This is a genomic window from Kitasatospora humi (assembly GCF_020907985.1).
GTDB classification, from domain to species: domain Bacteria; phylum Actinomycetota; class Actinomycetes; order Streptomycetales; family Streptomycetaceae; genus Kitasatospora; species Kitasatospora humi.
This window is the reverse complement of sequence record NZ_JAJJPA010000006.1, coordinates 1-57,671: the sequence shown is the minus strand read 5'-3', so window position 1 is coordinate 57,671 and position 57,671 is coordinate 1. Positions and strand designations below refer to the sequence as shown.

Here is a 57,671-nt window from a genome sequence, read left to right as displayed (position 1 = left end):
CGGCTCGGCCGCCACCACCTGGGCATGCCAACTGCCGTCCTCCATCGGCGAGTAGACCTGCACCACGACCCGGTGCCCGCGCTCGTCCGTGCCGCGCAGCACGGACGGCAGGACCCGCGAGTTGTTGAGCACCAGCACGTCGCCCGGCCCCAGCACCCCGGCGAGCTCGAAGAACCGGCGGTGCTCCACCGCCCCGTTCCGGCGGTCCACCACGACCATCCGCGCGTCGCTGCGGGCGCCGCCGAGGGCTTCGACCGGCTGCTTCGCCACCAGTTCCGGCGGCACGGTGTAGGCCGGTTCGGCATCCCGGGTCACGTCGCACCCCTCTCGGGCCCAGAACGCGTTGCGACCGTCGAGCAGGTCGTGCCGTCGGCCACCGGGCCTCTTCCAGCATGCGCCCGCCCCGCTCGCCACCGCATCTCGGCTCCGCGCCACCCGAACCCACGGACCCGGGGGTCGCACGGACGCGCTGTTACCATCTGCGGCGAGATGACCAGGAGGGGGCGGGCATGGCCGAGAGCGACATCCGCAGCGCCGAGGCGGTGATGATCGCGGAGGCGCGCAAGGCGTTCTTCGTGGTGTTCGGGCTGCTCGCGCTGGTCTGGGCGGTGCAGTTGGCCAACTGGTCGGACGGCAACGCGCTGGCCGTGCGGTTCGCCATCCGCCCGCAGGAGCTCGACTCGCTCGGGACGGTCTTCACCGCCCCGCTGCTCCACTACGGCTGGGCCCACCTGGAGGGCAACTCCGGGCCGCTGTTCGTCTTCGCCTTCCTGGCCGCCTACCGCGGGGTGGCCCGGTTCCTGGTGCTGACCGTGCTGCTGGCGGTGACCAGCGGCCTGGCGGTGTGGGTCTTCCAGAGCCCGCAGATCGCGACGGTGGGCGCCAGCGGGCTGGTCTTCGGCTACTTCGCCTACGTGGTGCTGCGCGGGATCTTCGACCGGCACCTGATCGACAGCCTGATCGGCCTGGTGATGGCGGCCAGCTTCGCCTACCTGGTGTTCGGCGCGCTGCCCAGCGCCCCGGGCGGGGTGAGCTGGCTGGACCACCTCGGCGGGCTGGCCGGCGGGTGCCTGGGTGCCTGGCTGCTGCGCGACCGCCGCCCCGGTGGTGCCGCCGTCCCGACCGCGCCGACCGCCCCCTCCGAGCGCTCGGCCCTGCTCAAGGAACTCGACGACCTGGGCCTCTAGGAGCGACCGCCCGGGCCGCCGCGCCGCCGGGCACGCCCGAACCGGCCGCGGCCGGGCGCCCCGGAGGATGACACCCGGCCCGCAGGAGGACGAAACCCGGCGCGCGGGGATGTGGAGTCCCCGCCCCCGCGCGCCGGGCGCCGGTCAGGCCCTGGACCAGCGCTAGCTCGCACCGGCGGTGCACGTCGCCAGCTGGATCGGGGTGCCGTTGCCGGTGGCCCCGCCGGTGAGGTCCAGGCACAGGCCGGAGGGGACGCCCCGGACGGTGCCGTCGGGGTTGAGCGTCCACTGCTGGTAGGACTGCCCGTTGCAGCGCCAGAGGATGACCGAGGTGCCCGGAGCGGTGCCTCCGGCGTAGGCGTCCAGGCACATGCCGAAGACGGTCAGCTCCTTGCCGGGGGTGTAGGTCCACCTCTGGTCGGCGCCGCCGCCGCAGTCCCGGACGTCGATCCGGGTGGCGGGGGTGGTGCTGGAGCCCGGGTCGTCCAGGCAGCGCGAAGCGGCCGCGTCGACCAGGGTGCTCGTCGCGGGCAGGCCGATCGTGACCGGCCCCAGCGTGCGCGGCCGGAGCGCCGGGTCGCCGGTGACCGCGGCGACGGTCAGCGAGCTGACGGGGTTCGCGACCGGCTGCACCAGGTAGGAGGAGCCCTTCGCGGTGGGGATGGCGATCTGCGCGGCCGTGGTGGCGGGCACCACGACCGTCGTCTCGTCGCCCCCGTCCACCACCTCGACCTGCTGCCCGGGCCAGGGGTTGCGCAGGTTGACGGTGCCGGTGGACCCCGCGTTGATGCCGACTGTGGTCACCGTCCCGCCGTGCACCTGGACGGAGACCTTGCTGCCGCCTTGGATGAACACCGTGCCGTCCGCGTCCCAACCCGGCGGCAGGGCGGGCGCGATGCGCAGCAGCCCGTCGTAGTCCTGGACCAGCGCCTCGTTCAGCGCGGCCGCCACCACGCCCTGCTGCTCGACGTAGGGCTCGTCGCCGACGAAGGTGGCCATGCCCGACGGTTGCTTCTGGTACTTCTCGGTGAGCCCGATCAGGGTCGTCGACACCTCGCTGCCCAGGCCGAGCCGGGCGGCCTGCAGCGGGTCCAGGCTCCAGTCGTCGGCCTGCTGGTCGGGGCGGTCGGTGTAGGTGCGCTTGGCGAGGTCGGACAGGGCACCCGAGTCGCCGATGAGGTCGTAGGGCCAGACCGGTTCCAGACCGATGTTCTCCGAGTTCATCTTCGTGGCCGCCGGGTCGTAGGACGGCGCGATGACGTCCTGGCCGGCGGCGTCGTCGGCCGGGGAGAGCAACTGGCTCCGGGTGGCGGCATCGGTCCGCGCGAACGGGCGGATCCGCGGGATCGCGGCCTGCAACCGCGCGACCAGATCGGCGTCCTGGCCGAGCACTTGGGCGGCCTGGACGGTCGCCGGGAAGAGCGCCTGCTCGGCCGCGAGGTCGGTGGTGGGGTCGTGGACGTCCCACTGGGTCTCGTGCGCGTTGGACGGGTACGTGTGCAGGTAGCCGTCCGTGCCGGTGGTGGCGTAGGCGAGCAGGAAGCGGGCGGCCTGGGCCATCAGCTGGTAGTGGGCCGCGAGGAAGGACCGGTCACCGGTCATCAGGTACTGCTGCCAGACCCACAGGCCGACTTCGGCGCCGGTGGAGACCGTCCGGGTGTTGTAGAAGGCGCTCGCGGTGGCGTCGCACTCGGGCGGGCGCACGGCGCCGGTGGACGTCACCAGGTAGCCGTTGCCGTCGAAGCGCATGGTCTCCGGCACGCAGACGCCCGGGCGGTCGCCCATGTGGGCCTGGGTCCAGGACTCGATCCCGGCCAAGTTGTCGTTGTACAGCCGGAAGTACGGGTCGTTGAGGCTGAACGCCCCCGAGGAGAGGTTGGCCTGGACCTGCATCCGCAGGTTCCAGTGCCAGTAGTCGGCCGGGTCCCACTGGTGGGTGTCCTGGTACGCGGAGAAGAGGTCGCCCACCCCGGCCTGCGAGCCGGGATAGGTGTCCCGGCTCTCGGCAGCGGCGTCGTACAGGTCCAGGGTGCGCAGGTTCTCCAGGTAGTCGGCACTGCCGTCGGCGGAGGAGAACCTGACCAGGCCGACACCGCCCCAGAAGTCGTGCCACCAGGCGAGGTGCGGGGCTTCCAGGTCCCGGGAGGCGGTGGTCGCGTCGGTCCCGAGCAGGGTGGTGGCGGTGGCCTGTGCGTCGCCGCCCGTCCAGTGCGGAGCGGCGGCGACGAGCCGGAACGTGCCGTCGGCGTTGGGGGTGAAGGACACCTGGACGCTCCGGGAGTCGACCACACTGGCGCTGACGTCCCGGCCGCCGGCGGTGATCGCGCCGAGCGAGCCGAAGGTGGCACCGCTCGCGCCGGGCGTGCCGCCGTCCACCCAGGTCTCGCCGAGCGTGGCGATCGATCCGGAGGCCAGCGGCTGGGGGGAGCGGCCCGACCACAGGGCCAGTCGTGCGGTCTGCGGCGACGTCGGATCGGCGCCGGTGACGTCGACCACCAGCTCGTCCTTGTCCGCGCGGACGTAGACGGTGGCGGTCATGCCGCCGCCCGATTCCACCAGGGTCCCGTCGTACAGGTCCAGGTGGGCGGAGAAGTCGGGTGCGCCGGTGAGCCTGGCGAGGCCCGGAACGGTCAGCCAGCCCGGTGACTTGCGGTCCGGCAGCGTGTCCGACCGGTTGAGTTGGGCGGTGAAGCCACCGGCGGCCCAGACGGCGGCGCCCAGCGTCCCGTTGCCGAGCGGCATCGACTGCGCCTGGGTGGTGTTGGGTGCGGCCAGGACCACGTCCGAGCGGCGGACGAGGTCGGGCGTGTCGACCCCGAACCGGCCGGCCTGCCACGCGGTCGTGCCGGTCGCCGCACGCGCCACGGGCGCGGAGGGCGCGATGGACAGGGCCGCGGTCAGCACCAGGCCGCAGGCGGCGCCCAGTGCGGTGATTCTTCGGGTGCGGGCCATGAGGGCTCCACTTCCTCTGGGGAGAGCCGGCCCCGGCGGAGGCCGACCAAGGCTCCGGTGGGTGGCCGAATCCGGGTCGCCGGCCGAGCGGGCGCTCGCGCGGGCGGCCCGGGCCGATGGGTCGTCCTGAGGCCCGCGCGCAGGGCGCCGCGGGCCTCAGGACCTCTTGGGGGCGGGGTGGTCGGTCAGCCGTCGGTGAGGCTCAGGTCATCGACGGTGGAGGTGGCCGACGCGGACGGCAGGTAGCAGAACACCGTGGCGGAGGTGCTGGTGGCGCCGGTGGTGAAGGTGTCCGACACCGGGGTCCAGCCGGTGGCCGAGGTGTGGGCGGTCACCTGGGCGCCTCCGTAGTTCTTCACGCCGAAGCTGGTGGAGCTGCCGGAATCGGCGCGGACCCAGCCGGAGTAGGTGTAGGTGGTGTTCGGCGACAGCCCGGTGACGGTGTACTCCATGGTCGCGTAATCACCGGCCCCCGACTTCAGTTGGAGGTCGTGGGTGGGGCCGTGGGCCGAAGGGTCGGTGACGACGCCGGCGTTGTGGGTCGTCCAGCCGGCCAGGCCGCCGGACTCGAAGTTCCCGGCGGGGATGAGGTTGGGCGAGCCGACGGTCCAGGTGAACGTCGTCGTTCCGGTCGCCTTGGTCCGGTCGGTCGCGGTGACGGTCACCGTGGAACTGCCGGTCGTGGTGGGCGTGCCGGTGATGGCGCCCCTGCGGCTGATCGACAGGCCCGCCGGGAGGCCGGTGGCTTGGTAGGTGTAGGTCTCGCCGGCGATCGAGTCCGTGGCGGTGAGCTGCAGCGGAGCGATCGCGGTGTTCAGCGCCGAGTGCTGGGTGCCGGGGTTGGTCACCGTGACCGCGTGGGCCGAGCTGGCCGGGAAGGTGAGGGTCTGGGCGCCGACCGCGTGGGTGTCGCCCAAGGTGCCGGTGTTGGCCCAGTCGCGCTGGGGTGCGGTGGCGGCGCCGGTGTCCGCGGTCAGGCTCAGGGCCTGGCCGCTGTAGCGGTTGACCAGCCGGTAGCTGTCGGCCGGCATGGTGGCGTCGTTGACGCGCTGCAGGAACCACTGGTAGCCGACGCTGGTGCCGGTGCCCAGGGTGAGCTGGGCGCCCCAGGCACGACCGGAGTCGGTGCTGTCGTCGACGCCGATGTGCCGGCCGGATTCGGCGTTGGCGATGGTGAAGAAGCCGTCACCGGTGGGGGTGAACGTCCAACCGTGCGACGCGGAGGTGTCGCTGCTCCGGTGCTTGGTGGTCAGCTGGTTCCCGGATTGGACCAGGAACTGGCCGTCGCCGGCGGCGATCTGGTACGGGATGCCGGAACTGACCGGCGGGACGGGCAGGTTGGCCGAGTCGGTGTCGATCGTGGTGTCGACCCACTCGGTGCCGCTGGTCGGCGTGCAGCTGTACATGCAGTAGTCGCGGAAGGTCTTGCCCACCAGGCCGTTGGCGGTCTTGCTGGTGCCGTCCAGCAGGGAGCGGTACCAGGCGCCACCGCTGGGGTTGCCGACCGTGCCGATGTCGGTCCACTTCTGGGTGGACAGGTCGGCGGTGGCGTAGACGTGCAGCGGGGTGGACGTGGTGGGGTTCTCGGCCCGGGCCATGCTGATGTACTCGCCCAGGTAGGCGTCGTAGGCCACGTCCAGCCAGGCCAGCGGCGCGGCGCTGGGCAGTTGACCGGCGGCCAGCTGCTGCGCGGTGGTGCCGGGGTTGGCGGGGTCGTAGGCGTCGTCCAGGTAGCCGCTCGGGTTGGTCGCGTCGGAGGCCACCAGGTCGGCCTCCCTGCCCCCGGTGCCCGGCTCGGTCCACGTGCCGCCGTACCACTTGTGCCACGAGGACGGCGCCATCTTGCCGGAGATCGGCGCCCGCGCCACATGACCGAGGTCGACCCGGCCACCGCCCGCCTGGTTCAGGATCTGCGTGTCGTAGTAGAGGTAGAAGTACCCGGAGGCGTAGTCCACGAACAGCTTCGGGTCCCCGTCACCGTAGTAGTACGTCTGGTTCGGGAACTGCCGGCGACCGTCCTGCGCGGGATCGTCGCAGGCAGCCAACTGCAGCACGGTGGAGCCGTCGAGGCAGCTGGTGGACGCACCCGTCAGGTGGATCTGCCCGGTGGCCCCGGCGGCCGGGGTGGTGAACGCCTGCTGCGCCGGGGTGGCGCCGCAGTTCTGGAGGGTGAAGGTGCTGCCGTCGGTGGTGGCGGAGGCGGTCGCGCACAGGTGGGAGGCCGGGTTGACCAGGGTGCCGCCGGTGGCGGTCCACTGCTGGGCGGCGGTTGCGTTGCAGCCGCTCACGGTGACCGCGGTGCCGGCGGTGGTGGCGCCCCCGGAGATGTTGAGGCAGTGGCTGCCCACGTGGACGGTGCCGCCGGAGTCCATCGTCCAGTTCTGGTCGTTCTCGCGCAGGGTGCTGAACGGCGAGGTGATGATGTGGTTGACGATGGTCCACGTGTTGCCGTGGTCGGTGGACTGCGCGTAGTCGATGCTGTCGTAGTGCAGGCCGTCGTGGAACGGGGAGGGGGTGAACTCGTTGTGCACCGCGCCGTACCAGGTGCCGCTGTCCGGGTCGACCCACACGCCGATCAGGTCGCAGTAGTTGCGCTCCGCGTACCCCGAAGTCGGGGAGCCCTTGGGGTCGTTGGTGGCGCTCTGCCCGGTCGGGCTGTTGTTGCAGCGGACCGTGGTGTTCGCGTTGTCGGGGGCCGAGGAGATCGCGGCCTTGGTGACGCCCGTGTCGATGTCCGTCCCGGTCCAGAACTGCCAGGCGCGGGTGTCGCTGCCGCCGTACAGCGAGTGCGAGGACTGGAAGTAGAACGTGCCGTCACTGTCGATGAAGGGGTACGCCGGTGTGTCGTCGGCGTAGCCGTAACCGCCGGTGGCGCCGGTCGTGATGGTGTACGCCGGTGTCGCCGCGCGAGCGGGCAAGGCCGCCCCCGTACCGAGGGTGGCGACCGCCAGGGCCAGCGGCGCCAGCGCCGCGAGTACGGCCCGTGGCCGCAACAGGGTTCTAGATCGCATGTGCGAGGTCCTCTGGGTGGGGGCGAGGGTTGACGCGATGACGCGCAGACGCGTGTCGGGCGGGCGTGGGGGTACCGGAGCGGGGGCCTTGGAGCACGACCGGTTCCCATCGGCCGTCCAATGCGGGAGACCCTAGGAGCGGCAGGAGCCTCGGGCAACACGCCGATAACACATGATTGGCACATGAATGGCCTGGTGCGGCCGGGAGCACGCCCTGACCAGGGGCCGCCGCAGGTGTGACGGAGTGCCGGCGACCGGGAATTCATGGGGGGAGTCACCTGCTCGACCGGCACCGGCACCGGCACCGGCACCTGCGACGGACAGGCGTTGACCGGAACGGTTCTGACACCCAGTCCGACTGCTCATTGTGCCGTCTCCACTGCACTGCGTGAGATGATCACGGCAGTCGGCGCAACCGAGTGCGATCAGGAGGAGACATGGCCGAGCGGCAGAACGGCACGGTGAAGTGGTTCAACGATGAGAAGGGTTACGGCTTCATCTCTCCGGAATCCGGCCCTGACCTGTTCGTGCACTTCAGGGCGATCGAAGGAAGTGGCTTCAAATCCTTGGTGGAGGGCCAGAAAGTCTCTTTCGAAGCCGTGCAAGGCCAGAAGGGAATGCAGGCCGACAAGGTCCGCGTGGAGGAGTAGTGAAGGACGTGTGGCACGGGTGGTCCCCCGACCGAAGGCCGGGGAACCACCCGTGGGTAGGAGTGCTGCACGTCGTTTGGAGCCCCGCACTCCAAGGGCGCTGCCACGCCCGTCAGCGGCCGAGCGCTGCCAGCACCTCGCGCAACTGGGTGACCGGCTCCGGGCCGCAGATCCGGACCACCACCGTCTGCGCGCCCGCGGCCCCGAGAGCGTCGAGTGCCGCCGCGGCCTCGGCCGCCGTGCCCCCGGCCGCGAACGTGTGCGCCTCATCGCGTCCCAGCCACTGCGCGTGCCCTGCGACGGAGTCCCGCAGGGCCGGCGCCGCCGCGTCCCCCACGCCCAGGTAGGTGAACGCGGTGATGGTGTAGTCCGCGCCCGCGCCGCCCCGCTCCGCGGCCGCGCGGACCGCCCGCAGGTCCTCCGGGCCGTGGCCCTCGGCCACGAGCGTGCCCTGCGCGGCACGGCCGGCCAGCTCCAGGGATTTGGGTGAGACGACGCCCGCGATCACCGGTGGCACCGCGTCCTTCGCCGGCGGGTGAACCAACTCCACCGAATCGAGGCGCAGTTCGCGCCCGTCCACGGTGACGCGCTCGCCGCGCAGCAGGCCGCGCACCGCGGTCAGGGTCTCCTCCAGCAGGGCCAGCGGCGACCGCGGGGCGACACCGACCTGCCGCATCCACTCCCGCACGCCGTGGCCGATTCCGGCCACCAGCCGGCCGGGGAAGACCCTGGCCAGGGTCGCCACCTCCATCGCCAGCAGCGCGGGGCTGCGCAGGGGCGCGGGCGCTATCCCGATGCCCACGCGAAGCCGCTCCGTCGCGCCGAGGGCGACCGCCGCCGCCGAGATCCCGCCGTTCCACCCCAGGTCCTCGACCACCCACAGGTCGTCCACGCCCAGGGCCTCGACTTCCCGCGCGAACCCGGGCAGCCCGGCCGGGTCCCAGGAGCGGTCATACATCACACCGATACGAAGAGCAGTCACAAGCGGCCAACCTAACCGCATGCTCCGCAGCCGGCGAGACCGCGTCAGCTGACGCGGCGTCCGTTCCGCTGCTGGGCAGGTGGCGAGCGCCGAGAGTGCCGCCCGCGACCAGCAGCCCGCCCGCTACCGCGAGGCCCTCCCCGCCGTGTCGTCGAGGAAGCCGCCCGACTGGTGCTGCCACAACCTGGCGTAGGCGCCGTCCGCGGTGAGCAGCTCCTGGTGGGTGCCTTGTTCGAGGATCCGGCCGCGGTCGAGGACGACGAGCCGGTCCATCTTGGCGACGGTGCTCAGCCGGTGCGCCACCACGAGGGCCGTGCGCCCCTCCATGAGTCGCCACAGGGCCTCCTGGACCAGGATCTCGCTCTCGGAGTCCAAGGCGCTGGTCGCCTCGTCCAGCAGCAGGATGGGTGCGTCGCGCAGGATCGCGCGAGCCAGCGCGACCCGTTGGCGCTGTCCGCCGGAGAGCTTGACGCCGCGCTCGCCCACCATGGTGTCGAAGCCGTCCGGCAGTGCGTCGGCGAACTCGCTGACGTGTGCTGCCTCGGCCGCGCGGCGGATCTCGGCGTCGGTGGCGCCCGGTCGGGCGAACGCGATGTTCTCGCGCAGTGTCCGGTGGAACATCGCCGGGTCCTGCGGCACGTAGGCGATCAGGCCGCGCAGGTCGGTCTGGCGCAGCCTGCTGATGTCCTGACCACCGATCAGGATCCGCCCGGTGTCGAGGTCCGTCATCCGCAGCAGCAGCCGGGTGAGCGTGGTCTTGCCTCCGCCGGACCGTCCGACGAGGCCGATCTTCGCTCCGCTCGGTACGGCCAGGTCGAGGCCCTCGAAGATCGGCTCGGCGCCGGCGTGGGCGAAGGTCACCCGCTCGAACCGGACATCGGCGGCCCGGAGCCGCAGCGGCTCCGGCGAAGCCGGATCGAGCACGGTCGGTGGCTCCATCAGCAACTCGGTGAACTGCGCGGCCTCCGTCATCGAGCTCTCCAACCGTCGGTAGATCTGGTTGAACTCGAACATGATCCGCGTCGCGCTGCTGTAGTACGTGAAGGCGACCATCACCGCCTCCACGCCGTGCCTGCCCCCGCCGAGAGTCACCGCGAGCAGCAGGCCCAGCGCGTTCGTCAGCACGGACATCGGCGCGACCAGCGTGTCGATGCGCAGGTTGCCGTAGTCCCAGGAGCGCACCGCCAGCCGGCGCAACTGCGCTACGCGGGACCGGTGTTCGGCGGCCTCGCGCTCCTCGGCGGCGAACGACCGGACGGTGTCCATGTTCATCAGGACGTCGGCGACGTGACCCGACACCCGGGCGAACGCCTCCTCGCGCTGGTCGACCAGCCGCTGGCGGCGCCGGATGAGGGGCGCCACGCACCCCGCCGTCACCGCGATCATCGCCAACAGCCCGACCACCAGCAGTGGTTGGTAGTGCCACAGCACCACCGACCCGAACAACAGCGGCACGAAGTTGGCCACCACCGAGAACGTCAGGGTGTCCACGAACTCCTCGAAGCGCGAGGCGAAGCTCAGGACCCGTTTGGTCAGCGATCCGGCGAAGTTGTCGTGGAAGAACGCGGAGTCCTTGGCGAACAGTTCGTCCATCCCGACCACGTACAAGTGCTCGATGCCGCGGGCTTCGAGGCGGTTCATGCAGTGCAGGCCGATGCGCCACAGCGCCTCCGCAGCCAGCAGGACACTGGCGAAGGCCAGCACGTAGGGCAGCGTGCTGCCGCTGTCGACCCGCGCGTCGGCGGCGATGCGACCGACGAGCTTGGCGACGACCAGCGGCGCGATGTAGGCGATGCCGATGTTGCCCAGCGCCGGCAGCAGCATGGCCGGCAGCGCCAGCCGTGGCGAGCGGGTTAACTCCCGCCCGTAGTAACGAAGTGCGAGTAGCACCGAGGTCCGGCCCGGCGAGCCCTGGCGCGCTTCAGACGATCCCATTCCAACCCCGAGTGATCGTGCGGAGGCGTGTGAGGAAGTGAGGAACCGTAGTCTCCCGCGAAGGCGGCCGAGGAGTCCAAGCGTTATTCTGCGGGACGATCAGCGTCAATGTCCCATCACCACCGATGAGCTGATGGCGCGTCAGGACGGCTGGCCTGCCCCGCTGACCCCATCTCTCCCGGAAGCGCACCAGTACCCGGGCTGCGCGGTCCGGTTCAGCCGGCGGGCCCGCTGACCAGGGTGACGGTGGCGCTGTGCGACGCGCCGTCGGCGTCGGTCCACTGGACGGTCACCTGGGAGCCGACGGTGCGACTAGCCATGATCGTGGTGAGCGCCGCGGGGGTGTCGACCACCTGGCCGTCGACGGCGGTGATCTCGTCGCCCTGCGTGAGCCCCGCCTGCGCGGCCGGCGAGCCGGGGATCACGCTCGCTACCAGTGCGCCCGGACCGGAGCCGCTGTCCGCCGTCGTCGCGACCTCCACCCCGAGGAAGGCGGTCGGCCCGATGTGGATGTCCGTGCTGGACTGGCCCGCCATGATCTGGCGGGCCAGCGGCAGCGCCGTGTTGATCGGGATGGCGAACCCCTGAGACGCCGCTTGCCGCTGCCCGCCCCCGCCGTTGCTTTCGGTTCCGGCCGTGTCGATGCCGATCACCGCGCCGCTGGAGTCCACCAGCGAGCCGCCCGAGTCGCCGGCCTGCACGTTCGCGTCCACCTGGATCATCCCGGTCAGCTGCTCGGCCGTTCCGCTGCCGGGGTCGTTCGCGATGATGGACTGGTCGAGCCCGATCACGTCGCCGCTGGCCGTGGTCGGGGTGCCGGTCCCGCCGGCGTTGCCGATGGCGGTCACCGCTTCGCCGACCGCCACCTTCGAGGAGTCGCCCAGCTTGGCGGTCGCCAGTCCGGAGGCGTTCTGCAGTTGCAGCACCGCCAGGTCGCCGGCGTGGTCGTAGCCGACGACGGTCGCCGTGTACGTGCGGCCGTTTCCGACGTCGGTCGCGGAGACCGATGTGGCGCCGTCGATCACGTGGTTGTTCGTGAGGATCTCACCGTTCGAGCTGACGACGATCCCGGTGCCGGCGGCGCGGGCGCCCTGGTAGCCGAGCGTGGTGTTGATGGTCACCAGAGTGGGATCGACCTTGGCGGACACATCCGTGCTTCCGGTGACGCCGCTGCCGGACGGTGCCACCGGACCGGACGGCGACTGGGGCTGCAGGTACGCCCGGCTGACCCCGATCCCCACCGCCGCGGCCACCGCCGCCACCGCGAGCGTCACCAGGTACCGGCGGACCCGGTGCCGCCGGGGCGGGACCGGGGCGGGACCGTGACCGGGAGGCACCGGACCCGGCGGGTACGGGGGCATGGGCGGTGGTGCCGAGCCGTACGGCTGGGTCGGGGGCGCCCCCGAGGTCCACGTCCCCGGGGCCGGGGGCGGCCCCCAACCGCCGGCCGGACCGATGTGACCACCGCTGCCCGAACCGCCGGGCGGGGTGGGGGCCCCGAATTCCTGTTCTCCGCTCATGACATCCGCACCTAGGGTTCGTGTCGAGAAGCTGACGGAAAGCGCCCTGGCCCTGACCCGTTGGGCGGCCTTCCCCTCCATGATGCGCGGCGATCGGTACGCTCGCCGTAAGCCCTGGATGAGCTGTTCTTCAGAACGCCGGCGAGCCCTGGTGCCGGGCGCAGCGGTGGACAGGACCGGGTTTCCGCGGTCACGATCACCGTGGCAGCGACGGCTTCCGGCTGGACCGTGAGCAGGGCCGACCGCCCGGCGCAGACCTCCCGCCCCTGCCTGGGCCTGCGCCCCCGAGCAGGGCACCGGCTCAGGACCGGTTGACGGTATTCAGCTGTATGCGCCCCGCAGTTGAACGATGGTCTGGCCCGGTGGCGGGTGTGGCATGGTCTACCCGTGAGGCAGCCGAGTGGCTTTATGTTCGACGTATGTGCCGCCGGTTCGCCGAATTCGTCGCCTGACGAGTGCGGCCGCCAGGCCGAATCGGACGAACCGAACGAGGCCCGTGCGCCCCGCAGCTGACCGCGGGCCGTCGAGACAATCCGGCGGCGATGCCTGTGACCTCGCCCGAGAGGATGAAAAATGAGCTCCGAACTAGCTGAAGTTCTGACCGCCATAGCCAACGTCGACGGTTTCCTCAAGGATCTGTACGTCGGCGACGACGAGGATCTGCAGTCAGCCCTCGACCGGATCGACGAGAACGGCTTCCTGCCGGCCAGCGTCTCCGCCACGCAAGGCAAGTTCCTCCACTTGCTGGCGAAGCTGGCGAATGCGCGGAACATCCTGGAGATCGGCACGCTCGGCGGCTACAGCACGATCTGGATGGCCCGCGCGGTCGGCCCGAACGGGCGTGTCATCACGCTCGAGTACGAGCCGAAGCATGCCGAGATCGCAGAGTCGAGCATCGCGCAGGCAGGCCTCGCGGACATCGTGGACGTGCGCACCGGCGCGGCGATGGACCTGCTTCCGCAGATCAAGGAGGAAGGCTCGGCTCCGTTCGACCTCGTTTTCATCGACGCGGACAAAGAAAACAACGTTAACTACATCTCGTGGGCGGTCGAGCTCTCCCGGCCCGGCACGGTCATTGTCGTGGACAACATCATCTGGAACGGCACCGTCCTCGATGAGGGGAGCACTGACGCGAATGCGATCGGCGCCCGTGCCGCACTGCTCGCGCTGAGTGCCGACGACAGGCTGGAAACCACCGTCCTGCAGACCGTGTGCAACAAGGGCTGGGACGGATTCGCTCTGGCGGTAGTGAAGTAGCTGCGGGCCGCTCGTGCCGAATTTCTCCCGCGCGTTGAGCGCAGGCGATTTTCGGCATGGCCGGTGCTGCGGATGGCGGCGATGGCGCACCCGTGCCGGGCCTCACAGACGACCGAAAGGTAGCCATCTCTTATTATGGAATCAGCAATGGTCCTTGTGGTGGGAGCCGGGCCGACGGGTCTTTCGTTGGCATATGACCTGGTGCGCCGCGGCGTACCGGTGCGCATCATCGATCGTCAGGAGCAGTTCACCACCGCGTCGCGCGCCAAGGCCGGGGTGCAGCCCCGGACCCTCGAGGTCTTCGACGACTTCGGGATCATCGACAGGCTGCTGGCTGCCGGCACCCAGCGGCTGCCCTTCCGGCGGCTCCTCCGCGACCAGCTGATCAGCGAGGTGGTTCCGTACGAGGACAAGTCGCCTCTTCCCGATGCTCCTTATCGCCGCATGCTCTACATCCGCCAGAACGATGTCGAGCAGATCCTCCGGGACCTGCTGAGCGAGGTCGGCTGCGAAGTGGAGCGCAGCACGACGCTCACCGAGTTCACCCAGACCGATACCTCGGTGATCGCGACGCTGGACGGGCCGGCCGGGACCGAGAAGGCCGAGTTCGACTACCTGGTGGGGTGCGATGGTGGCGGCAGTACCGTCCGCAAGCAACTCGGAATAAAGTTCCAGGGCTTCACGGACGAGAGCCAGAAGCTGTACGTCGGGGACGTCGAGGTCGACGGCTTGCCCGACGACGCCTGGTACCAGTGGTACGACTTGGAGCGCGGCCTGCTCCTGCTGTGCCCGCTGTCGGGGTCGCGCTCCTGGCAGATCCAGGCGTCGCCGTCGGTCGCCCCCGACGGCACGCTTCCGCCCCCATCGCTGGAGGCGCTGCAGGAGGCGGTCGACCGCATCAGCGGGATGCCCATCAAACTGAGCAATCCGACCTGGCTCTCCGTCACGAGGAAGAACGTGCGGATGGCCGAGTCGCTGCGATCCGGCCGTGCCCTCATAGCCGGCGACGCGGCGCACGTGCACCCGGTGGCAGGTGCGCTCGGAGCCAACACCGGCGTGCAGGACGCATACAACCTCGGCTGGAAACTCGCCAGGGTGATCAAGGACGGTGCCGACCAGAGCTTGCTGGACACCTACCAGGAAGAGCGCCTGCCGATTGCGGAGTGGACCCTGCGGACGTCCTGCTCCTCGGCTGACAAGATCGCAGAAGCCGTGATATCGGGTACCGGTGGCGCCGAGAAGGGGCTGACCGAGGAGACGAACCAGCTCGGGCTGAACTACCGCGACAGCTCCCTCAGTTGGAACCTCGCTGAGCGCGCTGCCGACGACAGCCCGGCGGTCCGCGCGGGTGACCGCGCCCCGGACTCGCCGGGCCCGGACGGAACCCGACTGTTCGACGTCTTCCGCGGACCCCATGCGACGCTGCTGGGCATGGGCGCCAGCTGCCGCGAGGCGCTGGCGCGGGTGGAGTCCGCCGGCGTCGCCGGTCTGCGCACCCTGGACGTCCAAGAACGCCCTCCGGCGTACGGATACACCGAGGACACCCTGGTCCTGGTCCGGCCGGACGGCTATGTCGGGCTGGTGACGACAGCCGAGGACAGCACCGGAGTCCTCCGGTACCTGGACTTCCTGCAGGGCCCCCACGCTGCCGCGGGTCGCGATTGACACGGGCCAGCTGATCGCGTCAACGGCGACAGGGCGCGGCAGGAAAGCGAGACGAGCGACGGACCCATCCCGCCGGGCAGGCACCGGCGGGATGGGTCCGCGTCCTCGCATGTCCGTTTGCGTGGCGGCTCAGCGGTAGCGCGGGAGGTCAAGCGTCACCGGTGGCGAGCAGCCGGCGGCCGCCGAGCCCCGGGGGACACCTCACCCCGGCGGAGCCGGTCGCCCTGGCCACCCGTCACGCCGTCCGGGTGCGGGCCGACGGCCGCTCGGCCACTGCGGAAGCCGCTCCACCGGCTCTCCGGACGGAGCACCGCCCGCCGTCGCCGTCGCGTCCCGCGAGCCGTCTTCGAGGGGGCATTCCAGACGTTCGTCAGCAAACCCGGGCATTCGCGCCGGCGGGGCGAGGACTCGCGCCTGCCAACCGTGGAGGCGGGGAAAAGGCGGTGTCACGCCGTCAGCGCAGTCGGATAATCTGCGGCTGCCGATCGAGCGATCTCCCGCTGTTCGGCCGCCGGAAGGGAATTCGTGTCTCACCTCTCGTTGCTGATGCCTGCCGCGATCACGGGCGCGGTGGTCCTGCGCGCCGCTGCGAAGCGCGGCACCTCCCCGAGCCGGTCCGCCGCACGCCGCTCCGGGCCGCCGCCGGTCTCGCTCGCCCACGACCACGACGATCCGGAGGTCACCGCACTGCGCACGGCGGTGACGGGCGGGGACTGGGACGGCGTCGCCGCGGTCCTGCGGCCGTGCCGGGACCAGGGCGACCACGGCCGGTTGACCTGGCTGGTCGGCTGCGTCCAGGACCTGCCCGGCGACTTCCTACTGGAGATCGGGCGCAGCCGCTCCGATGACCCACTGGCGCGGACCGTCTGCGGGGCACGACACGTCGCGTGGGCGTGGGAGGCGCGGTCCGGTGCGCGAGCCTCCCAGGTCACTCGGGAGCAGTTCGACCTGTTCCACGAGCGGCTGCGTGCCGCCGAGGAGCACTTGTACGCGGCCGTTGAGTCGGACCCGGATTCCGCAGCCCCCTGGTGCTTCCTGACCACCGCCTCCCGAGGGCTCGAGCACGGGCACGACGTGACGCGACGTCGCTTCGAGGCCGGAGTGCGCCGTGCGCCGACGCACGTGGCCCTGCACTCGGCCATGCTCCAGCAGGTGTGCGCGAAGTGGGGCGGCTCCCACGAGGAGATGCACGGCTTCGCCCGGGAGTCGTTCGCGAAGGCCCCGCCCGGAAGCGGGATGGGCGTGCTGATCGCCGAGGCGCACATCGAGCACTGGCTGGACCTGCCCAAGGCGGACGACGCCGCCTACATCCGGAGTCCCGAGGTGGTCGAGGAGCTCCGGCGGGCCGCGGCCGCGTCGGTGCTGCACCCGGACTACTCTCCCACCGAATCGCCCTATCCCGCGCTCAATGCTTTCGCCCTGGCGTTCTGGCTGGCAGGCGACCGGGCGAGCGCCCGGCAGCTGTTCGAGCGCATCGGCGACCACCCGACCCGCTTTCCCTGGGCCTACTACGGGAACCCCGGCCAGGTGTTCGCCAACGCGCGCCAGGAATGCATGAAGGCCAAGCCGGCCAAGCCGGCGAAGTAGGAGACAACCCAAGTGACCACCAACCAGCCGGGCCACACGTTCCAGGTCGACCTGCGCGGCCTCGTCGACCTCCTCTCCCACCACCTCTACTCCTCTCCCAGGGTCTACCTGCGGGAGCTGATGCAGAACGCCGTCGACGCGATCACGGCGCGACGACTGCTCGACCCGGCCGCCCCCGCGCGCATCACGATCCGCACCGGTGTGGACGGCGGCATCACCGTCGAGGACTCCGGGGTGGGGCTCACCGAGGCCGACGTCCACACCTTCCTGGCCACGATCGGCCGCTCCTCCAAGCGCAGCGCCGCCGGCGAACTCGACCTCGCGGCCGAACGGGCCGACTTCATCGGACAGTTCGGCATCGGCTTGCTCGCCTGCTTCGTCGTCGCCGACGAGATCCGCGTGGTGTCGCGCAGCGCCAAGGAGCCGAACGCGTCCGCCGTCGAGTGGCGCGGCCAGAGCGACGGCACGTACAGCATCCGGACGCTGCCCGCCGGTTCGGTCGCGCAACCCGGAACGACGGTGACGCTGACCCCGCGGGCCGACGGCAGCGAGTGGCTGGAGCCCGGCAACGTCCTCCAACTGGCCAAGCACTACGGATCGTTGCTGAGGTACGAGGTCGAGGTCGTGGACCGCCACGGCGACGTGAGCCGGGTGAACGACACACCGCCGGTGTGGGAGCGGCCGTACCGCTCGCCCGCCGCCCGCCGCGAGGCGCTGGCCGCGTACGGCAAGGCAGTCTTCGACTTCACCCCGCTGGACACCATCGACCTGGACATCCCGCTGGTCGGGCTCAAGGGCGTGGCCTGCGTGCTGCCGACACCCGCGCACCCGACCAGGCGATCCGGCAACCGGGTGCACCTGAAGGGCATGCTGCTGTCGGACCAGGCCACCGAACTGGTCCCGGAGTGGGCCTTCTTCGTGGCCTGCGTGGTGGACACCACCGGTCTGCGTCCCACCGCCTCGCGCGAGGCGCTGTACGCGGACGAGACGCTGGCCGCCGTCCGCGACGCGATCGGTGAGCGCGTGCGGCAGTGGCTGACCGAACTGGCCGCCTCCGACCTGGCACTGCTGCGACGCTTCCTGGACGTCCACCACCTGGCCGTGAAGGCGATGGCCCGGTACGACGACGAACTGCTCGCCCTGCTGCTGCCGTGGCTGCCGTTCGAGACCACGGACGGCACGGTCAGCCTGGACGAGTTCTCCCGCGCGCACCCGGTGGTGCTGGTCACCCAGACCGTGGAGGAGTTCCGGCAGGTCGCGCCGATCGCCGCCGCCGCCGGACTCGGAGTGGTCAACGGCGGGTACGTCTACGACCGCGAACTGGTGCACCAGCTCCCGCGGGTCCGCCCCGGGACCACCGTGACCGACCTGGACCCGGAGACCGTCACCGCGCACCTCGACAGCGTCGACCCGGCCGCCGAGCTGGCCGCCGCGCCGTTCCTGGCCCGCGCCCGCGCGGTCGCGGACCGGCTCGACACCGACGTGGCACTGCGCGCCTTCCAGCCCGTCGGCATGCCCGCGATGCTGGTGGACAACCGGGAGGCGCGGCACGAGCGCCGCCGCGCCGAGCTGTCCGCCGGGGCGGACGACCTGTGGGCGGGCATCCTCGGCTCGCTCAACTCCTCCGCGCCACGCGCCCAGTTGATCCTCAACCACCTCAACCCGCTGATCCGCAAGCTGTCCGAGCTGGCTGCCACGGCGGACCCGCAGCTGTCCGAGACGGCGATCGAGGCGCTGTACGGCCAGGCGCTGCTGCTCTCCAGGCGGCCGCTGCGTCCCTCGGACCACGCGCTGCTCAACCGCTCGTTCCTGGGCCTGCTCGAATTCGCGGCCCAGGCGGCCGGCACCGACAAGGAGGGGTCGCGGTGACGACCACACCCACCACCCGGGACGAGTTCTTCACAGCCCTGCGCGAGAACCGGGACCGGGCCAAGGGGCGAGCCACCGCGGCGATCGCGGAGGAACTCGTGGACGCCGCCGAGAGCTTCGGCGACCCCGAGGTCACCGTCTCCACCCTGATCGAGCTCATGCGCGCCTACTACGGCAGCGGTGAGGTGGTGAAGTACCCCGTCGCCTTCGCACGGCTGCTGCAACTGTGGGACGCCGACCAGAAGTCGTTCGACGAGTACGAGGCCCACCGGCTGTTCTGGTACTTCAAGTGGGTCACCTCCGGCCTGCTGTCCACGCCCGACGTGCCGCTGGCGTCCATCCGCGGCTGGATCGCCGAGATGCGGCGCCGCTACCAGGCCGCCGGGCACGACCTGCAGCCGGTCCATGCCCAGGAATACCACCTGGCGGCGCAGTTGGGTGAGAACGAGCAGCTGGCCTACGAGTTGTGGGCGACCCGCGGCCGGACGAGGTTCAGCGACTGCGCGGCCTGCGAGGCCAGGCAGCGGGCCGCCCACCACTTCCGGCTCGGCGAGGACGAGCGCGGGCTCGCGGAACTCCGGCCGACCTTCGACGGCGGCCACAGCTGCGACGACGAGCCGCACAGCAGCCAGGCCCTGGCCCTGCTGCCGCTGCTGCGGCTCGGGCGGACCGAAGAGGCCCGGGCCGCGCACCTCACCGGCTACCGCAAGGTCCGCGGCCAGGAGGCCGAGCTCGTCGCGCTCGGCCGGCACCTGGTGTTCTGCGCGCTGACCGGCAACGCGGCCCGCGGCCTGGAGCTGCTGGCACAGAACCGCGCGTCGTTCGGGTTCATGGGTGCACCGGCCGACCGTCTGGAGTTCCTCACCGCCGTCGAGGTGCTGCTGTCGCGGTTGGTCGAGACCGGGCACGGCGGCCTGCCGTGCCCCGGACCGCTCGGAACGGAGTGGACCGTGGCGGCGCTGCGGGACGACGTCGCGGTGCAGGCCGCCGAGCTGGCGGCGCGCTTCGACGTGCGCAACGGCAACGACGCGGTGTCCACCCGGCGCCGGGAGCAACTGGCCCTGCGTCCGCTGGTGGCACAGCTCAACCTGGGCGTGCAGACCTCGGTCCTGGCCCGGCCCACCGAGACCCTGGCCGCCGATGCTCCGTCGGCCGACGCCTCGTCCTCCGACGCTCCCACCACGGGCTCGCCGGAGCTGCCCGAGGACTTCGCCGAACTCCTCGCCGAGGCACGCCGTCTGGACCGCACCGGGCACCCCCGGGGGAAGACGCTGTGGGACGCGGTCATCCAGCGCGCCGAGGACGCGGACGCCGCGACCGCCGACGAATCGTTCGGCGCCGAGATCGCCTCGGAACTGGCGCAGCGCGCCGCGCAGCGTGACGACTGGGCGGCCTGTGCCGCGCACCTCGGCGAGGCGGTGGAGCTCTACGCGAAGGCCGGGCAGGACGCCCGGACGATCGCTGCCGAGGCGCGGGTCGCCTGGTGTGCCGTTGTGCGCGAGGACGCCGACGGTGCCGCTGCCGCAGCCGAGGCCGAGGCGGCCTGGCCGGTCCTCGACGAGTTGCTGGCCCGCGTCGAGGCGCTCCCGGTGGACGGCCTGGACACCGAGGAGCGGTGCGAACTGCTGAGCCGGCAGCTGGTGGTGCGGCACTGCCGCGTCTTCACCGCCCGGCACGCCATGCACCACGCCACCGAGCCGGAGCAGCACGCCCGGTGGAGCGCGACGTTCACCACCGAGGCCCAGGGCCTGATCGACAAGGGCGCCGGGGACGGCTGGGCGCAGTCCGCGGTCGCCCACGAGGTGCTCGCCGAGTTCCAGTCCACCCACGGCGCCGCGGTCGAGGGCGAGGCCAACGCCCGCCGCGCCCTGGAGATCTTCGAGGAGAAGGGCTGGTACTGGCGGATACCTCGTGCCCGGCTGCTGCTGGCGCTGGCGCTCGGCGGGCAGGACCGGCACACCGAGGCGATGGGCGAACTCGAACGAGCCCTGACCCAGGCGCCGGCTGACGTGCCCGCCGAGGAGCTGACCCCGCTGCACCGGATGCTCGGCGCCATGGCGCTGCAAACCCGGCAGTACCAGACGGCCGTGCGCGCGCTCTCGGAGGCGGCGGCCCGGCTGGACCGGGAGGGCCAGGCGCTGGACGCCCGGGAGACCCGCCTCCAGCTGGGCCGGGCGCTGTGCGCGCAGGGCTCGGTCGGCGATGCCGTGGCCGTCCTGGAGTCGCTCCTCGACCCGGCCGCACCGACCTCACCGCAGCCCCCGGCCGGAGCCGGCACGGACCGGGCACCGTCGCAGTCGGAGCAGTTGACCGCCCAGATCCGGGCCGACCTGGCCGGCGCCCTGGTCGCGCTGGGCGAGCCCCGGGACGCCGCGGTGCAGTACCTGCAACTGGCGGACATCGCCGGCAGGTGGCCGGACAAGGGGCTGCTGACCTCCGCGGCGGCCGGAGCCGCGAGCACGTTGGCGCTGGCGGGCGACTGGGACGGCGCCAAGGCGGCCCTGGAGCGCGCGCTCGAGTCCAACCGTGCGGCGCCGGTCCTGCCGGACCTCACCGACGCCCTGCGCACCCTCGCGGTCGAAGCGGTCGACGCACGCGGCGCGGACGCGGCGGACGAGGCCCTCGGTTACCTGGCCGAGGCGGATCGGCTGCGCGAGGAGTACCCGGACGCCGCGCGCGAGCAGTTCCGCAGCGTGGACGTCGACCTCGCGCAGTGCCTGGACACCCGCGGCCGGGTGTACGCCGCCATCGGTCGGCCGGAGCAGGCGCTGACGGCGTTCGAGCAGACCGTCGCCGTCTACGACCGCGCCGGGTACGCGACCAGCCCGCCGCGCTTCGAAGCGCAGCGGATGGCCGCTCTGATCGAGGGCCGGGCACTGGAGCGCACCGCCGAGGCACGGGCCCGCCTCGACAAGGCCGCAGCCGAAGCGGACGCAGCCGGCCTGCCGGATGCCGCGTCCACCCTGCGCCGCCTGCGGAACGGCCTGCAGTAGCCCACGGCGGCCGCGAGCGCAGCGCTCCAGGAGGCGCCGGCGTCCACCTCACCGAGCCGGTGGACGCCGGCCACCCCCCGACCCGGCGATGCCCGCACGGTCCGGCGCCCCCTCCGTCCAGGCGGGCTGCCCCTGTCGGCCCCGGCTCTCCTCTTCCTCGGGTTGCAGGTCCGCCTGGTCGAAGCACCTTCGCGCTGTCGCCGCCGGTTCGCCGGCCGGGCACCGAACGGCGTTGGTACTAGCCGCGGGTCAGGGCGCGGAAGCTCTCCAGCGCCTCCAGCAGGCGGCGGGCCTCCTCGCGGGCGGCGGACGGTAGGCCGGCCGTCAACTCGCCGACCAGTACCGGCTCCCGTTCGGTGAGTCGGCGCAGCAGCGGTTCCACCTGCTGCCGCGTCAGCGAGGAGCGCAGCACGTGCCCGTTGGCGGCGCACAGCAGCGCCCCGCCGACCGGCCGGCTCAACACCCGGGCGCGGGCCCGTACCGCCGTGCCGTCGTCCAGGGGCTGCGGCGCCTCGGGCGGCGGGGCGGGGCACAGGCCGGACGCGCTCCAGTTGCGCAGCGCGACCGAGACGACCCGGTCCTGCATCCGGTCGGGGTCGCGGTACTCCTGGAAGAGGCGCAGGGTCTGCTCCAGCGCCTCGGGCAGTGCGCCGTCCGTCGGCGGTCCGGGTACCGACAGCGGGGCGGTGGCAGCGGGCAGCCGCACCAGGGCGGCGTGCGGATCGACCATCGCGTCCGGGGTCCTGCCCAGCAGCAGGTCGTCCAGGTCGTGGACCGCGCGGTGCGCCTCGCGCGGCACGCCGACGTTGACGCTGGTCGCGCTCCCGCCGTCGATGCTCTCGCCGACGTGGTAGTAGGCCGCGGGCCAGTACAGCAGGTCGCCGGGCTCGGGCTCGGCGGTGAACGAGGTGGCCAGGTGGGGCTGGTAGTCCAGCACGGAGGTCACGGGCTCGGTCCACGGGCGCTCCCGCCAGAACCGCATCCGCTTGCGGCCCTCGAGGGCGAACAGGAAGGTGGCGAAGCGGTCCCGGTGGACGCCGACCGGGGTGTGCTCGTAGGTGCCGTGGAAGAGCGTGGTGATCGCCCCTGACAGCGGCAGCCCCGTGCGCTCCCACAGCGGCTCGAAGAACGCCCGCTGGCGCTCCCACTGTCCGGCGTGGAAGGCGTGGAAGGCGTGCACGACCAGCGCGTACCGCGTCTCCTTCGAGAAGGCTGCCAACTCGGCGTCCAGCCGCCGTCGGTAGCCGTCGAACGTGCCGTCCTCGGCGCGCGGGAACCAGTTCGCGGGCTCGGACTGCTGGAAGCGGCCGACGGCGAACTGGGCGGTCGGCGGCATGAGGTACGGGCCGGCCGGCCGGGTGGCGAGCGTGGTGGCAGCGAAGACCTCACGCAGCTCGAAGGGCGCCGGGGAGACGGCCTTGATCAGCACCGGGCGCCGGTCCCAGTAGAGTGCGGCGAACTCGTCCCAGTCAAGGGGGCCCTGGAGGACGGCCAGGTCGGTCACGTGTGTTGTCGTCATCCGTCCGTCCTCTCGCCGCCGGCCAGGTCGATCCCCCGCAGCCGGTAGAGCCTGCGCAGCAGCGCGGTCACGGCGCGGTTGTGCTCGTTCGCGCCCACAGCCCGGCACAGCTCGCCGACCGTCAGCTCGCGGCCGGGCCGCAGCTGCTGGGCGATCCGCTCCCCTGCGGCACCGCCGACCGGGAAGGCGTGCCCATTGACGGCCCAGATCCAGCGGCCGGGCCCGTCCGGCAGCCGCACGACCGCGTGCACCACCCGCAGCCGGTGCCCGGGGGTGAGGGGGACGTCGGCGCGGGGCTCGGGTGCGGGTTCCAGCCCGGCCGAGGAGCACCAGGCCGCCCACCGGGTACGCAGCGCGGAGGGCAGCTCCGCGCCCCCGGCTGCCGCGCGGACCGCCTCGCCGAGGGCGATCACGGAGGCGTCCGGCTCGCCGGTGGGTGGCGGGTAGGGCAGGCAGGGCACCGTGCCGTCGTGCTCCAGGCGGTCCCGCACGTCCTCCGCCAGCAGGTTCTTGACCGCTCCGGTCGCCAGACGCTGTGCACGGGGGACGGAGATCCGCAGCGTCATGCAGCCGTCGAGGTGGTGTTCGCGCCAGCGTGAGCCCTCCGGCCAGTACACCAGTTCGCCGGCGGCGGCCCGCAGCACGCGGAACCCGCCGTCCGCCTCGTGCAGTTCGACCTCCAGGGCGCCGTCCAGCACCCAGGTCAGGACCGCGTGCCAGGCCAAGCAGGCCATCGACGCGTACAAGGCGGCGAAGGCGGCGCAGAAGCAGGCGCAGGACGCGTACGACGCGAGCGGCGACACCTACAACAAGGCGATCAAGACCTATAACGACGCCGTCAAGAGCAACAGTCCCAACCCGGGCCCGAAGCCGACCGATCCGGGCCCGTTCAAGGACCCGACCGGCGATCAGTTCACGCATGCCCAGGATTTGCTGAACGGTGCCCGTTCGGCTCGGGACGCGGCTGCCGCGACCGCGGCTGGGGCGTTGAAGACCGCTATGGATGCGGCCCCGCCGGAGCCGAGCATGGCCGAGCGGTTGAAGCTGGACGCGGCCGACCTGGTCCAGGGGGAGAACATCGCCAAGGGTCACTTCGTCGGCGGTGTCATCAAGGGTGCGGCGGGGATCGGGGACTTCATCCGCGGGGTGAACCCGATGGACGTCTACAACATCACCCATCCCGCCACCTACCTCGACCATGTCAACCAGGTCGCCGCCGGCCTGATCAAGACCAGCAACCACCCCACCCAGCTGCTGTCCGCGGTGGTCGGATCCGGCTGGGGCTCCGACCCTGCCGAGGCCGGCGGGAACCTCTTCACCAACATCGTCTTCGGCATCGCCACCGGTGGTGGTGGCGACGTGGCAGCGGCCGGCACCGATATCGCGGGGAACGCCACCCGCGATGCGGCCGAGAACGCGGCCCGGGACGGAGCGGAGAACGCGGGCGGCAGTGCGGGCCGCGACGCCGTCAGCGACCCTGATGTCCCAGGCCGCGGCAAGGACGACCGGGTGTGCGATGGCGACCCGATCGACATGGCCACCGGCCACATGACGCTCACCCAGACCGACGCCCACCTGGCCGGTGTCCTTGCCCTGCTCTTCACCCGCACGCACGACTCGCACTACCGGGCCGGGCGTTGGATGGGCCCGACCTGGGCCTGCACGGCGGACGAGCGCCTGGAGATCGACGCCGAGGGCGTCGTCCTCCTCCTCGGCGACGGCATCGCCCTGGCCTACCCCCACCCCGCACCGGGCGCCCCGGCCCTCCCGAGCACCGGTGCCCGTTGGCCGCTGGTCCTGGGCGCCGACGGCTGCTACACGGTCACCGACCCGATCACCGGCCACATACGCACCTTCCGCCGCGACCCGGCCAACCCTGCCCTCGCCCCGATCGACACCCTCACCGACCGGGCCGGCCACTGCCTGACCTTCGACTACGACTACGACGGCACCCCCACCGGCATCCGCCACAGCGCCGGCTACCACCTTCAACTCGACACCGCCGACTCCCGGATCACCGCCCTACGCGTGGGCGACCTCGAACTCGTCCGCTACGGCTACACCGACGGCCACCTCACCGAGGTCATCAACTCCTCGGGCCTGCCGCTGCGTTTCGAGTACGACGAGGCAGGCCGAATAACGGCCTGGATCGACCGCAATGACTCGCGCTACGACTACGTGTACGACGACCAGGACCGCTGCATCACCCAAGGCGGTGCGAACGGCCACCTCCGCCGGTCCTACGAGTACCGCCCCGGCCAGACGATCGCCACCAACTCCCTTGGTGCGGTGAACCGTTACCAGGTCAACGAACGCCACCAGATCACCGCGCACACCGATCCTCTCGGCCACACCACGCACTTCACCCGCGACGCCTTCCACCGCCTGCTCTCGGTCACCGACCCGCTGGGGCGTACCAGCGCCGTCGAATACGACGCGGTCGGCAACGTCGTCACCGTCACCCGCCCCGACGGTGCACGCTCCACCGCCACCTACAACACCCTCAACCTGCCCCTCACCGTCGTACAGCCGGACGGCGCGACCTGGCACCAGACCTACGACGAGCACGGCAACCGCACCTCCGTCACCGACCCCGCAGGCGCCACCACCCACTTCACCTACGACTCGGCCGGCCACCTCACCACGGTCACCGACGCCCTGGGCCACACCACCCGCATCGAGTGCGACCCAGCCGGCCTCGTCCACACCACCACCGACCCGCTCGGCGCCACCACCACCTACCAGCGCGACGCCCTCGGCCGCCCCACCACCCTCACCGACCCCCTCGGCGGGACCACCCACCTGACCTGGACCCCAGAAGGCCAACTCAGCTCACGCACCACCCCCGACGGTGCCACCGAGACCTGGACCTACGACGGCGAAGGCAACACCCTCACCCACACCGACCAACTCGGCGCCACCACCACCTTCGAATACACCGACTTCGACCTCCTCACCGCCCGCACCACCCCCGACGGTGCCCGCCACACCTTCACCCACGACACCGAACTACGCCTGATCCAGGTCACCAACCCCCAAGGCCTCACCTGGACCTACCAGCACGACGCCGCCGGACGCGTCACCAGCGAGACCGACTTCGACAACCGCACCCTCACCTACACCCACGATGCGGCCGGCCGACTCACCTCCCGCACCAACGGCGTGGGCGAAACCATCTCCTACGGCTACGACCTGCTGGACAACCTCACCACCAAGAACGCCGCCGGAACCGTCACCAGCTACACCCATGACACCTCAGGTCGCCTCCTCACCGCCACCAGCCCCGGCATCCAACTGACCCGCACCCACGACCCGTTGGGCCGCCTGCTCACCGAGACGATCAACGGCCGCACCCTCACCAACACCTACGACGCCGCCGGCCGCCGCACCACCCGCACCACCCCCACCGGCACCCACAGCACCTGGACCTACGACCCAGCCGGCAAACCGCACACCCTCACCACCGGCGGCAACACCATCACCTTCGACCGCGACGCGGCCGGCCGCGAAACCACCCGCCACCTCTCCGACCAACTCGCCCTCACCCACACCTGGGACACCACCCACCGCCTCACCAGCCAAACCCTCACCGCCGGCGACGCCCGCACACCCCTCCACCACCGCGCCTACCACTACCGCGCCGACGGCAACCTGATCGCCCTCGACGACCAACACACCGGCACCGCCACTTCGACCTCGACGCAGCCGGGCGTGTCACCGCCGTCCATGCCGCCAACTGGACCGAACGCTACGCCTACGACGACGCCGGCAACCTCACCCACGCCACCTGGCCCACCCGCGACGACAGCGCCCTCGGCGCCCGCAGTTACACCGGCACGCGGATCACCAGCGCCGGCAGGATCCGCTACACCCACGACACACAGGGCCGCGTCACGACCCGACGCCACACCACCCTGTCCGGCCGCACCGACACCTGGCACTACACCTGGGACCCCGAAGACCGCCTCACCACCGTCACCACCCCCGACGGCACCCAATGGCACTACCACTACGACCCCTTCGGCCGCCGCACCGCCAAACACTGCCCCACAACCGGCGAATCGACCCTCTTCACCTGGGACGGCCCCACCCTCGCCGAACAAACCGCCCAAAGCCCCACCCTCCCCGGCCCCTACACCCTCACCTGGGACCACGACGGCCTACGCCCCCTCGCCCAGACCGAACACCTCCACACCCAAGAAGCGGTCGACCGCCGCTTCTTCGCCATCATCACCGACCTGATCGGCACCCCCACCCACCTCCTCAACCCCGACGGCACCCCCGCCTGGCAATCCCGCACCACCCTCTGGGGCACCACCACCCAACCACGCAGCAGCTCGACAACCACCCCCCTGCGCTTCCCCGGCCAGTACTACGACCCCGAAACCCGCCTCCATTACAACCTCCACCGCCACTACGACCCCACCACCGCCCGCTACCTCACCCCCGACCCGCTCGGTCTCGCCCCAGCACCCAACCCCGCGACATACGTCCACAACCCGCACACGTGGAGCGACCCGCTCGGGCTCAAGCCATGCGATATTCGTGTTTCATCAGTTGCCAGGGACTGGGCTAATAAGGGCGCTCACATACACGTCGGAGCCGACGAGGTCAGGATTTTTGTCGATAGCGATGGGGTCATCCAAGGAGAGCCCATTCGTCTTCGCACGGGTCTTGCATCTCCGAAGAGTGTGCGCGCCGCCGTCGATGCGGTTAGGTCAGATCCGAAACTCCGGGCTGACCTGATTTTGAAGGCCTCGTCTGCGCGTGACGAAATGCTTGCGCACAACTGGGGGTACAAGGAGAATCGAGCTCAAGAGATGCAGGACCTGATTGATGCTGTGAGGGCTCTGGGATGATGGATGCGGCAAGCTTTCTGGCAGAGGTGATTGCCACCGGGACTATCGTCGGCGTTCGGCTCGGAAGCAGCCTGCATGACGTCGACCAGGTCCTAAATATCTCGTTCGCTGAGGAGGTCGACGAAACAGGCATCGGGTATCTCAGGCGAGACTACGGATTGATTGAGCTATCCTTTAGTGGTGGTCCAAATTGGGCCTGTGATGGCATCTTGGTAGAGGTCCACAGGCTGGCTCAGCAACAGGATCTGATTGATGAGTGGCGAGATGTGTACAATGTCAAGCTCGCCAGGTATGCATCCTGGGAAAATGTGCGGAAAATCCTCGCCGTGCGATATCACTTGACAGACATGGAAATTGTGGAGCAAGGGGGAGATGTCTCCTTCCGTTCCTCCAGTCCACGGTTCGCGGTCGTGGTTATGCCTCCTGGATGCCGCCGCGGAGAGTGGCCAGGTGGTGGCGATATCGTGAGCATCGATATCTTTTGATGGCCAGCGGATCCGGCGGTGGGTCACCCTTCGCGGCCTGGAAACACTCCTCGACGCACCACCTGGCCCCGGCCACCCGGACCAGCTCCGACAGCGGCACCCGCCTCGGAGACCAGCACAGGTAGAAGGCGAGTTCGCCGCTGCTCGGGTTGCGGCGGATCAGCAGGTGCCGGTGGCCGTCGCTACCGATCTCGACCCAGGCTCAGTCGTAGTAGCGCGGCCCCTTCGCCCCGGCTCCGGCGCTCTGCCGGTGCCAGGCCGAGGCGGGCAGCCGGTCGGCCACGGCATCCGCGGGCAGCGGTCCGCCCCTGGTTGATCCGCACCCGCGCGCCGCAGGCGACGGCCAGGAGATAGCCAACGTCTCGGGATTCCAACAGGGCACGCAGGCCGGGGTCTTGTCCGTAGGCCTCGTCCCCGGTCACCCAGGAGGAGCCGATCCCCGCGTCCAGTGCCGCCGAGATCATCTGCCCGGCCAGCGTGGGCTTGGTTGCAAACGTCGTCTGGTCGGGCACCCCGGCGCGGGTTCGGCGCTCGGCGTCCTGGCACCACGAGGCGTCGGGCAGGTAGAGATGACGGTCGGTCAACGCCCTCCTCTGCTGGAGGCGTAGGCGAGGAAGACGCCGATCTTCAGGAGTCCACACGACCCCCGATGATCACGCGGTGGCCATTGCCGTTCTCACCCGGCTCCATCGCAAGATCTCGAAGTCACACTGGAGCACTAACCGCCGACCAGATCGAGTCCATGATCGCCGAGTTCGGCAACCTCACCGATCGCCTCCTCCAGGCCGCACCCGAACGCGTTGCGCCGATCTACGAGGCGTTCGGCCTGAATCCGGTCTACAACGCAAAGAAGCGGATCGTGACTGTTGAGTCTCGACCCGCAACTTCTATGTACGTAACGAAGTGTCCGAGGGGGGACTTGAACCCCCACGCCCGATAAAGGGCACTAGCACCTCAAGCTAGCGCGTCTGCCATTCCGCCACCCGGACTAGGTGGTGTCCGCTTGGCCTTCGTGGTACCCGTTCCGGTTACCGCTCGTCGGCCGCGCTGACATGGATAACTGTAGCAAAGAACGGTGCGGGGTCCCAAAAGCCTGGGGGAGTGGGGTGGCCGGGGGGTGGCGGGCTGGGATCGGGGAGGTTCGGCGGGAGATGCCCTTGGGGCGGCGGTACGACTGGGGGAGGATGGCGGGAGCGCGGTCGGAGCGGCCGATGGACGAGGAGGGCGCATGAGCGAGTCGACGGTGGCGGGTGGGGCCCGGGTGAACGGTGAGTCGGAGGTCGCCGAGATCTGCCGTGACCTGATCCGGATCGACACCAGCAACTACGGCGACCACTCCGGGCCTGGTGAGCGGGCGGCGGCCGAGTACGTGGCCGAGCAGCTGGCCGAGTTCGGCGTGGAGCCCACGATCATCGAGTCGGCCAAGGGGCGGGCCTCGCTGGTGGTGCGGATCGAGGGGGAGGACAGGTCGCGCCCCGGGTTGCTGATCCACGGGCACACCGACGTGGTTCCGGCCAATGCCGACGACTGGACGCACCACCCGTTCTCCGGTGAGATCGCGGACGGCTGCGTCTGGGGCCGCGGGGCCGTGGACATGAAGGACATGGACGCGATGACCCTGGCCGTGGTCCGCGACCGCCTGCGGACCGGGCGCAAGCCCCCGCGCGACCTGGTGCTGGCGTTCCTGGCCGACGAGGAGGCCGGCGGCACCTACGGCGCGCGGTTCCTGGTGGACAAGCACCCCGGGCTCTTCGAAGGCGTGACCGAGGCGATCGGCGAGGTCGGCGGCTTCTCCTTCACGGTCAACGACCAGACGCGGCTCTACCTGGTCGAGACGGCCGAGAAGGGCATGCACTGGATGCGCCTGACGGTCGAGGGCCGGGCCGGACACGGCTCGATGATGAACGACGACAACGCCATCACCGAGCTGTGCGAGGCGGTGGCCCGGCTGGGGCGGCACGAGTTCCCGCTGCGGATCACCAAGACCGTCCGCTCCTTCCTGGACGAGCTGTCGGACGCGCTCGGTGTGCCGCTCGACCCGGAGAACATAGACGAGACGCTGCGGGTCCTCGGCGGCATCGCCAAGATGATCGGCACCACGCTGCGCAACACCGCGCAGCCGACCATGCTGGGCGCGGGGTACAAGGTCAACGTGATCCCCGGGCAGGCCACGGCGCACATCGACGGGCGGTTCCTGCCCGGCTACGAGGAGGAGTTCCTCGCCGAGCTGGACCAGGTGCTCGGTCCGCGCGTGAAGCGGGAGAGCGTGCACTCGGACAAGGCCATCGAGACCAGCTTCGACGGCGCGCTGGTGGACGCGATGCAGTCGGCGCTGCGGGCGGAGGACCCGATCGCCCGTGCCGTGCCGTACTGCCTCTCCGGTGGCACCGACGCCAAGTCGTTCACCGACCTCGGCATCCGCTGCTTCGGCTTCGCGCCGCTGCAGCTGCCGCCGGAGCTGGACTTCGCGGGGATGTTCCACGGCGTGGACGAGCGGGTGCCGGTGGAGGGCCTGAAGTTCGGCGTCCGGGTGCTGGACCGCTTCATCGACGCCTGCTGAGCAGCGCTCCCGCCCGCGGGATCAGCCGTGCTCTGCTCTTGATCTCCTCTGATGTTCCGTCAATCCCCTGAGCTGCTTATCACCGGCACGAGTGAGAAACCGACGCTCACCGTCCCCCGTTCGGCAGCGGCTCGTTCACTCATTTGGCGGCACGGGTGACCGAGCCGCTCGGATGATTCGGATGATCAGGAGGAATGGATGAACGCCAAGAAGATCGCGGCCGTGACCGTCGCCGCCGGTGGCCTGATGCTGGGTGCCGCCGGTGCCGCCGCCGCGGCCGGGGGCGCGGGTGCGGAGGGCGCCGCGGTGGGCTCGCCCGGCGTACTGTCCGGCAACGTGGTCCAGGTGCCGGTGCACGTCCCGGTCAACGTCTGCGGGGACACGATCAACGTGATCGGCCTGCTGAACCCTGCCTTCGGCAACACCTGCGTGAACCAGTAAGCCCGGCGTTGCCGTGGGGCGGTCCCGCTCTGGGATCGCCCCACTTCGCGTTTCAATCCACCTGATCGGGTGAAGTGCCGCCGGATGGCTCAACCTTTTCGAGCATCGCTCGTTGAATTGTGGGCGGCAAAAGCATTCGTCGGAATTTCCGACCGTCACATGTCAGGGGTATGTATGCGACAGGTTGCCAAAAAAGGGATCCTCACGGCAGTAGCCACCGGAACGGTGCTGGCGTCAGCGGGCGGCTACGCCTATGCGGCGGCGGGCGCCGAGGGCGCTGCGGTGGGCTCGCCGGGCATCGCCTCCGGGAACACCATCCAGGTGCCGGTGGAGGTCCCGGTCAACGTCTGCGGGGACACGGTCGACGTGATCGGCCTGCTGAACCCGGCCTTCGGGAACCAGTGCGCCAACACGAGTTCGTCGGGCCACGAGCACGGCGGTGGCTCGCAGCACGGCGCCGGCAGCTCGGCCACCGGCGTCGCCAAGGGCTCCCCGGGCGTGGGCTCGGGCAACACGGCTCAGGTCCCGGTCAGCGTGCCGGTCAACGCCTGCGGCGACTCGGTCGACGTGATCGGTGCGATCAACCCGGCGTTCGGCAACGAGTGCGCCAACACCTCCGTCGGCCAACCGGGCGCCCACACCCGGCCGACCCCGGCGCCGGTGCCGACCCCGCCGTGCGACTGCGACACCCCGCCGTCCGCGCCGCCCGGCTCGCCGGTGCCGCCCGGTTCGCCGGTGCCGCCCGGCTCGTCCGTGCCGCCCGGTTCCTCCGTGCCGTCCGCGCCGCCCGGCAGTTCGGTGGCCGGCGCCGGCGGGACGCAGAGCTCGCGGTCGACCCCGCCCGGGAACACCCAGGTCGCGTCGGCCGAGTCGGCGCCGACCGCCGGCAAGCTCGCCTACACCGGCGTCAGTGGCCTGGACGTGCTCGCTCCGGTGGGCCTGGGCCTGCTGCTGGCCGGCGGTGTGCTCTACCGCAAGGGACGCAAGGCCTCCTGACCGGCGCGCGGGCGGGGAGTGCGTGCCTACCCGCCCGCATCCGGGCCCCGCGTCGGGCGCTCGCCGGCGTCCGGGCCCCGGCGTCCGGGCGCTCGCCCGTGTCTAGGCCCCGCGTCCGGGCACTGCCTTCGCCTCCGGGCCCCGGCGTCCGGGCACCCGCCCGCACCGGGCAACCGGGCACGCACTCCTCAACGGCCGGCGGCCACCGTCGGCGGCAAGGCGGTCACCAGCTGCGGACCTGCCGGATGATCCGACGCCGCAGCCGGACCGTGCGGCTGCCGTCCGGGTAGAGCCGCAGTCGGTCCAGCTCCCAGTGCCCGTACTCGGCGTGCTCGGTCAGCAGCTGTCGCGCCGCATTGCGCGAAGTGCCGCGCGGCATGCGCAGCGACTGGTACTCGTACTCGGGCTGCCGGACCGGCTTCGGTGGGGTCAACGTCGCCTCCTCAGCGTTGCCTGCTGCGTGTTCTCTGCTCGGTTCGTCCGCTCAGGGTTGTCTTCGGGCAAGCCTACGACTTGCCGCTGACGGTGACACCGGCCCTGCGGCGGGTCCGCGGAAGATCGGGCCGGGTCGTCGGGGGGGCGACCCGCGGGCCGGTCGCCGCCCGGGCACGACACGCCCACCCGACGGCGCCCTGACCCGGTCACGCGCCATTCTCCCGCCCCGGCCAACTGATGCGTAATCAATTCCCGGGGGCGGAAGCAGGAAACGCTGCGACGGGCACAGAAGGGCACGCTTCGGACATCGCGGGTCAAGTTGCCGGGCTTTGGCAAACTGAGACGGTAGCCCCTGTGCACCGCGGGCCCGGGTGCGGATAGCGTCTGTCCCATGTCTGATGCCGCGCAGCTCAACCGGACCGAGGTACGCGAAGCCGCCGAGGCGGTCAAGGCCGCCATCGACCGCCATCTGGAAGCGGTGTCCAGCACCACCACCGCAGACGATCCTGCGGTCTTCGCCGCCTACGAGGAGTTGGCTGCGGCGGCCATCCACTACGACCAACTGCTCTACGAGGTCTATGACGAGGTGACCCCGTTCGAGGTCCCCGGAGACGGGGGCCCGGGCAGCTACCAGGGGCCGGAGGAGCCGGAGGCGATCAGCGTGCTGATGCGCCGCGACTACCGGATCGCCGATCCGCGCCGGCTGCGCGCACAGGCCGAGCGGGTGGACTCCTCGCTCGGATCGGCCGAGCCCGACGGCCAGGGCGTGGCGGCCGCGGTCGGCGCGGTCTTCGGCGAGTACGAGCCGGACGAGATCGCCGCGCGGGCCGAGGAGTTCGGCCTGGAGGAGGGCGACGCCACGATCTGGGTGACGGCCACCGACCCGACCGACCCCGGGGAGTGGCTCGCCGAGCCGTTCGACAGCCCGGATCCGCACCTGCTGCTCTGCCGGTTCGACGTCAGCGAGGTGTACGACGAGGAGGACGGCCTCGACTGAACGAGGCGCATGACGGTGGGGCGGCTCCCGCGACCGGGAGCCGCCCCGAACGCTTCCGGCGGCGGGCGTCAGCCCTGCGGAGCGTTCTCCGCCAGCAGGGCGCGCAGCCGGGTGGTGCGCGGCACGGCGGGGCGCTCGGCCACGGCCTGGGCGAGCGCGGGACCGGCCGCGTGCACCACCGAGAGGTGGCGCTCGGCCCGCCCGAAGGCGGTGTACACCCACTGCCTGGTCAGCCCGGGGCCGGCCTCCTCCGGCAGGACGGCGACGACGGCCGGCCAGCGCCGCCCGGCCGCCTGGTGGACCGTCAGCGACCAGCCGTGCCGCAGCCGGTCCACCCGGGCGGGCGGCAGCACCAGCTCGCTGCCGTCGGCCAGGCCGAGCCGCAGGCCGTCCCGGTCGCCGCCCAGCACCCGCCCGGGGTGGTTGATCCCGGGCAGCGGCGAATAGACCACCCGGTCGCCCGGATCGAAGCCGCCGAACCGCCCGGGGCCGGGGTTCAGCCGCGCCTTGGCGGCCGCGTTGAGCGCCCGGGTGCCGGCCGGGCCGCCGTGGCCGGGGGTCAGCAGCACCGTCTGCTCGGCCGGGATGCCCAGCGCGCGCGGAATCGACTCGGTGAGCAGCTGCACGGCCCGGTGCGCCGCCTCGCCGGACTCGCGGGCGGTGACGATCACCACTTCCTTCTCCGGCGCCTCCACGGTGGTCAGCTCGCCGACGCCGATGCCGGAGACCAGCTCGCCGATCGGGCCGAGGTCGGGAGTGCGGGATGCCACCTGCGGGCACACCTTGGCGGCCAGCAGGTCGGCGAACAGCCGCCCGGGGCCGGCCGACCAGAGCTGGCCCGGGTCGCCGCTGAGCACCAGGCGGGTGCCGTCAGCGAGGGCCTCGACCAGGGTGGCGGCCTGCTCCAGGTCGAGCAGCGGGGCGTCCTGCACGATCAGCAGGTCCAGCGCCAGGGCGCCCTCCTCGGTCCGCTCGACGGTGCCGGGGCGCAGCAGCTCGGCCAGGGTCAGCGACTCGGGCTCGCCCAGGGCGTCCCGGCCGTACTCCGTCCAGGCGGCGGCCCGGGCCCGCAGGCCGAGCGCGCGGGCGGCGCGCAGCAGGGCGGCGAGCTCGCCGCGCGCCGCGGCGTCCCCGGTGTGCAGCACCAGCGGGGCGGCGGCGACGGCGCGGATCAGCGCGGCGGCCGAGGCGGAGTCGGCCGCGGTGGCGGCCGCCTCCCAGTCGGCTTCGCCGGGCACGACCGGTTCGACCTCGGGGTCGGCAGCGTCGACCGGCGCCCCGAAGGTCGAGAGCAGCCGGGCCAGGCCCTCGGCGGCCTCCTCCTCGGCCTGGGCCAGCCGGTCCAGCGCCAGCAGCAGCCGCATCGGCGGCTCCTCGTCCTCGCCGACCTCGCGGGCGCCCGGGCCGGTCTCCTCCTCCTGGAACGGCAGCACCTGGCCGCCCTCGACGGCGGCCTGCACCGCCTGATCGGGGTCGGGCAGGCCGAACTCCGCCAGGCCGGCGCGCAGCTCGTCGGCGGTCAGCGCGGAGTGCCCGAGCAGGGCGGCCCGCTCCAGCAGCCAGACGGCCAGCGCGCGGCCGCGGCGCGGGTCGCCGGGGCCGGCGGAAGGGCCGAGCAGTGCCTGGGCGAAGCCGTCCGCCTGCTCGGGGCGCACGCCGGGCAGCGCCAGCAGGGCCCACGGATCCTGCTGGAGGGCGTCGGGCGCCTGCTCACCGAGCGTGGTCAGGGCGGCGTGCGCCAGCTGGTCGGCGGCTGCGGCGGGGGCGCCGCCGTGGGTGAGCAGCTGCACGGTGGCGCGCAGCGCGTCGGCCGGGAGCTCCAGCCGGGGCGCCGCCGGCTCGGGCTCGGGCGTCGCGGCGGGGGTGGCAGCCGGGAGGCCCGGCTGCGCGGGCGCGGAGTGGGAGGGCGCGGAGTGTGAGGACGCGGGGTGCGACGGCGCGGGGTGCGACGGGGCGTCGGTGGTGCGCCGCTCCACGGCGCGCACGGCCTCGGTCAGCGCGGCCAGCTCGGCGGCTCGGCGCGCCGGGTCGGGGTTGCGGGGCGCGAAACCGGCAACGCCGGCCGTGGGGCCCTGGCCGCCCGCCGGCTGCTCGGCGGCCCGGGGCTCGGGCACCGGCGCCTCGGCCGCCGCGTCGGGCGTGGCCTCCACCGCTCCGGTGTCGGGCTCCGGCGCCCGGGCGTCGCCCGCCGCGTCCGAAGGAGTCTGCGCCGCTCCCGCGTCGGGCTCCGGGCCGTCGGCCGCCGGTTCGTGCGTCTGACTCACAGTTGCTGACTCACAGTTCGTTCCAGTCCTGATCAGGGTAGCGGCGCACCGGCGCCGAGATGTCGTCGAGCGCACCGCGGATCTCATCCGGAAGCGTAAGCGCCTCCACCGACAGCGCCGCGTGCAGCTGGGCGGCGGTGCGCGCACCCACGATCGCGGACGCCACCCCGGGCCGGTCCCGGACCCAGGAGAGCGCCACCGCCAGTGAGCTGCTGGCCAGGCCGTCGGCGGCGGTGGAGAGCGCGTCCACGATCCGCCGCGACCGCTCGCCGAGGTAGGGCTGCACGTAGCCGGCGAGGTGGGGCGAGCTGCCCCTGGAGTCCTGCGGGATGCCGTGCCGGTACTTGCCGGTCAGCACGCCGCGCCCCAGGGGCGAGGAGGCGAGCAGGCCGATCCCGGCGTCCAGTGCGGCGGGCAGCACCTCGCGTTCGGCGCCGCGCTGCAGCAGCGAGTACTCCAGCTGGGCCGCGGCCAGCGGCACCCGCCCGGGCGCGGCCGACTGCCAGGTGGCGGCCTTGGCCAGCTGCCAGCCGCAGTAGCCGGCCACCCCGACGTAGCGGGCCCGGCCGGAGGCGACCGCCAGGTCCAGCGCGTGCATGGTCTCCTCGGTCGGGGTGGTCGGGTCGAAGGCGGGCACCTGCCAGAGGTCCACGTGGTCCGTGCCGAGCCGGCGCAGCGAGGCGTCCAGGGCGGCCAGCAGGCTGCTGCGCGAGGAGCCGCCGGTCGAGGTGCCGTGCCGGGCGCCGGGCTCGGGGGCGGCGCCGGCCCGGGTGGCGAGCACCAGCTCGGCGCGGGGGACCAGGCCGTCCATCAGGCGGGCGAGCAGGTGCTCGGCGGCGCCGTCGCCGTAGAGGTCGGCGGTGTCCACCAGGGTCCCGCCGGCGTCCACGAAGGCCTTGAGCTGCCCGGCGGCCTCGGCTTCGTCGGTGTCCCGGGTCCAGGTCATGGTGCCCAGGCCCAGTCGGGAGACCCGCAGGCCGGTGCGGCCCAGATTGCGTCGTTCCATGGGCGGCAGGACCCCCTCACTCTCGGTGACCATGATCGTAACCGCAGCCCGCCGCGATGTGACGCGCGCCACGCCTACCCGTCGGTAGCAAGGGGGGTGCGGCCGCCGCTACCGTGGCCCGCAACGGCTCCTCGGGAAAGGCGTGCACGTCATGCGACTCGGCATCAACCTCGGCTACTGGGGACTCGGCATGGACGCCGACAACATCGCGGTCGCCCAGGAGGCCGACCGGCTCGGCTACGCGGTCTGCTGGGCGGCCGAGGCGTACGGTTCGGACGCCGCCACGGTGCTCGCGTTCGTCGCCGCCAGGACCGAGCGGATCGACGTCGGCTCGTCGATCTTCCAGATCCCGGCCCGGACCCCGGCGATGACCGCGATGACGGCGGCCACCCTGGACACCCTCTCCGGCGGCCGGTTCCGGCTCGGCCTCGGGGTCTCCGGGCCGCAGGTGTCGGAGGGCTGGTACGGCGTCAGGTTCGACAAGCCGCTGGGCCGCACCCGGGAGTACGTGGAGATCATCCGCAAGGCGATGTCCCGGGAGCGGCTGACGCACCAGGGTGCCCACTGGACGCTGCCGCTGCCCGACGGCCCCGGCAAGCCGCTGAAGCTGACGGTGCATCCGGTGCGCGAGCACATCCCGCTGTACATCGCCGCGATCGGCCCGAAGAACCTGGAGCAGACCGGCGAGATCGCCGACGGCTGGCTCGGCATCTTCTTCTCGCCCGAGCACGCCGGGCTGTCGCTCGACCCGCTGCGCGCCGGCCGGGCCAAGGCCGGGCTGACGCTGGACGGCTTCGACCTCTGCCCCACGGTCAACATCGCGGTCGGCGACGACGTCACGGCGGCGGCCGACTCGATGCGCGACTACGTGGCGCTCTACGTCGGGGGGATGGGCAGCAAGGAGCAGAACTTCTACAACCGGCTGGCCTGCCGAATGGGATACGAGGAGGCCGCGGCCGAGGTCCAGCGGCGCTACCTGGCCGGCGACAAGCAGGGCGCGGCCGCCGCCCTGCCGCACGACCTGATCGACGCCGTCTCCCTGCTCGGCACCAGGGAGCGGATCGCCGACCGGATGCGCGCCTACGCCGACGCCGGGGTGACCACCCTGACCCTGGCGCCGACCGGATGGACCCTGGACGAGCGGGTGGCCGCCCTGCGCACCGGGGTGGAGGCCCTGGAACTGGCCGGACTGGCCTGACGGCGGCCGGTCACAGCCAGCCGCCGCGCTTGAACAGCCGGTGCAGGGCGCCGCAGACCAGGGCGGTGGCGCCGAACGCCAGCGGGTACCCGTACGGCACGGCGGCGGACCGGTCGGCGAGCGCGTACCCGCCGAGCAGCAGCGGCGGAACGGCCAGCGCCCCCCAGGCGCCCAGCCGGCGCAGCTCACCGCCCGGCGGCCCGGCGTGCGGCACGTCGCTCTCCGGCGGCTCGGCCGGTGACGCGCCGCCGCCCGGCGGCTCCGTCGGTGACCCATCGCCCGGCGGCTCGGCCGGTGACGCGCCACCGCCCGGCGGCTCGGCCGTTGACCCATCGCCCGGCCACCCGCCGTGCGCGGGTTCGCCGCCGGGCCCCTCGGCGCGCGCCACGTCGCCGTCCGGCCACCCGCCGCGCGAGAGGCCGCCGCCCGGCGGCTCCTCGGTACCGGGTCCGGGTCCGGGTCCGGGCGCGGCAGCCGGCGCCCCGGCGGCGGCCAGCCGCTCCGCGGCTGCCCGCAGACCGGGCAGCGGCCCGGCGGCGAGCTCGCGCAGCGGCGCCAGCGCCTGCCGGGCCGCCGCGCGCAGCACCCGGGAGCCGGGGTCGGCGGCGAGCGCCGCCAGACAGGTGTCGACGGTGGCGGCGCAGACCTCGTGGAGGACGGCGGTGGGCCCGTCGGTGAGAGTGAGCGGCTGCTGCTCCAGCCGGGCCCGCAGACCCCTCATGGGCCCGACCGGGCCGTGGCGTACCGTCAGCACGAAGGCATCGCCGACCAGCACCAGCAGCTGACCGGTCGTCACCTCGTGCGGGCGGCCGGGCGGCCGTTCGACCGTGGGCAGCACCACCAGCAGCGCCTGCGGATACCGGGTCACCCCGGCGCCCCGCGGAGTGCCCAGGGCCTGCGCCACCAGCCCGGCCGGCAGTCCGGCGACCGCTCCCACCTGCGCGAACTCCGTCGCGCCCGGCTCCGCCAGGCCGATCCAGACGAAGCCGCCGTCCGGCGCGGCGGTGCCCGGGCCGGCCAGGCGACGGCCGTCCCGGTAGCGCGCCGAGTCCACGATCACGCCTCCCATTCTGACCGCCGGGACCGCCCGGGGTCGGGAGCGGCTCGCGGCCACCGTCTAGGCTGGGGGCATGCCCACACTGCTGCTGGTACGCCATGGCCGGTCGACCGCGAACTCAGCCGGGATCCTCGCGGGTTGGACCCCGGGAGTGGACTTGGACGGGACCGGCCGGGCCCAGGCCGCCGAGCTGGTCGAGCGGTTGGCCGGGGTGCCGCTGGCGCTCGCGGTCAGCAGCCCGCTGGAGCGCTGCCGCCAGACCCTGGAGCCGCTGCTGGCGGCCCGGCCCGAGTTGGGCGAGCCGACCGTGGACGACCGGCTGGGCGAGTGCCACTACGGGGAGTGGACCGGGCGCCCGTTGCGCGAGTTGGCCACCGAGCCGCTCTGGCGCACGGTGCAGGACCACGCGTCGGCCGCGGCCTTTCCGGGCGGCGAGTCGCTGCGGGCGCTCAGCCACCGCACGGTGGCGGCGGCCCGGGAGTGGGACGAGAAGATCGCCGCCGAGCACGGGCCGGACGCGGTGTGGCTGGCCTGCACCCACGGCGACGTGATCAAGGCGATCGTGGCCGACGCGCTCGGCCTGCACCTGGACCACTTCCAGCGGATCAACGTGGACCCCGCCTCGGTCACCGCGATCCGCTACACCCCGCTGCGGCCGTTCCTGCTGCGGATGGGCGACACCGGGGACCTCTCCGGCCTGCGTCCCAAGCCGTCCGGCGCGAGCACCGGCGACGCCGTGGTCGGCGGCTCCACGGGTGCGGACGCCGTAGGGTGAAAGCGCACCCGTAGCCCGTCTAAGACACTGTTCTTCACACCACCGGAGCGAGAGAGTGCCCCGACAGGTCTTCTTCTACGACCAGCCCGAGCGGTTCGTGGCCGGCACCGTCGGCCAACCCGGCTCGCGGGCGTTCTTCCTGCAGGCCAGTGCGCGCGGCCGGATCACCAGTGTGCTGCTGGAGAAGACACAGGTGGCGGCGCTCGCCGAGCGGGTCGACGAGGTGCTGGACGAGGCGCTGCGCCGCAGCGGCGGCCAGGCGCCGATCCCGGCGGTCGCGCCGACGGAGCTGATCGACACCGCGCCGCTGGACCTGCCGCTGGAGCAGGAGTTCAGGGTCGGCACCATGGCGCTGGCCTGGGACGCCAGCGACGGCATCCTGGTGGTCGAGGCGCAGGCGGTGCTGGAGGACGCCGAGGACGACGAGGCCGTCGAGCTGGCCTTCGATGACGAGGAGAACGGTCCGGACCTGCTGCGGGTGCGGCTGACCGGGGCGATGGCCCGGGTGTTCGCCAAGCGCGCGCTGGACCTGGTGGCGGCGGGGCGCAAGCCCTGTCCGTTCTGCAACCTTCCGCTCGACCCCGAGGGCCACCTGTGCCCGCGCCAGAACGGTTACAAGCGCTGAACACCAACCAGGACACCCCCGGGACCGCGGCCGACCTGCCGGCGGCCGGGATACCCGACGTCGACCCGGTGACCGCCGCCGCGCTGGCCGCCGACGTGCCGGCCGCCCTGGAGCTGCTGCGCTCCGGCGAGCTCATCGTGCACGGGCAGCTCACCGATGCCTCCAACGCCGTCCTCTACTGCTCCAGCACGCTGAACGGCGTGACCGCCTGCTGCGTCTACAAGCCGGTCCGTGGCGAGCGCCCGCTCTGGGACTTCCCGGACGGCACGCTGGCCGGCCGCGAGGTGGCGGCGTACGAGCTGGCGGCGGCCACCGGCTGGCCGCTGATACCGCCGACCGTGCTGCGGGAGGGGCCGTTCGGCCCGGGGATGGTGCAGATCTGGGTGGAACCCGACCAGCGGGCCGCCCCGCTGCTGGCACTGCAGGACCCGAGCGGTCCCGAGCCGGGCTGGCTGCCGATCGTCGAGGCCGAGGTGGGCGGGGGCCGCCGGGCGCTGCTGGTGCACGCCGACGACGAGCGCCTGCGCCGACTGGCGGTGGTGGACGCGGTGCTCAACAACGCCGACCGCAAGGGCGGCCACCTGCTGCCGGCGGCCGACGGCCGGCTCTACGGCATTGACCATGGGGTGACCTTCGCCACCACCGGCAAGCTGCGCACCCTGCTCTGGGGCTGGGCGGACCAGCCGCTCACCGAGGAGGCGGTGGAGGTGCTCGGCCGGCTGGCCGCCGAGCTGGACGGTGCACTGGGGGCCCGGCTCGCCGAGCACCTGACGGCCGCTGAGCTGACGGCCGCTCGGGAGCGCACCGCCGAGCTGCTGCGCAGCCGCAGGCACCCGGTGCCCTCGGACGACTGGCCGTCGATCCCCTGGCCGCCGGTCTAGTCACATCGGCGCCCGGGCCGGGAATTTATTCCCGCCCTCGTGACCTTCATGATCGAGGCTGTTCGTTTCAGCCGATTCTGCTGACTGGTTAGCCTCTCAAATGATCGGAAGGTTAGAGTCCTTTCCATGCATGCCTGGCCCGCTTCCGAGGTTCCCGCCCTACCCGGTCAGGGACTCCCGCTCCGCGTCCACGACACCGCCACCGGAACCGTCCGGGAGCTGGTGCCCGAGGGCGACACCGCCCGCATCTACGTCTGCGGCATCACCCCGTACGACGCCACCCACCTGGGCCACGCCGCCACCTACAACGCCTTCGACCTGATCCAGCGGGTCTGGCGGGACGCGGGGTACCGCGTCCACTACGTGCAGAACGTGACCGACGTGGACGACCCGCTGCTGGAGCGCGCGGTCGCCACCGGTCAGGACTGGACGAAGCTGGCCGAGCGCGAGACGGCGCTGTTCCGCGAGGACATGACCGCCCTGCGGATCCTGCCGCCGGCCCAGTACATCGGCGCGGTCGAGTCGATCCCGTGGATCGTCCCGCTGGTCAAGAAGCTGCTCGCGTGCGGCGCCGCGTACGAGCTGGACGGCGACATCTACTTCTCCGTCGAGGCCGACCCGCACTTCGGCGAGGTCTCGGGGCTGACCCGGGAGCAGATGCTGCCGGTCTTCGCCGAGCGCGGCGGCGACCCGGACCGCCCGGGCAAGCGCCACCCGCTGGACGCGCTGCTCTGGCTCTCGGCCCGCCCGGGTGAGCCCGCCTGGGACACCGAGCTCGGCCACGGCCGCCCCGGCTGGCACATCGAGTGCGTGGCCATCGCGCTGGAATACCTGGACATGGGCTTCGACATCCAGGGCGGCGGCAGCGACCTGTCGTTCCCGCACCACGAGATGGGCGCCGCGCACGCCCAGGCGGCCACCGGCGTCCACCCGTTCGCGCGGGCCTACGTGCACGCCGGGATGGTGGGCCTGGACGGGCACAAGATGTCCAAGTCCCGCGGCAACCTGGTCTTCGTCTCGGCGCTGCGCCGCGAGGGCGTCGACCCGTCGGCGATCCGCCTGGCGCTGCTCTCCCGGCACTACCGCAGCGACTGGGAGTGGACCAAGGAGGTCCTGGACGCGGCCGTCGAGCGGCTGGCCCGCTGGCGGGCCGCGGTCTCCCGCCCGGACGGCCCGTCGGCCGAGGCGCTGCTCGCCGAGGTGCGCGCCGCGCTCGCCGACGACCTGAACGCGCCCGCCGCGCTGGCCGCCGTGGACCGCTGGGCCGCCACCCAGACCGCCGAGGGCGGCACCGACACCGGGGCGCCGGGCCTGGTCTCGCGCACCGTGGACGCCCTACTGGGTGTCGCGCTGTAAGGGCAACTGGCAGGCTGTCAGGCGAGGGGCCGTCGATCCGACACCGGATCGACGGCCCCTTCGCATCGGGCCTGCGGATTCCGTGGCCGAACAGCAGTCGGGCCGCGGAATGCGTGCGATCGGTCGTCCGGACGGATTCGTTCCGTCACGGGCATTGCCTCCGTCACACGGCAGCCGCCAGCATATGGGCCACTTTCGCCGCTCCTTGATCCGGAGGGTGGTCCCGTGCCGCAAGCACCCAGAACGTCTCAGGCCGGTCAGCGAGGCGGCCTGAGGGCCGATGTCCTCGGCGCCGCAGACACCGTCGTGATGGCGGTGGCCGGCAGCGCGCCCGCCTACTCACTGGCCTCCACCACCGCCGTCCTGGCGGGCGCGGCCGGGCTGGTAGGCCCGGCCGCGCTGCTCTGGTGCGCCATACCCATGCTCGGCATCGCCTGGGCCTTCAACTACCTGGGCCGCCTGGACGTCAACGCCGGCGCCAGCTACTCCTGGGTCGGCCGGGCGCTGCACCCCGCGCTGGGCTTCCTGGCCGGCTGGTCGCTGGTCGTCTCGGCGACCATCTTCATGGTGGCCGGTTCGCTGCCGGCCGGGCAGTACACCCTGTCGTTGTTCTCGGACTCGCTGTCGCGCGACACCTGGGCGGCCACCGGGGTCGGGGCCGGCTGCTTCCTGGTGATGGCCGGCCTGGTGCTGCTCGGCGCCCGGATCACCGCCAGGGCGCAGTGGATCATGACGGGAGTGGAGGTCGCGATCCTGGCCGCCTTCGGCATCGCGGCGCTGGTGCACGGCGGGCACGCGGCCCGGTTCTCCTGGAGCTGGCTGTGGGGCTTCGGGCACTTCGGCGGGGTCAAGGGGTTCGCGGCGGCCGCGCTCGTCGCCGCCTTCTACTTCTGGGGCTGGGACGTCACGGCCAACCTCAGCGAGGAGACCACCGACAGCCGTCGCAACTCCGGCGTCGGCGGACTGGTCGGGGTGCTCGGGGTGTTCGCGCTCTTCGAGATCGTCACCATCGCGGTCAACCTGATCATCAGTCAGCAGGACCTCACGGCCAAGGACGCGCCGCCGTTCCTCACCACCCTGGGCGACACGGTCTGGCCGGGCGCCGGGGGCAAGGTCATGGTGCTGGCGGTGATGCTCTCCACCATCGCCACTCTGGAGACCACGCTGATCCAGGTGACCCGCTCGCTCTTCGCGATGGGCCGGGACCGCACCGTGCCGGGCGTCTTCGGGCTGGCCCACCGGCGCTGGCAGACGCCCTGGGTGGCGCTGGCCGTGGTGGTCGTGGTGTCGCTGGGGCTGTTCGTCGGCTCCAACGCGCTGGGCTCGGTCAGCAGGATCCTCGCCGACGCGGTGGCCGCGATCGGCCTGCAGATCTCGGTCTACTACGCGCTGGCCGGCCTGGCGGTGGTGGTCGCATACCGCAGGCTGGTGCTCCGCTCGGTGGCCAATGCCGTGTTCATCGGGGTCTGGCCGCTGTCCGGGGCGGTCTTCATGGCCTTCCTGTTCGTGGAGAACTGCCGCACCCTGCCGGGCGCCCAGCTGGCCATCGGGCTGGGCGGGCTGGCCGTCGGACTGCTGCCGATGGCCTGGTACTGGATCGCTGGGAGCGCCTACTACCGGCGCGGCCCGGGCCTGGCGGCGTCCAGCGGCGGGGGAGCGTCCACCGACGGCGCCTCCACCGGGGCGGGCGGCGGGGCCTCGTCGACGGGTGGCACGGCCGGAGCGACCCCGTCGGCCTGAACCCGGGGCCGCTCGGCCTCGCCCCGGGCCTCCTCGGCCTGTTCCCGCGCCTCCTCGGCCTCGCCCCGGGCCTCCTCGACCTGCTCGCGCGCCTCCTCGGCCTCGCCCCGGGCCTCCTCGACCTGTTCCCGCGCCTCCTCGACCTGGTCCCGGACCTCCGCGATCCGGGCCCGGGCGTTCTCCACCTGGGCCTGGCTCGCGCTGTCCAGGAACCGCAGCAGCTCGACCGGGAACGGCAGCACCAGCGTGGAGTTCTTCTCGGCGGCCACCTCCACCACCGTCTGCAGCAGCCGGAGCTGGAGCGCGGCCGGTGTGGCGCTCATGATCGAGGCCGCCTCGGAGAGCTGCTTGCTGGCCTGGTACTCGCCGTCCGCGGTGATGATCCGGGCCCGCCGCTCACGGTCGGCCTCGGCCTGCCGGGCCATCGAGCGCTTCATCGACTCGGGCAGTGCGACGTCCTTGATCTCCACCCGGTCGATCTCGATGCCCCAACCCAGCGCCGGGCTGTCCAGCATCAGCTCCAGGCCCTGGTTGATGGGCTCCCGGTTGGCCAGCAGGTCGTCCAGCTCGCTCTTGCCGATGATCGAACGCAGCGAGGTCTGAGCGACCTGGGAGATCGCGAACTGGTAGTCCTGCACATTGACGGTGGCCTTCACCGGATCGACCACCTTGAAGTACACCACCGCGTCGACCCGGACGGTCACGTTGTCCCGGGTGATGCCCTCCTGGGCCGGCACCGGCATGGTGACGATCTGCACGTTCACCCGGCGCAGCCGGTCGGCCACCGGCATCAGCACCACCAGCCCCGGCGGGCGGAGCTGGTCGCGGACCTTGCCGAACCGGAACACCACCCCGCGCTGCCACTGCTGGACCACCCGCACGCTCGCAGCGGCCAGCACCGCGCTGAGCACTACCACTGTGACCAGCACTCCGACGACCACATCCAGGACAACCATGGCGTCACCTCGGCCACTGCCGGTTACCGGACTTCCAGGGTAAGTCCGGCGGCGGGCCGATGCGGGGCCCGGGTGGCGGGCCACCGGCGGCCTGCCGTAAGCCGACGGCTGGTCCAGACCTTGACGGGGGAGGCTCCGGGCCGGTGCACCGGCCCCGGTCGATGGCCGGTGGCTGTCCGGGCACCGGCCGTCGACCGCCCCGGACGAACTGACGGAGCGTCAGCCGTGTGAAGCGTCAGCCGTGTGAGGGGTCGTCCCTGCCGTCGGCGCCCCGGTCCTCGCCGTCGTCCTCGGCCGAGCCGTCGCCGGGTGCGGAGGCGTCTCCCGACCGCCCGGTGCTGGCCCGGCCGCCGCTCGGCTTCTCGCCGCCGGGCCCCTGGTTGTCCCGCCGCCGCAGGTAGCGCTCGAACTCGCGGGCGATCGCCTCCCCGCTGGCCTCCGGCAGCTCCGCGGTGTCCTGCGCCTCCTCCAACTGCTGCACGTACTCGGCCACCTCGCTGTCCTCGGCGGCCAGTTGGTCCACGCCCAGCTGCCAGGCCCGGGCATCCTCGGGCAGCTCGCCCGGCGGGATCCGCAGGTCCAGCAAGTCCTCCAGCTTGTTCAGCAGCGCCAGGCTGGCCTTGGGGTTGGGCGGCTGCGCCACGTAGTGCGGCACCGCGGCCCAGAGCGTCACGGCCGGCACGCCCGCGTGCGTGAACGCCTCCTGCAGCACCCCGACGATCCCCGTCGGTCCCTCGTAGCGGCTCTCCTCCAGGTCCAGCCGACGGGCCAGGGCCGCGTCCGAGGTGACCCCGCTGACCGGCACCGGGCGGGTGTGCGGAGTGTCGCCGAGCAGCGCGCCCAGGATCACCACCAGCTCGATGCCCAGCTCGTGCGCCAGGGCGAGCAACTCGTTGCAGAACGACCGCCAGCGCATGCTGGGTTCGATCCCGCGCACCAGCACCAAGTCCCGGGTGGTCGGCTCCGTCACCCGCACCACCGACAGCCGGGTGGTCGGCCAGGTGATCCGCCGCACCTTGCCGTCCATCCAGATCGTCGGCCGATTGACCTGGAAGTCGTAATAGTCCTCCGCATCCAGGGCGGTGAACACCTTGCCGCCCCAGGTCTCGTCCAGATGGCCCACCGCCGTGGAGGCGGCATCGCCCGCGTCGTTCCAGCCCTCGAAGGCACAGACCATGACCGGGTCGATCAACTCGGGAACATCTTCCAGCTCGATCACCCAGCGTCTCCCTCCGCACGTGGAACGCCTCGTTCCACGGACCCTACCTGCCCAGCCTACGGGCTTTGATGCTCCTCGGGTTCCGGCTTCGGCAACTGCCCCGCCGCCCCCCTCAGGGCTCGTACCGGAACGGCGTGGTGACGCTCAGTGCGGCGAAGCCGAGCCGCTCCAGGATCGGGCGGCTGGTGTCGCGGGCGTCCACCTGCAGGTAGCGGTAGCCGCGGGCGACGGCCTGCGCCGCCCGGTGTGCGACCAGCGCCCGGTAGATCCCGCGTCCGCGCCAGGCGGGCACCGTGCCGCCGCCCCACAGGCCGGCGAACGAGACGCCGGGCAGCGTCTCCATCCGGGCCCCGCTGACCGGCTCGTCCCCGGCCATCGCCACCACCACGCTGAGCGCCCCGGGGGCCTCGGCGAGCCGCTCCAGCAGCTGGTCCACCATCCGCCCGGTTCGGTCCGCCTCGCCGAAGGCCCGGGCCTGCGCCTCGCCGAGCAGTCGGATGCCGGCCTCGTCCGTCTCGGTGCGCAGCCACACCCCGTCCGGCAGCACCACCGGCACCGCCTGGGTGGCGCTCTCGGCCACCATCAGGGTCTCCGGCTCCTCACCGACCAGGCCGGCCGCGCGCAGCCGGTCGGCCAGGTCGGCCGGTCGGTCATGGCTGTAGTGCTTCCACTCGAAGGTCCGGCCGCGCTCGCCGAAGTAGCGCAGCTGCTCGGCGATCGCGGCGTCCACCCCGGCCTCGTCCAGGTCGGACCAGAGCACGGCCGACCAGCCGCGCTCGCCGCCGTCCTGGCGGACCACGCCGCCGACCCGGTCGACCACCGCGCCCGGGCCGTCCGGTGCCACCTCGCGGCGCAGCTCGCGGTCGTACTGCTCCAGCACCTGCTGCTTGTCCATGCCCGCACCCCAGCACCTGCCGGGCCGCGCGGCAACCGGATTTCCACCGGCCCCCACCCGCCTCAGCCCCCGGTGACGGCCGCCAGCACCGCCGCGGTGTCCCGCAGGTCGGGCAGCACCACATCGGCTCCCGCGGCCGCCAGGTCGGCGGCCGACACGGCACCGGTGGCCACCGCGACCGCCCGGGCACCCGCCGCCTGCGCGGTCGTCACGTCCCGCAGCGTGTCCCCGACGATCACCGTGTCGCCGCCCTGGAACCGGCGGCCCAGCACCCGCTCGGCCCGCGCCCAGGCATGGGCGGGCAGGTCGGTGCGCTCGTAGGCGTCGTCACCGTAGGCGCCCAGGCGCAGGTCCAGGTATGCGGTCAAGTCGAAGGCCGCCAGTTTCAGTTCGGCCAGCACCGGCAGGTTGCCGGTCAGCACCGACTGCCGCACCCCGCCGAGCTCGGACAGCGCGCGCAGCGCCTCGCGGGCGCCGGGCAGGGCGTGGCCCTCGTCGGCCAGGTCGGCGGCCCGGTCCTGCATCTCCGCCACCAGCAGGTCCAGGTAGCCGGTCAGCAGCCCGTCGTCCGGAGCCAGGCCGTGGGCCCGCAGCAGCTCGGTGCCGGCGGCCATCTCGGTGCGGCCGTAGTAGCTCCAACTCCGGGTCAACGGCAGCCCGGTGGCGCGTTGGAAGGCGGCGGCGACGGCCCGCCTGGCCACCGTGCCGCCATCGATCAAGGTGTGGTCGATGTCCCACAGCACCAGCAGCTCGCGTTCCATGGCCCCTCCGATCCCAATGGCCGCCCCTCGCCGCGACCCCCCACCCCGATCATCGCGCACCGCGGCCGGCGCCGAGCCGGACGGCGCGCTGGCGAGCCACGGCGATGCCGACGACGGCCGCCGGATCCGGCAATGACATCGAAATTCGACGAGAATCGAACTATCGTGGCCGCATGACGACTTCCGACCAGACCACCCCGACCAAGGTCGACTTCTACTTCGACCCGATCTGCCCGTTCGCCTGGATCACCTCCCGCTGGATCCTGGAGGTCGAGAAGCACCGCGACCTCGACCTGAACTTCAGGGTGATGAGCCTGTCGGTGCTCAACTCCGGGCGTGACGACCTGCCCGAGCAGTACCGCGACCTGTTGCAGCGCGGCTGGGGCCCGGTGCGGGTCTGCATCGCCGCGGCCGAGCAGCACGGCGTGGAGGTGCTGCGCGACCTCTACACCGCGCTCGGCACCCGGATCCACAACCAGGACAACAAGGACTACCAGACGGTGATCAAGGAGGCCCTCGCCGAGGTCGGCCTGCCGGCCGAACTGGCGGCCGCGGCAGAGAGCACCGAGTGGGACGAGGCGCTCGAGCGCAGCCACCACGAGGGCATGGACCCGGTGGGCCAGGACGTCGGCACCCCGACCATCCACATCGACGGAGTGGCCTTCTTCGGCCCGGTGCTCACCGCCATCCCGCGTGGCGAGGACGCCCTCAAGATCTTCGACGGCGCCCGCCTGCTGGCCGGCTACCCGAAGTTCTTCGAGCTGAAGCGGTCCCGCACCGGCGAACTCGACTTCAGCTGACCCCTGGTGAGCGGGCCCGGCGGCTCCCGTGCCGCCGGGCCCGCCGCACGTCAGCCGGCCAGTTCCTCCGCAAGGAAGGCCACCGTGCGGTCCACCAGGCCCGGTACGTCGGGCCAGCCGTCGAAGGCGTGCTGCGCGCCGGGCACCAGCACCAGCTCGGACCGTCCGCCGGCGGCCAGCAGCGCCTGGTGCAGCAGCTCGCTGTGGGCCGGGGCGGCGATGGTGTCGGCCGTGCCGTGCAGCAGCAGGAAGGGCGGCGGATCCGCCGGCACCTGGGCCACCGGGCTTGCCCGGCCGGCCAGTTCGGGCAGGTCCACCGGGCGGCCGCCGAGCAGCCGGCCCTCCGAGGAGTCGGCCTCCCGCGGGTTGCGGACCGCCATGTCGGTGACCGCGTACCAGGTGGCCACCGCCCGCACCCCGCCGTCCGCGAAGGCGGCCAGCGCGGCGATCGCGCCGCCCGCCGACTCGCCCCACAAGCCGATCCGCCCCGGGTCCAGCCCGAGTTGCCCGGCATTGCGCCGCAGGAATGCCAACGCGGCCTGAGCGTCGTCCAGTTGAGCGGGGAACCGGGCTTCGCCGGAGAGCCGGTAGTCGATGGTGGCGACCGCCAGTCCGGCCCGGGTCGCGGCCCGCCAGAACGCCTCCGGCTCCATCGCCTCCAGCGGGTAGCGCCGGTCGCCCCACTGGAATCCGCCGCCGTGCACCCAGACCGCCACCGGCGCGGGCCCGGGGCCCGGTGGGAGGCGCAGATCCAGCAGCAGCGGCCTGAAGCCCCGCACTTCGGCGTACGTCAGGCCCTCGTACGCCCGTCCGCCGTCGGCGTCCTGACGTGGCGACACCATCGAGAGGTCATCGGTCATGCTCGGCAGCGTAGGTCAACTCAGGCACCAGTCCTGCCGATAGGACGCCCAATCCTGTTCGCTGGCCGAGAAGTCGGCGTAGACGGCCACCCCGAAGGCCTGCCGCCCCGGCGCCTGCCGGTCCAGTCCCAGCCGCACCCCGCGGATCGCCGCCGGCACCGTCTCCGCCGAGCTGTGGTGCGCCCAGTCGTCGGTGACGTAGGCGGGCAGGCCCATCAGCAGGTCCACGGTTGCCGGGGTGGCTCGGAGTGCCAGCTCGGTCTGCTGGGCGACGTAGCCGCCGTAGAGCGAGGGCAGCGGCATCCCGGTGTCGTAGGACATCACCGCGATCTGCTCGACCCTGCGGGCCACCTGTCCGAAGTAGTCCTGCGACCACCACTTGGGATGGCCGGTCAACGCGCCTGCCACGGCGTGCAGTCGGGGAAGCGGGTCGATCTGCGGCGCCGCCACCGAGAGCGGTGCGCCGCGGGCCGCCGTCACCGCGTGCACCTGGTCGAGCAGCGCCAGGAAGCCGGGGGAGCCGGACTGCACCGGCTCCAGGTCGAAGTGCACCCCGTCGAACCCGGCGTCCAGCACCTGGCCGGCCGAAGCGGTGATCCGGTCCCGCACCGCCGGGTCGTCCAGGTGCAGCCCCGCCGGCTTCTCGGGCGCCACCACGTCACCCAGCCATGCCTGCACCCGCACCCCGGGCAGCTCCCGGTGCACCGCGTCCACCAGCCGCCGCGCCTGCGGGTACCGGTCGGCCGGCAGCGAGCCGTCGTCCGACAGCGGCCCGGCGTGCACGAAGACGTCCCGGACACCGCCGCGCAGCAGCTGCGGCAGGCCCGCCAGGTCGGCCGGCCCCTTGCGGCCGTCCACCCAGGCGTGCCCCAGCCAGACGGCGTCCCGGCCACGGCTGCGAGCCTGCCCGGACGGCGCGCCGCTGTCGGCCCGGCACAGCGTCAGGCCGGCCGTCGCGACCGGCAGCACCAGCAGGGCGGCCACCACCGCCGCCACCACCGCCAGGCGCCGCCGACGCCGGGCCATCCACCCCCGGGCCTGCCGGAACACCGGTACGAACATCCGTCCCCCTCACTCGGACGGCTCACCATACGGGACGCTTGGCGACGCCGACCGCTGAGCCGGATACCCTGGCCGGGTGCGTCCCCGTTCGGGGGGCCGCATAGCCGACAGCCGTCGCACCCAGGGAGATGCCCCATGGCCACCAGTGTCCCCGTATCCGCCCAGCAGTCCCGAGCGGACGCCCTGCGAGCCGCCCTCGCCAGCCGAGTGGTCGTCGCCGACGGTGCCATGGGCACCATGCTGCAGGCGCAGAACCCGACGCTGGCGGACTTCCAGGACCTGGAGGGCTGCAACGAGGTCCTGAACGTGACCCGCCCCGATATCGTGCGCGCCGTCCACGAGGCGTACTTCGAGGTCGGCGTGGACTGCGTGGAGACCAACACCTTCGGGGCGAACTTCGCGGCGCTGGGCGAGTACGACATCGCCGACCGGATCCACGAGCTGTCCGAGGCCGGTGCCCGGATCGCGCGCGAGGTCGCCGATTCGTACGACGACGGCCGCACCCGCTGGGTGCTGGGCTCGATCGGCCCGGGCACCAAGCTGCCGACCCTGGGCCACGTCCCCTTCGCGACCGTGCGCGAGGGCTTCCGGCAGAACGCGGCCGGCCTGATCGCCGGCGGCGCCGACGCGCTGCTGATCGAGACCAGCCAGGACCTGCTGCAGACCAAGGCCGCGGTGCTGGGCAGCAAGCAGGCGATGGCCGAAGCCGGCGTGGACCTGGTCCTGGCGGTCCACGTCACCGTGGAGACCACCGGCACGATGCTGCTCGGCTCCGAGATCGGCGCGGCGCTCACCGCGCTGGAGCCGTTGGGCATCGACTACATCGGCCTGAACTGCGCCACCGGCCCCGAGCAGTACAGCGAGCACCTGCGCTACCTGTCGAAGAACGCCCGGATCGGCCTGTCCTGCATGCCCAACGCCGGTCTGCCGGTGCTGGGCAAGGACGGCGCGCACTACCCGCTGACGCCGGTCGAGCTGGCCGACGCGCAGGAGACCTTCGTGCGCGAGTACGGCCTGTCGCTGGTCGGCGGCTGCTGCGGCACCACCCCCGAGCACCTGCGCCACGTGGTCGAGCGGGTGCAGGGCCGCCCGCTCACCGCCCGCGAGCCCAGGCCCGAGCCGTCCGCCGCCTCGCTCTACCAGCCGGTGCCGTTCCGCCAGGACACCTCGTACCTGGCGATCGGCGAGCGGACCAACGCCAACGGCTCCAAGAAGTTCCGCGAGGCGATGCTGGCCGGCGACTGGCAGGCCTGCGTGGAGATCGCCCGCGACCAGATCCGCGACGGCTCCCACCTGCTGGACCTGTGCGTGGACTACGTCGGCCGCGACGGCGTCGCCGACATGCGCGAGATCGCCGGCCGCCTGGCCACCGCCTCCACCCTGCCGATCGTCCTGGACTCCACCGAACCGGCCGTGCTGGAGGCCGGGTTGGAGATGCTCGGCGGCCGCGCGGTGCTCAACTCGGTCAACTACGAGGACGGCGACGCCCCCGACAGCCGGTTCGGCCGGATCGCCGCGCTCGCCCGCGAGCACGGCGCCGCACTGGTCGCGCTCACCATCGACGAGAACGGCCAGGCCCGCACCGCCGAGACCAAGGTGGCGATCGCCGAGCGGCTGATCGAGCAACTCGGCCGCCAGTACGGCATCGCCGAGCACGACATCCTGATCGACTGCCTGGCCTTCACCCTGGCCACCGGCCAGGAGGAGTCCCGCCGCGACGGCCTGGAGACCATCGAGGCGATCCGCGAACTCAAGCGCCGCCACCCGAACGTGCAGACCACCCTGGGCCTGTCCAACATCTCCTTCGGTCTCTCCCCGGCCGCCCGCCAGGTGCTCAACTCGGTCTTCCTGCACGAGTGCGTGCAGGCCGGGCTGGACTCGGCGATCGTGCACGCCTCCAAGATCCTGCCGATCGCCCGGATCCCCGAGGAGCAGCGCGAGGCCGCCCTCGACCTGGTCTACGACCGCCGCCGCGACGGCTACGACCCGCTGCAGCGCCTGCTGGCCCTGTTCGAGGGCGTCAGCTCGGCCTCCGTCAAGGCTTCCAAGGCCGAGGAGCTGGCCGCCCTGCCGCTGGACGAGCGCCTGGCGCGCCGGATCATCGACGGTGAGCGCAAGGGCCTGGAGGCCGACCTGGACGAGGCCCTGGCGCAGCGCCCGGCCCTGGAGATCGTCAACGAGACGCTGCTGGACGGCATGAAGGTGGTCGGCGAGCTGTTCGGCTCCGGCCAGATGCAGCTGCCGTTCGTGCTGCAGTCCGCCGAGGTGATGAAGAGTGCGGTCGCCTACCTGGAACCGCACATGGAGAAGTCCGACGACGAGGGCAAGGGCACCATCGTGCTGGCCACCGTCAAGGGCGACGTCCACGACATCGGCAAGAACCTGGTCGACATCATCCTGTCCAACAACGGCTACACCGTGGTCAACCTGGGCATCAAGCAGCCGGTCTCGGCGATCCTGGACGCCGCCCAGGAGCACGACGCCGACGTGATCGGCATGTCCGGCCTGCTGGTCAAGTCCACCGTGATCATGAAGGAGAACCTGGAGGAGCTCAACCAGCGCAAGCTGGCCGCCCGCTTCCCGGTGATCCTCGGCGGCGCCGCGCTGACCCGCGCCTACGTCGAGCAGGACCTGCACGAGATCTACCAGGGCGAGGTGCGCTACGCCCGGGACGCCTTCGAGGGCCTGCGGCTGATGGACGCGCTGATCGCGGTCAAGCGCGGTGTGCCCGGCGCCGCCCTGCCCGAGCTGCGCCGGCGCCGGCACGCCCGGGTCGAGGCGGTGGAGCCGGAGGAGGTCAACCTCGGCCAGATCCGCTCCGACGTGGCCGTCGACAACCGGGTGCCGACCCCGCCGTTCTGGGGCGACCGGATCGTCAAGGGCGTCCCGTTCGCCGACTACGCCTCCTGGCTGGACGAGGACGCGCTGTTCAAGGGCCAATGGGGGCTGAAGGCGGCCCGCACCGGTGAGGGGCCGTCCTACGAGGAGCTGGTGGAGACCGAGGGCCGGCCGCGACTGCGGATGTGGCTGGACCGGCTGCAGACCGAGGGCCTGCTGGAGCCGGCCGTGGTCTACGGCTACTTCCCGGCCGCCGCCAAGGGCGACGACCTGATCGTCTACGGCGAGGACGGCACCACCGAGCGCACCCGCTTCACCTTCCCGCGCCAGCGCCGCGGGCGGCGGCTCTGCCTGGCCGACTTCTTCCGGCCCGAGGAGTCCGGCGAGCGCGACGTGGTCGGCTTCCAGGTGGTCACCATGGGCAACCGGGTCTCCGGGGCCGCGAACGAGCTGTTCCAGGCCAACGCCTACCGCGACTACCTGGAACTGCACGGCCTGTCCGTGCAACTCGCCGAGGCCCTGGCCGAGTTCTGGCACGCCCGGGTGCGCTACGAGCTCGGCTTCGGCGACGAGGACCCGCAGGACGTCCGCGACATGTTCGCCCTCAAGTACCGCGGCGCCCGCTTCTCGCTCGGCTACGGCGCCTGCCCCGAGCTGGAGGACCGCGCCAAGATCGCCGAGCTGCTGAAGCCCGAGCGGATCGGCGTGGTGCTGTCCGAGGAGTTCCAGCTGCACCCCGAGCAGTCCACCGACGCGATCGTCATCCACCACCCGGAGGCGAAGTACTTCAACGCGCGGTAACCCGCCGATCACGCTCCCTTCGCTGAACTGCGCGTATGCTGTATGGCCCCCGTCCCCCCGACGGGGGCCGAGCGAAGGGGAGTGCCGCATGACGACCGTCGACACCACCACCACGAGCCTCGGCGAGGGCGGTCCCAGCGGGCTGCAGGCGGTGCTGGTCGACATGGACGGCACGCTGGTCGACACCGAGGACTTCTGGTGGCAGGCGGAGTCCTCGCTCTTCGCCGAACTCGGCCACCCGCTCGACGAGAGCCACCGGGCCCAGCTGGTCGGCGGCCCGATGACCAGGGTGATCGACTACCTGCTCGGCCTCACCGGTCTGCGGCTGAGCCCCGAGGAGCTGGCCGACCGGATCAACGGCCGGTTCACCGAGCTGCTGGACGGCGGCGCGCCGCTGATGCCCGGCGCCGCCGAGCTGCTCGCCCTGCTGCGCGAGAACCGCATCCCGGCCGCCCTGGTCTCCGCCTCGCACCGGCGGATCATCGACCTGGTGCTGAAGAACCTCGGCGACCACCCCTTCGCCTTCTCGGTGGCCGGCGACGAGGTGGCCAGGACCAAGCCCAACCCGGACCCGTACCTGCTGGCCGCCGCCCGCTTCGGGGCCGACCCGGCGCGCTGCGTGGTGATCGAGGACGCCCCGCTCGGGGTGCAGGCCGGCGAGGCGGCCGGCTGCCCGGTGGTCGCGGTGCCCTCGGTGGCCCCGGTGCCGGCCGCGCCCGGCCGGGTGGTGCTGGGCTCGCTCGCCGAGCTGGATCTGGAGCTGCTGCGCTCGCTGGTCCCGGCCCGGGTGTGACGCTCGTCTCGTTCCGACCTCCTGGACGCGGCGTCAGCTCTCTGTCGTACCCCGCAAAACGGGACAGAGCTGACAAGTCGTCGAGTGCGGTGGTCTTTGATGCGAAAGCGTGTCCGCCGACCGGTCGGCCGCCCGCCCGCGATGTGGCAGGCTGCTGCGGTCTGTCCTGAAAGCCATGGCAGCCCTCCGACCGGCCTCCACCCGCGGCCCGGCCCCGGCTGCCCACCGGCAGCCCTCGGCCGGCCACCGCACGGAGAAGGAACGCATGACTTCAGCCATACGACGCGCCCCCGGCCGACTCGCGACCCTGGGCTGTGCGGCCCTGGTCGCCACCACGGTGGCCGGCTGCGGCTCCGTCAGCTCGATCACTGGCGGCAGCAGTGGTGGCTCCGGTCCGATCACCCTGGGCACCACCAACAGCACCTCCGTCCTCGACCCGGCCGGCGCCTACGACCTGGGCTCCTGGATGATCCTGGAGAACACCTTCCAGGGCCTGCTGCGGTTCCCGGCCGGCGCCACCGTCCCGGTCCCGGACGCGGCGCAGTCCTGCCAGTTCACCGGCTCCGACGCGATGACCTACGACTGCGTGCTGCGCCAGGGCCTGACGTTCTCCAACGGGCACCCGCTGACCTCCGCCGACGTGGTGTTCTCGATGGACCGGATGATGAAGATCAAGGACGAGAACGGGCCGTCCTCGCTCTTCGACACCGTGAAGTCGGTCGAGGCCAAGGGCGACAACGAGGTGGTCTTCCACCTCTCCCAGGCCGACGCGGTGCTCCCGGACAAGCTGGCCAGCGCGGCCGGTTCGATCGTCGACCACCAGGTCTTCCCCGCCGACCACGAGCTGCCCAACAACCAGCTGGTCGGCTCCGGCCCGTACACCATCGACTCGGTCGACGAGTCGGGCAGCGGCGCGGCGAAGGCGGTCAGCAAGGTCAGCCTCTCCGTCAACCCCAAGTACCAGGGCGACCAGAAGGTCCAGAACAAGAAGTTCGACGTCCGCTTCTACACCCAGCCGGACGAGCTGAAGACCGCGCTGGACAAGGGCGAGGTCGACCTCACCGACAACAGCCTGGACCCGAACGTCGCCGCCCAGCTGCTCACCGACCAGCAGAGCGGCGGCAAGGGCGACGTCCACGTCACCCAGGGCGACAGCAGCGACTCCCGGTTCCTGGTGTTCAACACCAAGGACCAGACCGCGGGCCAGCAGGCCGTCCGGCAGGCGGTCGCCCAGCTGCTCGACCGCCAGGCGCTGGCCCGCGACGTCTACGCCCGCACCGTGCAGCCGCTCTACTCGGTGGTCCCGGCCGGCATCGCCGACCACAACACCGCCTTCTTCGACAAGTACGGCGACCCGGACGTCGGCAAGGCCAAGGCGATCCTGGCGGCCGCCAAGATCCCCACCCCGGTCAAGTTCACCCTCACCTGGTCCCGGGCCCGCGCCCAGGGCGCCGAGGGCGCCGAGATCAAGAAGCAGCTGGAGGCCGGCGGGCTGTTCCAGGTGACGGTCAACGAGGAGAAGGACTGGAGCACCTTCAAGAAGGGCTGGGAGGACGGCAGTTACCAGGCCTACACGGTCGGCTGGAGCGCCGACTACCCGGACCCCGACGACTTCGTGGTCCCGCTGGTGACCGACGGCGGCGCGTTCCACAACGGCTTCGACGACGAGCAGATCGACCAGAAGCTGGTGCCCGAGACGCTGCACGCCACGGACCGCACCCAGGCCGCCGCCCCCTTCGGCGCGATCCAGAACGAGCTGGCCCTCCAGGCGCCGCTGGTGCCGCTGTTCCAGGAGAAGTCGTTCTTCGCCTACCACCAGAACATCACCGGCGTGGAGAACACCACGGACTCCACCGCGCGCCACCAGGACACCTCAACGATCAG

The 57,671-nt window shown here is 72.2% G+C and carries 39 protein-coding genes, 1 tRNA gene and 4 pseudogenes (1 of these 44 running past the window's edge); 24 read left to right on the top strand and 20 right to left on the bottom strand.

Features of this window, described 5'->3' with window-relative positions; translation table 11 throughout:
• A protein-coding gene (locus LN042_RS08430) for an S-adenosylmethionine:tRNA ribosyltransferase-isomerase (RefSeq protein WP_230050015.1) crosses the window boundary here: on the bottom strand, positions 1-315 show its 5' portion. Its footprint begins 816 nt before the window's first position; only the first 315 of its 1,131 coding nucleotides appear in the window; its start codon is at positions 313-315; its stop codon lies beyond the left edge, outside the window.
• Between the two features lie 194 nt (positions 316-509).
• Here LN042_RS08430 and LN042_RS08425 point away from each other — a divergent pair, with 194 nt between their 5' ends.
• Positions 510-1,187 carry a rhomboid family intramembrane serine protease gene (locus LN042_RS08425; RefSeq protein WP_230050013.1) on the top strand — a complete coding sequence of 226 codons (678 nt, stop codon included), beginning with the start codon at positions 510-512 and terminating at the stop codon, positions 1,185-1,187.
• Between the two features lie 162 nt (positions 1,188-1,349).
• Here the strand turns inward: LN042_RS08425 and LN042_RS08420 are convergent, their stop codons facing one another.
• Entirely contained in the window at positions 1,350-4,139 is a 2,790-nt protein-coding gene (locus LN042_RS08420; RefSeq protein WP_230050011.1) for an RICIN domain-containing protein, read from the bottom strand.
• Positions 4,140-4,324: 185 nt separating this feature from the next.
• Positions 4,325-7,150 (bottom strand): putative Ig domain-containing protein, encoded by a 2,826-nt coding sequence (locus LN042_RS37210; RefSeq protein ID WP_283843630.1) that lies wholly within the window; start codon positions 7,148-7,150, stop codon positions 4,325-4,327.
• Between the two features lie 437 nt (positions 7,151-7,587).
• On the opposite strand from LN042_RS37210, the gene LN042_RS08405 reads away from it, so the two are divergent.
• The gene (locus LN042_RS08405; RefSeq protein WP_230050009.1) at positions 7,588-7,800 is read left to right on the top strand and encodes a cold-shock protein; all 213 of its coding nucleotides are present in this window, start codon (positions 7,588-7,590) and stop codon (positions 7,798-7,800) included.
• Between the two features lie 112 nt (positions 7,801-7,912).
• Here the strand turns inward: LN042_RS08405 and LN042_RS08400 are convergent, their stop codons facing one another.
• The 3 genes from LN042_RS08400 to LN042_RS08390 all read right to left on the bottom strand — a co-directional run bounded on the left by LN042_RS08400 (position 7,913) and on the right by LN042_RS08390 (position 11,991).
• The gene (locus tag LN042_RS08400) at positions 7,913-8,782 is read right to left on the bottom strand and encodes an LLM class flavin-dependent oxidoreductase (protein ID WP_230050007.1); all 870 of its coding nucleotides are present in this window, start codon (positions 8,780-8,782) and stop codon (positions 7,913-7,915) included.
• A 123-nt stretch (positions 8,783-8,905) separates the two neighbouring features.
• Complete coding sequence (locus tag LN042_RS08395) at positions 8,906-10,717, bottom strand: ABC transporter ATP-binding protein (RefSeq protein WP_230050005.1); 1,812 nt, start codon at positions 10,715-10,717, stop codon at positions 8,906-8,908.
• Between the two features lie 215 nt (positions 10,718-10,932).
• The gene (locus LN042_RS08390) at positions 10,933-11,991 is read right to left on the bottom strand and encodes a S1C family serine protease (RefSeq protein ID WP_308191782.1); all 1,059 of its coding nucleotides are present in this window, start codon (positions 11,989-11,991) and stop codon (positions 10,933-10,935) included.
• 819 nt (positions 11,992-12,810) lie between these two features.
• On the opposite strand from LN042_RS08390, the gene LN042_RS08385 reads away from it, so the two are divergent.
• The 5 genes from LN042_RS08385 to LN042_RS08365 all read left to right on the top strand — a co-directional run bounded on the left by LN042_RS08385 (position 12,811) and on the right by LN042_RS08365 (position 21,608).
• Positions 12,811-13,494 (top strand): O-methyltransferase, encoded by a 684-nt coding sequence (locus tag LN042_RS08385; protein WP_230050003.1) that lies wholly within the window; start codon positions 12,811-12,813, stop codon positions 13,492-13,494.
• Between the two features lie 135 nt (positions 13,495-13,629).
• Positions 13,630-15,159 (top strand): FAD-dependent oxidoreductase, encoded by a 1,530-nt coding sequence (locus LN042_RS08380; protein ID WP_308191781.1) that lies wholly within the window; start codon positions 13,630-13,632, stop codon positions 15,157-15,159.
• A 546-nt stretch (positions 15,160-15,705) separates the two neighbouring features.
• A complete protein-coding gene (locus LN042_RS08375; RefSeq protein ID WP_230050000.1) occupies positions 15,706-16,746 on the top strand; it encodes a hypothetical protein in 1,041 nt (346 codons plus the stop codon).
• A 12-nt stretch (positions 16,747-16,758) separates the two neighbouring features.
• The gene (locus LN042_RS08370; RefSeq protein ID WP_230049999.1) at positions 16,759-18,615 is read left to right on the top strand and encodes an HSP90 family protein; all 1,857 of its coding nucleotides are present in this window, start codon (positions 16,759-16,761) and stop codon (positions 18,613-18,615) included.
• Positions 18,612-21,608 (top strand): hypothetical protein, encoded by a 2,997-nt coding sequence (locus tag LN042_RS08365; protein ID WP_230049998.1) that lies wholly within the window; start codon positions 18,612-18,614, stop codon positions 21,606-21,608. The genes LN042_RS08370 and LN042_RS08365 overlap by 4 nt, the downstream gene beginning before the upstream one ends.
• Positions 21,609-21,846: 238 nt before the next feature.
• Here the strand turns inward: LN042_RS08365 and LN042_RS08360 are convergent, their stop codons facing one another.
• Both LN042_RS08360 and LN042_RS08355 read right to left on the bottom strand, forming a co-directional pair.
• A complete protein-coding gene (locus LN042_RS08360) occupies positions 21,847-23,127 on the bottom strand; it encodes a JmjC domain-containing protein (protein ID WP_230049997.1) in 1,281 nt (426 codons plus the stop codon).
• A complete protein-coding gene (locus LN042_RS08355) occupies positions 23,124-23,930 on the bottom strand; it encodes a hypothetical protein (protein WP_230049996.1) in 807 nt (268 codons plus the stop codon). The genes LN042_RS08360 and LN042_RS08355 overlap by 4 nt, the downstream gene beginning before the upstream one ends.
• Between LN042_RS08355 and LN042_RS38235 the strand changes: the two are divergent.
• The 3 genes and pseudogenes from LN042_RS38235 to LN042_RS08325 form a co-directional block, all read left to right on the top strand.
• Positions 23,860-24,852, top strand: a pseudogene (locus LN042_RS38235) (DUF6531 domain-containing protein); the annotation flags it as partial. The gene LN042_RS08355 and the pseudogene LN042_RS38235 overlap by 71 nt on opposite strands.
• Before the next feature lie 363 nt (positions 24,853-25,215).
• Positions 25,216-27,668, top strand: a pseudogene (locus tag LN042_RS37960) (RHS repeat-associated core domain-containing protein); the annotation flags it as partial.
• Positions 27,669-27,982: 314 nt separating this feature from the next.
• On the top strand, positions 27,983-28,471 hold the full coding sequence (locus tag LN042_RS08325) for a hypothetical protein (RefSeq protein ID WP_230049995.1): 489 nt from the start codon (positions 27,983-27,985) through the stop codon (positions 28,469-28,471).
• Here the strand turns inward: LN042_RS08325 and LN042_RS38230 are convergent.
• Positions 28,461-29,096, bottom strand: a pseudogene (locus tag LN042_RS38230) (IS701 family transposase); the annotation flags it as partial. The gene LN042_RS08325 and the pseudogene LN042_RS38230 overlap by 11 nt on opposite strands.
• Positions 29,097-29,375: 279 nt before the next feature.
• Positions 29,376-29,460: transfer RNA gene (locus LN042_RS08315), tRNA-Leu, on the bottom strand.
• 239 nt (positions 29,461-29,699) lie between these two features.
• Here LN042_RS08315 and LN042_RS08310 point away from each other — a divergent pair.
• The 3 genes from LN042_RS08310 (at position 29,700) to LN042_RS08300 (ending at position 32,468) form a co-directional block, all read left to right on the top strand.
• On the top strand, positions 29,700-31,031 hold the full coding sequence (locus LN042_RS08310) for a M20/M25/M40 family metallo-hydrolase (protein ID WP_230049991.1): 1,332 nt from the start codon (positions 29,700-29,702) through the stop codon (positions 31,029-31,031).
• A gap of 198 nt (positions 31,032-31,229) precedes the next feature.
• On the top strand, positions 31,230-31,472 hold the full coding sequence (locus LN042_RS08305) for a chaplin (RefSeq protein ID WP_230049989.1): 243 nt from the start codon (positions 31,230-31,232) through the stop codon (positions 31,470-31,472).
• A 174-nt stretch (positions 31,473-31,646) separates the two neighbouring features.
• Positions 31,647-32,468 carry a chaplin gene (locus LN042_RS08300; RefSeq protein WP_230049987.1) on the top strand — a complete coding sequence of 274 codons (822 nt, stop codon included), beginning with the start codon at positions 31,647-31,649 and terminating at the stop codon, positions 32,466-32,468.
• A gap of 223 nt (positions 32,469-32,691) precedes the next feature.
• On the opposite strand, the gene LN042_RS08295 is transcribed toward LN042_RS08300, so the two are convergent.
• Entirely contained in the window at positions 32,692-32,901 is a 210-nt protein-coding gene (locus tag LN042_RS08295) for a DUF5703 family protein (protein WP_283843624.1), read from the bottom strand.
• Positions 32,902-33,294: 393 nt separating this feature from the next.
• Between LN042_RS08295 and LN042_RS08290 the strand changes: the two genes are divergently transcribed.
• Complete coding sequence (locus LN042_RS08290; RefSeq protein ID WP_230049985.1) at positions 33,295-33,900, top strand: hypothetical protein; 606 nt, start codon at positions 33,295-33,297, stop codon at positions 33,898-33,900.
• Between the two features lie 68 nt (positions 33,901-33,968).
• On the opposite strand, the gene LN042_RS08285 is transcribed toward LN042_RS08290, so the two are convergent.
• Both LN042_RS08285 and LN042_RS08280 read right to left on the bottom strand, forming a co-directional pair.
• Positions 33,969-36,164 (bottom strand): ATP-binding domain-containing protein, encoded by a 2,196-nt coding sequence (locus LN042_RS08285; protein WP_230049983.1) that lies wholly within the window; start codon positions 36,162-36,164, stop codon positions 33,969-33,971.
• Positions 36,165-36,174: 10 nt separating this feature from the next.
• Positions 36,175-37,170, bottom strand: a complete 996-nt coding sequence (locus tag LN042_RS08280) for an aldo/keto reductase (RefSeq protein WP_230049981.1) — start codon at positions 37,168-37,170, stop codon at positions 36,175-36,177.
• A gap of 151 nt (positions 37,171-37,321) precedes the next feature.
• Between LN042_RS08280 and LN042_RS08275 the strand changes: the two genes are divergently transcribed.
• A complete protein-coding gene (locus LN042_RS08275; RefSeq protein WP_230049979.1) occupies positions 37,322-38,368 on the top strand; it encodes an LLM class F420-dependent oxidoreductase in 1,047 nt (348 codons plus the stop codon).
• 10 nt (positions 38,369-38,378) lie between these two features.
• On the opposite strand, the gene LN042_RS08270 is transcribed toward LN042_RS08275, so the two are convergent.
• Positions 38,379-39,428, bottom strand: coding sequence for a CorA family divalent cation transporter (locus LN042_RS08270; RefSeq protein ID WP_230049977.1), 1,050 nt, complete (start codon positions 39,426-39,428; stop codon positions 38,379-38,381).
• 70 nt (positions 39,429-39,498) lie between these two features.
• On the opposite strand from LN042_RS08270, the gene LN042_RS08265 reads away from it, so the two are divergent.
• The 5 genes from LN042_RS08265 (at position 39,499) to LN042_RS08245 (ending at position 44,802) form a co-directional block, all read left to right on the top strand.
• Positions 39,499-40,200: a histidine phosphatase family protein gene (locus tag LN042_RS08265; RefSeq protein ID WP_230049975.1), complete on the top strand. Its 702-nt coding sequence runs from the start codon at positions 39,499-39,501 to the stop codon at positions 40,198-40,200.
• Between the two features lie 55 nt (positions 40,201-40,255).
• Positions 40,256-40,825 carry a DUF3090 domain-containing protein gene (locus LN042_RS08260; protein ID WP_230049973.1) on the top strand — a complete coding sequence of 190 codons (570 nt, stop codon included), beginning with the start codon at positions 40,256-40,258 and terminating at the stop codon, positions 40,823-40,825.
• 83 nt (positions 40,826-40,908) lie between these two features.
• Positions 40,909-41,706, top strand: a complete 798-nt coding sequence (locus LN042_RS08255) for an SCO1664 family protein (RefSeq protein ID WP_249800803.1) — start codon at positions 40,909-40,911, stop codon at positions 41,704-41,706.
• 126 nt (positions 41,707-41,832) lie between these two features.
• Complete coding sequence (mshC, locus tag LN042_RS08250) at positions 41,833-43,062, top strand: cysteine--1-D-myo-inosityl 2-amino-2-deoxy-alpha-D-glucopyranoside ligase (protein WP_230049971.1); 1,230 nt, start codon at positions 41,833-41,835, stop codon at positions 43,060-43,062.
• A gap of 309 nt (positions 43,063-43,371) precedes the next feature.
• Positions 43,372-44,802 (top strand): APC family permease, encoded by a 1,431-nt coding sequence (locus tag LN042_RS08245; RefSeq protein WP_308191780.1) that lies wholly within the window; start codon positions 43,372-43,374, stop codon positions 44,800-44,802.
• On the opposite strand, the pseudogene LN042_RS08240 reads toward LN042_RS08245, so the two are convergent.
• From LN042_RS08240 to LN042_RS08225, 4 genes and pseudogenes are all read right to left on the bottom strand, one after another.
• Positions 44,781-45,758: pseudogene (locus LN042_RS08240) on the bottom strand (slipin family protein); the annotation flags it as partial. The gene LN042_RS08245 and the pseudogene LN042_RS08240 overlap by 22 nt on opposite strands.
• Positions 45,759-45,993: 235 nt before the next feature.
• On the bottom strand, positions 45,994-46,977 hold the full coding sequence (locus LN042_RS08235) for a PAC2 family protein (RefSeq protein ID WP_230049967.1): 984 nt from the start codon (positions 46,975-46,977) through the stop codon (positions 45,994-45,996).
• Between the two features lie 112 nt (positions 46,978-47,089).
• Positions 47,090-47,872, bottom strand: a complete 783-nt coding sequence (locus tag LN042_RS08230) for a GNAT family N-acetyltransferase (RefSeq protein ID WP_230049965.1) — start codon at positions 47,870-47,872, stop codon at positions 47,090-47,092.
• Between the two features lie 62 nt (positions 47,873-47,934).
• Complete coding sequence (locus LN042_RS08225) at positions 47,935-48,633, bottom strand: HAD family hydrolase (protein ID WP_230049963.1); 699 nt, start codon at positions 48,631-48,633, stop codon at positions 47,935-47,937.
• A 173-nt stretch (positions 48,634-48,806) separates the two neighbouring features.
• Here LN042_RS08225 and LN042_RS08220 point away from each other — a divergent pair, with 173 nt between their 5' ends.
• The gene (locus tag LN042_RS08220) at positions 48,807-49,433 is read left to right on the top strand and encodes a mycothiol-dependent nitroreductase Rv2466c family protein (RefSeq protein ID WP_230049961.1); all 627 of its coding nucleotides are present in this window, start codon (positions 48,807-48,809) and stop codon (positions 49,431-49,433) included.
• A gap of 50 nt (positions 49,434-49,483) precedes the next feature.
• On the opposite strand, the gene LN042_RS08215 is transcribed toward LN042_RS08220, so the two are convergent.
• The gene (locus tag LN042_RS08215) at positions 49,484-50,293 is read right to left on the bottom strand and encodes an alpha/beta hydrolase (protein ID WP_230049959.1); all 810 of its coding nucleotides are present in this window, start codon (positions 50,291-50,293) and stop codon (positions 49,484-49,486) included.
• Between the two features lie 15 nt (positions 50,294-50,308).
• Positions 50,309-51,355, bottom strand: coding sequence for a glycoside hydrolase family 18 protein (locus LN042_RS08210; protein WP_230049957.1), 1,047 nt, complete (start codon positions 51,353-51,355; stop codon positions 50,309-50,311).
• A 135-nt stretch (positions 51,356-51,490) separates the two neighbouring features.
• On the opposite strand from LN042_RS08210, the gene metH reads away from it, so the two are divergent.
• The 3 genes from metH to LN042_RS08195 all read left to right on the top strand — a co-directional run.
• The gene (gene metH, locus LN042_RS08205) at positions 51,491-54,994 is read left to right on the top strand and encodes a methionine synthase (RefSeq protein WP_230049955.1); all 3,504 of its coding nucleotides are present in this window, start codon (positions 51,491-51,493) and stop codon (positions 54,992-54,994) included.
• 88 nt (positions 54,995-55,082) lie between these two features.
• Positions 55,083-55,787: an HAD family hydrolase gene (locus LN042_RS08200; protein WP_230049953.1), complete on the top strand. Its 705-nt coding sequence runs from the start codon at positions 55,083-55,085 to the stop codon at positions 55,785-55,787.
• A gap of 265 nt (positions 55,788-56,052) precedes the next feature.
• Positions 56,053-57,671: ABC transporter substrate-binding protein (locus tag LN042_RS08195; protein WP_230049951.1), on the top strand; the 1,619-nt coding region annotated here is incomplete at its 3' end.

Bases quoted from the DNA above. Each gene is read 5' to 3' on its own strand.
- LN042_RS08425 (WP_230050013.1), top strand. From the start codon at position 510: ATGGCCGAGAGCGACATCCGCAGCGCCGAGGCGGTGATGATCGCGGAG.
- LN042_RS08420 (WP_230050011.1), bottom strand. From the start codon at position 4,139: ATGGCCCGCACCCGAAGAATCACCGCACTGGGCGCCGCCTGCGGCCTG.
- LN042_RS37210 (WP_283843630.1), bottom strand. From the start codon at position 7,150: ATGCGATCTAGAACCCTGTTGCGGCCACGGGCCGTACTCGCGGCGCTG.
- LN042_RS08405 (WP_230050009.1), top strand. From the start codon at position 7,588: ATGGCCGAGCGGCAGAACGGCACGGTGAAGTGGTTCAACGATGAGAAG.
- LN042_RS08395 (WP_230050005.1), bottom strand. From the start codon at position 10,717: ATGGGATCGTCTGAAGCGCGCCAGGGCTCGCCGGGCCGGACCTCGGTG.
- LN042_RS08385 (WP_230050003.1), top strand. From the start codon at position 12,811: ATGAGCTCCGAACTAGCTGAAGTTCTGACCGCCATAGCCAACGTCGAC.
- LN042_RS08380 (WP_308191781.1), top strand. From the start codon at position 13,630: ATGGAATCAGCAATGGTCCTTGTGGTGGGAGCCGGGCCGACGGGTCTT.
- LN042_RS08375 (WP_230050000.1), top strand. From the start codon at position 15,706: ATGCCTGCCGCGATCACGGGCGCGGTGGTCCTGCGCGCCGCTGCGAAG.
- LN042_RS08360 (WP_230049997.1), bottom strand. From the start codon at position 23,127: ATGACGACAACACACGTGACCGACCTGGCCGTCCTCCAGGGCCCCCTT.
- LN042_RS08325 (WP_230049995.1), top strand. From the start codon at position 27,983: ATGATGGATGCGGCAAGCTTTCTGGCAGAGGTGATTGCCACCGGGACT.
- LN042_RS08310 (WP_230049991.1), top strand. From the start codon at position 29,700: ATGAGCGAGTCGACGGTGGCGGGTGGGGCCCGGGTGAACGGTGAGTCG.
- LN042_RS08305 (WP_230049989.1), top strand. From the start codon at position 31,230: ATGAACGCCAAGAAGATCGCGGCCGTGACCGTCGCCGCCGGTGGCCTG.
- LN042_RS08300 (WP_230049987.1), top strand. From the start codon at position 31,647: ATGCGACAGGTTGCCAAAAAAGGGATCCTCACGGCAGTAGCCACCGGA.
- LN042_RS08290 (WP_230049985.1), top strand. From the start codon at position 33,295: ATGTCTGATGCCGCGCAGCTCAACCGGACCGAGGTACGCGAAGCCGCC.
- LN042_RS08280 (WP_230049981.1), bottom strand. From the start codon at position 37,170: ATGGAACGACGCAATCTGGGCCGCACCGGCCTGCGGGTCTCCCGACTG.
- LN042_RS08275 (WP_230049979.1), top strand. From the start codon at position 37,322: ATGCGACTCGGCATCAACCTCGGCTACTGGGGACTCGGCATGGACGCC.
- LN042_RS08265 (WP_230049975.1), top strand. From the start codon at position 39,499: ATGCCCACACTGCTGCTGGTACGCCATGGCCGGTCGACCGCGAACTCA.
- mshC (WP_230049971.1), top strand. From the start codon at position 41,833: ATGCATGCCTGGCCCGCTTCCGAGGTTCCCGCCCTACCCGGTCAGGGA.
- LN042_RS08245 (WP_308191780.1), top strand. From the start codon at position 43,372: ATGGCGGTGGCCGGCAGCGCGCCCGCCTACTCACTGGCCTCCACCACC.
- LN042_RS08230 (WP_230049965.1), bottom strand. From the start codon at position 47,872: ATGGACAAGCAGCAGGTGCTGGAGCAGTACGACCGCGAGCTGCGCCGC.
- LN042_RS08225 (WP_230049963.1), bottom strand. From the start codon at position 48,633: ATGGAACGCGAGCTGCTGGTGCTGTGGGACATCGACCACACCTTGATC.
- LN042_RS08220 (WP_230049961.1), top strand. From the start codon at position 48,807: ATGACGACTTCCGACCAGACCACCCCGACCAAGGTCGACTTCTACTTC.
- LN042_RS08215 (WP_230049959.1), bottom strand. From the start codon at position 50,293: ATGACCGATGACCTCTCGATGGTGTCGCCACGTCAGGACGCCGACGGC.
- LN042_RS08210 (WP_230049957.1), bottom strand. From the start codon at position 51,355: ATGTTCGTACCGGTGTTCCGGCAGGCCCGGGGGTGGATGGCCCGGCGT.
- metH (WP_230049955.1), top strand. From the start codon at position 51,491: ATGGCCACCAGTGTCCCCGTATCCGCCCAGCAGTCCCGAGCGGACGCC.
- LN042_RS08200 (WP_230049953.1), top strand. From the start codon at position 55,083: ATGACGACCGTCGACACCACCACCACGAGCCTCGGCGAGGGCGGTCCC.